This window comes from Pseudomonas sp. MTM4, assembly GCF_019355055.1.
In the GTDB taxonomy this organism is placed as follows: Bacteria; Pseudomonadota; Gammaproteobacteria; order Pseudomonadales; family Pseudomonadaceae; genus Stutzerimonas.
Genome location: NZ_CP048411.1, coordinates 1774465 through 1829416, shown reverse-complemented (window position 1 = coordinate 1829416; position 54952 = coordinate 1774465). Strand labels below are relative to the sequence as shown.

At 60.4% G+C, this 54952-nt stretch carries 62 protein-coding genes and 1 pseudogene (2 of these 63 running past the window's edge); 35 read left to right on the top strand and 28 right to left on the bottom strand.

The window, feature by feature from the left end:
- Positions 1–30 carry the end of a YqfO family protein gene (locus GYM54_RS08355; RefSeq protein WP_131650682.1) on the top strand. It extends 288 nt beyond the left edge of the window, so 30 of the gene's 318 nt are visible here — the last part of the coding sequence; its start codon lies beyond the left edge, outside the window; it ends in the stop codon at positions 28–30.
- A gap of 32 nt (positions 31–62) precedes the next feature.
- Here GYM54_RS08355 and GYM54_RS08350 read toward each other — a convergent pair whose 3' ends face one another.
- A complete protein-coding gene (locus tag GYM54_RS08350) occupies positions 63–563 on the bottom strand; it encodes a murein L,D-transpeptidase family protein (RefSeq protein WP_181100490.1) in 501 nt (166 codons plus the stop codon).
- 25 nt (positions 564–588) lie between these two features.
- Positions 589–1143 (bottom strand): NUDIX hydrolase, encoded by a 555-nt coding sequence (locus GYM54_RS08345; RefSeq protein WP_181100491.1) that lies wholly within the window; start codon positions 1141–1143, stop codon positions 589–591.
- 196 nt (positions 1144–1339) lie between these two features.
- Between GYM54_RS08345 and GYM54_RS08340 the strand changes: the two genes are divergently transcribed.
- The 4 genes from GYM54_RS08340 to purT are packed head-to-tail and all read left to right on the top strand — an operon-like array spanning position 1340 to position 3908.
- Complete coding sequence (locus tag GYM54_RS08340) at positions 1340–1954, top strand: CoA pyrophosphatase (protein WP_181100492.1); 615 nt, start codon at positions 1340–1342, stop codon at positions 1952–1954.
- A 2-nt stretch (positions 1955–1956) separates the two neighbouring features.
- Complete coding sequence (locus GYM54_RS08335; protein ID WP_181101459.1) at positions 1957–2481, top strand: gamma carbonic anhydrase family protein; 525 nt, start codon at positions 1957–1959, stop codon at positions 2479–2481.
- Positions 2478–2669: a DUF1289 domain-containing protein gene (locus GYM54_RS08330; protein ID WP_131650675.1), complete on the top strand. Its 192-nt coding sequence runs from the start codon at positions 2478–2480 to the stop codon at positions 2667–2669. The genes GYM54_RS08335 and GYM54_RS08330 overlap by 4 nt, the downstream gene beginning before the upstream one ends.
- Before the next feature lie 57 nt (positions 2670–2726).
- Complete coding sequence (purT, locus tag GYM54_RS08325) at positions 2727–3908, top strand: formate-dependent phosphoribosylglycinamide formyltransferase (RefSeq protein WP_181100493.1); 1182 nt, start codon at positions 2727–2729, stop codon at positions 3906–3908.
- A 30-nt stretch (positions 3909–3938) separates the two neighbouring features.
- Here purT and GYM54_RS08320 read toward each other — a convergent pair whose 3' ends face one another.
- Both GYM54_RS08320 and GYM54_RS08315 read right to left on the bottom strand, forming a co-directional pair.
- On the bottom strand, positions 3939–5225 hold the full coding sequence (locus GYM54_RS08320; RefSeq protein WP_181100496.1) for an HlyC/CorC family transporter: 1287 nt from the start codon (positions 5223–5225) through the stop codon (positions 3939–3941).
- 9 nt (positions 5226–5234) lie between these two features.
- Complete coding sequence (locus GYM54_RS08315) at positions 5235–6035, bottom strand: inner membrane protein YpjD (RefSeq protein WP_131650672.1); 801 nt, start codon at positions 6033–6035, stop codon at positions 5235–5237.
- A gap of 242 nt (positions 6036–6277) precedes the next feature.
- On the opposite strand from GYM54_RS08315, the gene ffh reads away from it, so the two are divergent.
- The 11 genes from ffh to thrC all read left to right on the top strand — a co-directional run bounded on the left by ffh (position 6278) and on the right by thrC (position 15807).
- Positions 6278–7654 (top strand): signal recognition particle protein, encoded by a 1377-nt coding sequence (gene ffh / locus GYM54_RS08310; protein WP_181100499.1) that lies wholly within the window; start codon positions 6278–6280, stop codon positions 7652–7654.
- Between the two features lie 187 nt (positions 7655–7841).
- Positions 7842–8093, top strand: a complete 252-nt coding sequence (gene rpsP, locus GYM54_RS08305) for a 30S ribosomal protein S16 (RefSeq protein WP_009867795.1) — start codon at positions 7842–7844, stop codon at positions 8091–8093.
- 5 nt (positions 8094–8098) lie between these two features.
- Positions 8099–8635, top strand: coding sequence for a ribosome maturation factor RimM (rimM, locus tag GYM54_RS08300; protein WP_181100502.1), 537 nt, complete (start codon positions 8099–8101; stop codon positions 8633–8635).
- A gap of 5 nt (positions 8636–8640) precedes the next feature.
- On the top strand, positions 8641–9393 hold the full coding sequence (gene trmD / locus GYM54_RS08295; protein ID WP_181100503.1) for a tRNA (guanosine(37)-N1)-methyltransferase TrmD: 753 nt from the start codon (positions 8641–8643) through the stop codon (positions 9391–9393).
- Positions 9394–9438: 45 nt separating this feature from the next.
- Entirely contained in the window at positions 9439–9789 is a 351-nt protein-coding gene (rplS, locus tag GYM54_RS08290; protein WP_131650668.1) for a 50S ribosomal protein L19, read from the top strand.
- 167 nt (positions 9790–9956) lie between these two features.
- Entirely contained in the window at positions 9957–10367 is a 411-nt protein-coding gene (locus tag GYM54_RS08285; protein ID WP_131650667.1) for an acyl-CoA thioesterase, read from the top strand.
- A gap of 63 nt (positions 10368–10430) precedes the next feature.
- A complete protein-coding gene (xerD, locus tag GYM54_RS08280) occupies positions 10431–11327 on the top strand; it encodes a site-specific tyrosine recombinase XerD (protein ID WP_181100504.1) in 897 nt (298 codons plus the stop codon).
- A gap of 237 nt (positions 11328–11564) precedes the next feature.
- Positions 11565–12290, top strand: coding sequence for a thioredoxin fold domain-containing protein (locus GYM54_RS08275; protein ID WP_181100505.1), 726 nt, complete (start codon positions 11565–11567; stop codon positions 12288–12290).
- 99 nt (positions 12291–12389) lie between these two features.
- Positions 12390–12887 (top strand): GFA family protein, encoded by a 498-nt coding sequence (locus tag GYM54_RS08270; RefSeq protein WP_181100507.1) that lies wholly within the window; start codon positions 12390–12392, stop codon positions 12885–12887.
- Between the two features lie 117 nt (positions 12888–13004).
- Complete coding sequence (locus tag GYM54_RS08265) at positions 13005–14309, top strand: homoserine dehydrogenase (RefSeq protein WP_181100510.1); 1305 nt, start codon at positions 13005–13007, stop codon at positions 14307–14309.
- Positions 14310–14397: 88 nt separating this feature from the next.
- Positions 14398–15807 carry a threonine synthase gene (gene thrC, locus GYM54_RS08260; protein WP_181100512.1) on the top strand — a complete coding sequence of 470 codons (1410 nt, stop codon included), beginning with the start codon at positions 14398–14400 and terminating at the stop codon, positions 15805–15807.
- Positions 15808–16023: 216 nt separating this feature from the next.
- On the opposite strand, the gene rnt is transcribed toward thrC, so the two are convergent.
- The 7 genes from rnt to GYM54_RS08225 all read right to left on the bottom strand — a co-directional run bounded on the left by rnt (position 16024) and on the right by GYM54_RS08225 (position 23016).
- On the bottom strand, positions 16024–16698 hold the full coding sequence (rnt, locus tag GYM54_RS08255; RefSeq protein ID WP_131650661.1) for a ribonuclease T: 675 nt from the start codon (positions 16696–16698) through the stop codon (positions 16024–16026).
- Positions 16695–17738, bottom strand: coding sequence for a dihydroorotase (pyrC, locus tag GYM54_RS08250; RefSeq protein ID WP_197445573.1), 1044 nt, complete (start codon positions 17736–17738; stop codon positions 16695–16697). Before pyrC ends, rnt begins: the two co-directional genes overlap by 4 nt.
- A gap of 117 nt (positions 17739–17855) precedes the next feature.
- Positions 17856–18473 carry a membrane integrity-associated transporter subunit PqiC gene (locus GYM54_RS08245; RefSeq protein WP_181100516.1) on the bottom strand — a complete coding sequence of 206 codons (618 nt, stop codon included), beginning with the start codon at positions 18471–18473 and terminating at the stop codon, positions 17856–17858.
- The gene (locus GYM54_RS08240) at positions 18470–20146 is read right to left on the bottom strand and encodes an intermembrane transport protein PqiB (RefSeq protein WP_181100519.1); all 1677 of its coding nucleotides are present in this window, start codon (positions 20144–20146) and stop codon (positions 18470–18472) included. The genes GYM54_RS08245 and GYM54_RS08240 overlap by 4 nt, the downstream gene beginning before the upstream one ends.
- A complete protein-coding gene (locus tag GYM54_RS08235; protein WP_131650657.1) occupies positions 20136–20753 on the bottom strand; it encodes a paraquat-inducible protein A in 618 nt (205 codons plus the stop codon). Before GYM54_RS08235 ends, GYM54_RS08240 begins: the two co-directional genes overlap by 11 nt.
- Positions 20750–21358, bottom strand: coding sequence for a paraquat-inducible protein A (locus GYM54_RS08230; RefSeq protein WP_131650948.1), 609 nt, complete (start codon positions 21356–21358; stop codon positions 20750–20752). Before GYM54_RS08230 ends, GYM54_RS08235 begins: the two co-directional genes overlap by 4 nt.
- Before the next feature lie 71 nt (positions 21359–21429).
- A complete protein-coding gene (locus GYM54_RS08225; RefSeq protein WP_231752216.1) occupies positions 21430–23016 on the bottom strand; it encodes a phospholipase D family protein in 1587 nt (528 codons plus the stop codon).
- A gap of 144 nt (positions 23017–23160) precedes the next feature.
- On the opposite strand from GYM54_RS08225, the gene GYM54_RS08220 reads away from it, so the two are divergent.
- From GYM54_RS08220 to gloA, 3 genes are all read left to right on the top strand, one after another.
- A complete protein-coding gene (locus GYM54_RS08220) occupies positions 23161–24054 on the top strand; it encodes an OmpA family protein (protein WP_131650655.1) in 894 nt (297 codons plus the stop codon).
- Between the two features lie 85 nt (positions 24055–24139).
- On the top strand, positions 24140–25357 hold the full coding sequence (locus GYM54_RS08215) for an argininosuccinate synthase (RefSeq protein WP_197445574.1): 1218 nt from the start codon (positions 24140–24142) through the stop codon (positions 25355–25357).
- A 109-nt stretch (positions 25358–25466) separates the two neighbouring features.
- Positions 25467–25859, top strand: coding sequence for a lactoylglutathione lyase (gene gloA, locus GYM54_RS08210; protein WP_197445651.1), 393 nt, complete (start codon positions 25467–25469; stop codon positions 25857–25859).
- 50 nt (positions 25860–25909) lie between these two features.
- Here the strand turns inward: gloA and GYM54_RS08205 are convergent, their stop codons facing one another.
- From GYM54_RS08205 to rsxA, 8 genes are all read right to left on the bottom strand, one after another.
- Positions 25910–26089 carry a PA3496 family putative envelope integrity protein gene (locus GYM54_RS08205; RefSeq protein WP_131650652.1) on the bottom strand — a complete coding sequence of 60 codons (180 nt, stop codon included), beginning with the start codon at positions 26087–26089 and terminating at the stop codon, positions 25910–25912.
- Positions 26090–26197: 108 nt separating this feature from the next.
- Positions 26198–26836 carry an endonuclease III gene (gene nth / locus GYM54_RS08200; RefSeq protein ID WP_197445575.1) on the bottom strand — a complete coding sequence of 213 codons (639 nt, stop codon included), beginning with the start codon at positions 26834–26836 and terminating at the stop codon, positions 26198–26200.
- A gap of 2 nt (positions 26837–26838) precedes the next feature.
- Complete coding sequence (locus tag GYM54_RS08195) at positions 26839–27552, bottom strand: electron transport complex subunit E (protein ID WP_197445576.1); 714 nt, start codon at positions 27550–27552, stop codon at positions 26839–26841.
- The gene (gene rsxG, locus GYM54_RS08190) at positions 27549–28319 is read right to left on the bottom strand and encodes an electron transport complex subunit RsxG (protein ID WP_197445577.1); all 771 of its coding nucleotides are present in this window, start codon (positions 28317–28319) and stop codon (positions 27549–27551) included. The genes GYM54_RS08195 and rsxG overlap by 4 nt, the downstream gene beginning before the upstream one ends.
- A gap of 1 nt (position 28320) precedes the next feature.
- The gene (locus GYM54_RS08185; protein ID WP_181100533.1) at positions 28321–29349 is read right to left on the bottom strand and encodes an RnfABCDGE type electron transport complex subunit D; all 1029 of its coding nucleotides are present in this window, start codon (positions 29347–29349) and stop codon (positions 28321–28323) included.
- Between the two features lie 81 nt (positions 29350–29430).
- Positions 29431–31905 (bottom strand): electron transport complex subunit RsxC, encoded by a 2475-nt coding sequence (gene rsxC, locus GYM54_RS08180; protein ID WP_197445578.1) that lies wholly within the window; start codon positions 31903–31905, stop codon positions 29431–29433.
- Positions 31902–32477 (bottom strand): electron transport complex subunit RsxB, encoded by a 576-nt coding sequence (rsxB, locus tag GYM54_RS08175; RefSeq protein ID WP_181100537.1) that lies wholly within the window; start codon positions 32475–32477, stop codon positions 31902–31904. The genes rsxC and rsxB overlap by 4 nt, the downstream gene beginning before the upstream one ends.
- The gene (rsxA, locus tag GYM54_RS08170; protein ID WP_131650646.1) at positions 32474–33058 is read right to left on the bottom strand and encodes an electron transport complex subunit RsxA; all 585 of its coding nucleotides are present in this window, start codon (positions 33056–33058) and stop codon (positions 32474–32476) included. Before rsxA ends, rsxB begins: the two co-directional genes overlap by 4 nt.
- 224 nt (positions 33059–33282) lie before the next feature.
- Here rsxA and GYM54_RS08165 point away from each other — a divergent pair, with 224 nt between their 5' ends.
- Complete coding sequence (locus GYM54_RS08165) at positions 33283–33729, top strand: hypothetical protein (RefSeq protein ID WP_231752217.1); 447 nt, start codon at positions 33283–33285, stop codon at positions 33727–33729.
- Between the two features lie 75 nt (positions 33730–33804).
- Here the strand turns inward: GYM54_RS08165 and GYM54_RS08160 are convergent, their stop codons facing one another.
- Both GYM54_RS08160 and GYM54_RS08155 read right to left on the bottom strand, forming a co-directional pair.
- Positions 33805–34626 carry an enoyl-CoA hydratase gene (locus tag GYM54_RS08160; RefSeq protein ID WP_197445580.1) on the bottom strand — a complete coding sequence of 274 codons (822 nt, stop codon included), beginning with the start codon at positions 34624–34626 and terminating at the stop codon, positions 33805–33807.
- 246 nt (positions 34627–34872) lie between these two features.
- Complete coding sequence (locus GYM54_RS08155) at positions 34873–36117, bottom strand: ABC transporter substrate-binding protein (RefSeq protein WP_197445581.1); 1245 nt, start codon at positions 36115–36117, stop codon at positions 34873–34875.
- Positions 36118–36328: 211 nt separating this feature from the next.
- On the opposite strand from GYM54_RS08155, the gene ung reads away from it, so the two are divergent.
- Positions 36329–37024 carry a uracil-DNA glycosylase gene (gene ung, locus GYM54_RS08150; protein ID WP_131650642.1) on the top strand — a complete coding sequence of 232 codons (696 nt, stop codon included), beginning with the start codon at positions 36329–36331 and terminating at the stop codon, positions 37022–37024.
- A gap of 36 nt (positions 37025–37060) precedes the next feature.
- On the opposite strand, the gene GYM54_RS08145 is transcribed toward ung, so the two are convergent.
- The 3 genes from GYM54_RS08145 to GYM54_RS08135 form a co-directional block, all read right to left on the bottom strand.
- Positions 37061–37573: a DUF4142 domain-containing protein gene (locus GYM54_RS08145; protein ID WP_131650641.1), complete on the bottom strand. Its 513-nt coding sequence runs from the start codon at positions 37571–37573 to the stop codon at positions 37061–37063.
- Between the two features lie 200 nt (positions 37574–37773).
- The gene (locus GYM54_RS08140) at positions 37774–38610 is read right to left on the bottom strand and encodes an HDOD domain-containing protein (RefSeq protein WP_181100545.1); all 837 of its coding nucleotides are present in this window, start codon (positions 38608–38610) and stop codon (positions 37774–37776) included.
- 45 nt (positions 38611–38655) lie between these two features.
- Complete coding sequence (locus GYM54_RS08135) at positions 38656–39603, bottom strand: folate-binding protein YgfZ (protein ID WP_131650946.1); 948 nt, start codon at positions 39601–39603, stop codon at positions 38656–38658.
- A 152-nt stretch (positions 39604–39755) separates the two neighbouring features.
- On the opposite strand from GYM54_RS08135, the gene GYM54_RS08130 reads away from it, so the two are divergent.
- Positions 39756–40010, top strand: coding sequence for a succinate dehydrogenase assembly factor 2 (locus tag GYM54_RS08130; RefSeq protein ID WP_131650639.1), 255 nt, complete (start codon positions 39756–39758; stop codon positions 40008–40010).
- Entirely contained in the window at positions 39994–40449 is a 456-nt protein-coding gene (locus GYM54_RS08125; protein ID WP_181100548.1) for a protein YgfX, read from the top strand. The genes GYM54_RS08130 and GYM54_RS08125 overlap by 17 nt, the downstream gene beginning before the upstream one ends.
- On the opposite strand, the gene nadB is transcribed toward GYM54_RS08125, so the two are convergent.
- Entirely contained in the window at positions 40418–42031 is a 1614-nt protein-coding gene (gene nadB, locus GYM54_RS08120; RefSeq protein WP_181100550.1) for an L-aspartate oxidase, read from the bottom strand. The two genes, GYM54_RS08125 and nadB, sit on opposite strands and share 32 nt — an antisense overlap.
- Before the next feature lie 461 nt (positions 42032–42492).
- Here nadB and rpoE point away from each other — a divergent pair, with 461 nt between their 5' ends.
- The 12 genes from rpoE to pdxJ all read left to right on the top strand — a co-directional run bounded on the left by rpoE (position 42493) and on the right by pdxJ (position 53045).
- Positions 42493–43074 carry an RNA polymerase sigma factor RpoE gene (gene rpoE / locus GYM54_RS08115; protein ID WP_131650636.1) on the top strand — a complete coding sequence of 194 codons (582 nt, stop codon included), beginning with the start codon at positions 42493–42495 and terminating at the stop codon, positions 43072–43074.
- A gap of 31 nt (positions 43075–43105) precedes the next feature.
- Positions 43106–43705, top strand: a complete 600-nt coding sequence (locus GYM54_RS08110; protein ID WP_131650635.1) for a sigma-E factor negative regulatory protein — start codon at positions 43106–43108, stop codon at positions 43703–43705.
- Between the two features lie 8 nt (positions 43706–43713).
- Entirely contained in the window at positions 43714–44658 is a 945-nt protein-coding gene (locus GYM54_RS08105) for a MucB/RseB C-terminal domain-containing protein (protein ID WP_181100555.1), read from the top strand.
- The gene (locus GYM54_RS08100) at positions 44655–45161 is read left to right on the top strand and encodes a SoxR reducing system RseC family protein (RefSeq protein WP_131650633.1); all 507 of its coding nucleotides are present in this window, start codon (positions 44655–44657) and stop codon (positions 45159–45161) included. The genes GYM54_RS08105 and GYM54_RS08100 overlap by 4 nt, the downstream gene beginning before the upstream one ends.
- The gene (locus tag GYM54_RS08095) at positions 45139–46551 is read left to right on the top strand and encodes a DegQ family serine endoprotease (RefSeq protein ID WP_181100558.1); all 1413 of its coding nucleotides are present in this window, start codon (positions 45139–45141) and stop codon (positions 46549–46551) included. Before GYM54_RS08100 ends, GYM54_RS08095 begins: the two co-directional genes overlap by 23 nt.
- Before the next feature lie 196 nt (positions 46552–46747).
- Complete coding sequence (lepA, locus tag GYM54_RS08090) at positions 46748–48547, top strand: translation elongation factor 4 (protein ID WP_131650631.1); 1800 nt, start codon at positions 46748–46750, stop codon at positions 48545–48547.
- A 1-nt stretch (position 48548) separates the two neighbouring features.
- Positions 48549–49406 carry a signal peptidase I gene (gene lepB / locus GYM54_RS08085; RefSeq protein WP_197445582.1) on the top strand — a complete coding sequence of 286 codons (858 nt, stop codon included), beginning with the start codon at positions 48549–48551 and terminating at the stop codon, positions 49404–49406.
- A gap of 89 nt (positions 49407–49495) precedes the next feature.
- On the top strand, positions 49496–49873 hold the full coding sequence (locus tag GYM54_RS08080) for a DUF4845 domain-containing protein (protein WP_131650629.1): 378 nt from the start codon (positions 49496–49498) through the stop codon (positions 49871–49873).
- The gene (gene rnc, locus GYM54_RS08075; RefSeq protein WP_131650628.1) at positions 49870–50559 is read left to right on the top strand and encodes a ribonuclease III; all 690 of its coding nucleotides are present in this window, start codon (positions 49870–49872) and stop codon (positions 50557–50559) included. Before GYM54_RS08080 ends, rnc begins: the two co-directional genes overlap by 4 nt.
- Positions 50552–51463, top strand: a complete 912-nt coding sequence (gene era, locus GYM54_RS08070) for a GTPase Era (RefSeq protein WP_131650627.1) — start codon at positions 50552–50554, stop codon at positions 51461–51463. Before rnc ends, era begins: the two co-directional genes overlap by 8 nt.
- A 150-nt stretch (positions 51464–51613) precedes the next feature.
- Positions 51614–52306 carry a DNA repair protein RecO gene (gene recO, locus GYM54_RS08065; protein WP_374105182.1) on the top strand — a complete coding sequence of 231 codons (693 nt, stop codon included), beginning with the start codon at positions 51614–51616 and terminating at the stop codon, positions 52304–52306.
- Complete coding sequence (gene pdxJ, locus GYM54_RS08060; RefSeq protein ID WP_197445584.1) at positions 52299–53045, top strand: pyridoxine 5'-phosphate synthase; 747 nt, start codon at positions 52299–52301, stop codon at positions 53043–53045. Before recO ends, pdxJ begins: the two co-directional genes overlap by 8 nt.
- A gap of 41 nt (positions 53046–53086) precedes the next feature.
- On the opposite strand, the pseudogene GYM54_RS08055 reads toward pdxJ, so the two are convergent.
- The 3 genes and pseudogenes from GYM54_RS08055 to cmoB form a co-directional block, all read right to left on the bottom strand.
- Positions 53087–53328 (bottom strand): annotated as a pseudogene (locus GYM54_RS08055) (DUF2905 domain-containing protein).
- Between the two features lie 13 nt (positions 53329–53341).
- Positions 53342–54235 (bottom strand): LysR family transcriptional regulator, encoded by an 894-nt coding sequence (locus GYM54_RS08050; protein WP_197445652.1) that lies wholly within the window; start codon positions 54233–54235, stop codon positions 53342–53344.
- Between the two features lie 467 nt (positions 54236–54702).
- Positions 54703–54952, bottom strand: partial view of a tRNA 5-methoxyuridine(34)/uridine 5-oxyacetic acid(34) synthase CmoB gene (gene cmoB / locus GYM54_RS08045; protein WP_181100573.1) — the 3' end only. The gene runs 716 nt beyond the window's last position; 250 of the gene's 966 nt are visible here — the last part of the coding sequence; its start codon lies beyond the right edge, outside the window — the gene reads right to left on this strand; the stop codon is at positions 54703–54705.

Sequence of the window (54952 nt, the reverse complement as noted above, 5' to 3'; positions counted from 1 at the left end):
GTCTGGCGGTTGTCGGATATGGTTTTCTGAGAAGACGAAGCAGCGTCGGAGTTTCGACTGGCCTACGGACGAATCTCGATCAGCGTGCCGTCTTTCACCAGATTCCATATCTCACGCATGTCGTCGTTCTTCAGCGCGATGCAGCCCTCGGTCCAGTCAAGGGTATGGAAAAACCACTCGGGGTATTCCTCATCCAGCGGCGTGCCATGAAGCATGATCATGCTGCCTGGTCGCGCGCCCTCGGCACGGGCGCGGGCCAAATCCCTGGCGTTCGGGTAGGAGATGTGCATCGCCAGGTTGTACTTGTCGGACGTTTTGCGCCAATTGATCCAGTACAACCCTTCCGGCGTTCGCTGATCGCCTTCGCGCTGCTTGGGACCGGGCTGTTTCCCCAGCGAGACGCGATAGCTTTTCATCGTCACGCCCCGGCTGATCAAGTGCAGCTGGCGTTCCGATTTGACCACCAGCACCTTGTCGATAAACGAGGCATCGAAGACTGGCGCAGCGGTGGCATGGGAAAGAGTGGCAAAGGTGAAGCAGACGATCGCTAACAGCCAGCGCATGAGGCGTTCCTGAATCCTTACGACATCAGACCTGTCTGCGCGCCATCGGTATAGGTGCGATGGCTTCGTTGCGCACCGGGAAGGTCTGCTGCACCCGGTCGGCGAAAAAGTATTCTAGGGTACGGCCCACGGTCGGGAAAGCCAGCTCTGACCAAGGGATCTCGGCCTGGCTGAAAAGCTTGACCTCGAGACTCTCGTCTCCTGCACAGAATCGATCATCGAGCAGCTCGGCGCGAAAGAACGTGTAGACCTGGTTGATGTGCGGCAGGTCGAACAGCGTATAGAGACGCAGGCCCGTAACTCTGGCGCAGGCTTCTTCCAACGTTTCTCGCTCTGCTGCCTGCTGCATGGTTTCGCCGTTTTCCATGAAGCCGGCCGGCAATGTCCAATAGCCACGCCGTGGCTCGATTGCGCGCCGACAGAGCAATATAGAGTCGCCCCAGACGGGCAGGCAACCGGCAACGATCCGTGGGTTCTGGTAGTGAATCGTGTCACAGGCTGCACAGACGAAGCGGATTCGGTTATCTCCGTCAGGTATTTGTTCTGTGATTGTGCTGCCGCATTGGCTGCAGTATTTCATCGCGCTTCCTTCGGTCTACGGATCATCGTTACAGCCTTGGTCGAACACGCACGAGCTACCGCTCAGAACTAGTTTGTCGTGAGAAGTCCATTCGTGCCACTGCCGATTGCCGTCGAGCATGGTTTTGGTTGCGCCTGTCTTGGGCGCCTCGGTGATTCATGCCATGATGCTTGCCAAAGACGGAAAGAGACGTTTCATGCTGGACAAAATACTCCAACGGGTGCGTGACTATTCCCCGCATCTTCTGGAGCCGGAAGGCCGGATGCCCGAAGCGGCGGTCTTGATGCCCATCACACGTGGCGATTCGCCGGAGCTGGTCCTGACCCTGCGCGCCAGTGGTCTATCCACTCATGGCGGCGAGGTGGCATTTCCCGGTGGCCGGCGTGATCCCGAAGATCAAGATCTAGTCCATACCGCATTGCGCGAAGCCGAGGAAGAAGTTGGCCTGGCTCCGGGGATAGTAGAAATCGTCGGACCGCTGAGCAGCCTCGTATCGCTGCATGGTATCCACGTCACGCCTTATGTCGGCATCGTGCCGGACTATGTCGAATACCGCGCCAACGATGCTGAGATTGCCTCGGTGTTTTCCGTGCCACTGGACTTTTTCTGCCAGGACGCGCGGGAGGTGACCCACCGAATCGATTACCAGGGTGTTGCCTGGTACGTCCCGTCTTACCACTATGGCGAATACAAAATCTGGGGATTGACGGCCATCATGATCGTCGAGCTGGTTAACCTGGTATACGACGCCGGGATCGAAATGCACAGCCCTCCCGCTTCTTATATCGATTTGAGCCAGAAGAGGTCATGACCGTGAAATATCGCCTGGGTGATTCCCGCGTCGAAACCCATCCCGAGAGCTGGGTCGCACCAAACGCTACTCTGGTCGGCAAGATCCGCCTTGATGCAGGGGCCAACGTCTGGTTCGGTGCGGTGCTGCGTGGCGACAACGAACTGATCCATGTCGGCGAAAACAGCAACGTGCAGGACGGCAGTGTCATGCACACCGACATGGGCTATCCGCTGACGCTGGGAACCGGCGTCACCGTTGGGCACAACGCCATGCTGCACGGCTGTACTGTCGGCGATTACAGCCTGGTCGGGATCAACGCGGTGATCCTCAACGGGGCGAAGATCGGCAAGTACTGCATCATCGGCGCCAACACACTGATTGCCGAAGGTAAGGAAATCCCCGATGGCTCGCTGGTGGTGGGGTCGCCCGGCAAAGTGGTTCGCGAGCTGACCGAACAGCAGAAGAAGATGCTCGAAGCGAGCGCTGCGCATTACGTACACAACGCCCAGCGCTACGCGCAAGATCTGGCGGAGCAAGACGATTGATTGCTGACGATAAGCCGGTTGCGTCTCCTTGCGTCAGCATCTGCGCGCTGGACGAAGACGATTTCTGCACCGGCTGCCAGCGCAGCATCGACGAAATCCGCCGCTGGAGCCAGATGGGCAATCCGGAGCGGCGGCAGGTGCTGCTGCGTTGTCACGAGCGGGCACGCGTCAGCGGCCTGCTGTTCTGACGCCGAAGCGCAACGCGTCGGCGCGACTTTATTAGTGTCTGCATAACGAGGACTTCCATGCCCCGAATAGGTACTCCGCTGTCGGCCAGCGCAACCCGTGTGCTGCTCTGTGGCTCTGGTGAGCTCGGCAAGGAGCTGGTCATCGAGCTTCAACGCCTGGGCGTGGAAGTCATTGCGGTGGACCGTTACGCCAACGCTCCGGCCATGCAGGTGGCGCATCGTCATCATGTCGTCGATATGCTCGACGGCGCTGCGCTGAGGGCGATCATCGAGCAGGAAAGGCCACATTTCATCGTGCCGGAAATCGAAGCGATCGCCACCGCGACGCTGGTGGAGCTGGAGCGCGAAGGTTATACGGTCATCCCTACCGCGCGGGCCGCGCAGCTCACCATGAACCGCGAAGGTATTCGCCGCCTGGCTGCTGAGGAGCTTGGTCTGCCGACTTCGCCGTACCGTTTCGCCGACTCGCTGGAGGAATGTCGCGCGGCGGCTTCCTTGCTCGGCTTCCCCTGCCTGATCAAGCCTGTCATGAGTTCGTCCGGCAAGGGGCAATCGGTCCTGCGAAGTGAAGCCGATATCGTCACGGCCTGGGACTATGCGCAAGCTGGCGGTCGAGCCGGGAAAGGGCGGGTGATCGTCGAAGGTTTCGTCGATTTCGACTATGAAATCACGCTGCTGACCGTTCGGCATGCAGATGGAACCACCTTCTGCCAGCCGGTTGGGCATCGTCAGGAAAAGGGTGATTATCAGGAATCCTGGCAGCCGCAGCCGATGACTGCAGGCGCACTGGCCGAGGCTGAACGCATTGCGCTGGCGGTCACCGACGCGCTGGGTGGACGCGGTATTTTCGGTGTCGAACTTTTCATCAAGGGTGACAAGGTCTGGTTTTGCGAGGTTTCACCCAGGCCGCACGATACGGGCCTAGTGACCCTTGTCTCCCAGGATCTTTCCGAGTTTGCGCTGCATGCCCGGGCGATCCTTGGGCTACCGATTCCGGCGATCCGTCAGTTCGGACCATCGGCTTCGGCCGTAGTGCTGGTGGAGGGTGAGTCCGAGCAGGTGAGCTTCGGCAATCTGGCCGCCGCGATGGCCGAGCCAGATACCGCACTGCGTCTGTTCGGCAAACCGGGCGTCAGCGGGCAGCGGCGAATGGGAGTGGCGCTGGCTCGCGACATGTCGATCGAGGCTGCGCGTGCCAAGGCGATGCGGGTGGCCTCGGCTATCGATATCGAATTCTGAAACTCAGGCGGGACCGGGCGCCGCAACGAATTATGGCGTGTCGCTCGGTTCTTCCTGAATATCTTCGGCCACCCAGGCGCGCACGCTTTTGACGCGATTGTCTGCGGCCTGCAAGACTTCGAATCGATACTGCTTGATCTGCAGGCAGATACCGCTATCTGGAATATGCTCAAGCGCTTCGGTAATCAATCCGTTAAGCGTCTTCGGTCCGTCGCAGGGTAACTGCCAGCTCAGCGCTCGGTTTACTTCGCGTAGATAGGCGGCGCCGTCTATCACCAAGGTGCCATCGTCCTGGGGGTGTATATCCGGGCTGCGCAAGGCATCCTGGTTGCTGAACTCGCCAACGATCTCTTCGAGAATATCTTCCAGGGTAACGATCCCCAGTACATCGCCATATTCATCCACCACGATGCCGATGCGGCGCTTTTGTTTTTGAAAATTGAGCAACTGGGTAGAGAGCGGGGTATTTTCGGGGACGAAATAGGGCTCGTTGCAGGCTTCGAGCAGGTTGTCCTTGGTCAGTTGGTCGTGACTGAGCAGGCGGGCGATCTGCCGCATGTGCACGATGCCTTCGATCTGGTTGATGTCCTTGCGAAACACTGGCAGGCGGGTGTGCGGTGTGGTGCGTAACTGGCCAACGATGGTTTCCAAGTCATCCTCAAGATCAATGCCGGCGACTTCGTTGCGCGGGATCATGATGTCATCGACAGTCACCCGTTCGAGGTCGAGAATGCCGAGCAGCATGTTCTGTCGATTCAGCGGCAGATCGCTGCCGGATTCACGCACCACGCTGCGTAGCTCTTCGGTGGACAGGCTATCGGTGCCTTTCTTGGACGGGTCCACACCGAGCAGCTTGAGCAGTCCATTGCTGATCCAGCCGAGCAGTGCGACCAGCGGATACAGCACCTTCTGTAGCAGCATCAACGGCAGGCTGACTGGATAGGCGACCACCTCTGGGCGCAGGGCCGCTAGCGTCTTGGGCGTGATCTCACCAAAGATCAACAAGATGATTGTCAGGCCGATGGTGGCAATGGCAATCCCGGCCTCGCCCCATAATTGCATCGCCAGAACTGTCGCGATCGAAGAAGCGAGGATATTGACGAAATTGTTACCTACGAGAATGGTGCCCAGCAGGCGGTCGGGCCTGGACAGCAATTCGATGGCTCGTTTGGCTCCGGAGTGACCTTCTTTTGCCTGATGGCGCAAGCGATAGCGGTTGAGGCTGAGCATTCCGGTTTCGGAACTTGAAAAAAAGGCTGAGCACAAAAGCAGGAAGACCAGCAGGCCAACCAGAAAGCCGGGATGTAGATTTTCCACGTGGTGGCCCTAGATGTGCAGGATGAATTCGCGGACCAGCTTGCTGCCGAAATAGGCCAACATCAGCAGACAGAAGCCCGCCAGCGTCCAGCGAATGGCCTTATAGCCGCGCCAGCCAAGCTGATGGCGCCCCCACAGCAACAGGCCGAAGATTACCCAAGCGATGACTGATAGCAGTGTTTTATGCACCAGATGCTGGGCAAACAGATTGTCGAGGAACAGCCAGCCGGAAATCAGCGATGCCGATAGCAGCAGCCAGCCGGCGAGGAGGAAGCCGAACAGCAGGCTCTCCATGGTTTGTAGAGGCGGGAAGTTCTTGATCAGGCCGGACGGGTGTTTGTGCTTGAGGTGGTGGTCCTGCAGGAGCAGCAGCAGTGACTGAAAGACCGCAATCGTAAGCATCCCGTAAGCAAGAATGGAAAACAGGATATGTGCCAGTATCCCAGGCTCCTCGCTGATGGCCGGCGCGGTGCCGGACGGCGCGAACTGGGCGAAAAGCACTGTCAGACAACCGAGCGGAAAAAGAAGCAGCAGAAGATTCTCGACTGGCATGCGATGAAGCGCGAGCAGAATCAGGAGAATCACGGCTGCGGCAATCAGGCTCGAGGCCGTGAAGAAATCCAGGTGCAGTCCGCTCGGCGACAGCAGTTGGATGAACAGGCTCACCCCGTGCGCAACGAGCGCCAAGGCGCCCAGGACGATAAGCAGGCGCTTATTCGGCACGGTGCGTTGCGCCAGGCGTAGGCCTTGGTATCCGGTGACGCCAGCATAAAGGCAGGCGGCAGCTAGGCTCGGTAGCAGAGGGTGCATAGGTCTGTTAACAGGCTCGAAAGGCGCTGAGTGTGGCATAAACACTCAGCGCAAAAAAGCGTGCAGGCGAGCGGTATGGTGCCGCGTGGCTCGGTGTGTGGGCGTGTTATCGGATGATGCGGTGCCCAGTTATTGGCGCTGGTTGGCCTGTGGCGATGAAAAGCACGGTCGGCGGGGTACCGGCCCGAGGCTTGCAGCTTCTATAATCGCTGCCTTAACCACATCCAGCGTGGAAACGGCACATGTTTGAAAACCTAACCGACCGCCTCTCCCAGACGCTTCGCCATGTTACCGGCAAGGCCAAGCTGACCGAGGACAATATCAAGGACACCCTGCGTGAAGTGCGGATGGCGCTGCTCGAAGCTGACGTCGCACTGCCGGTAGTCAAGGATTTCGTCGCCAAGGTCAAGGATCGGGCTGTCGGAACGGAAGTATCGAAGAGCCTGACCCCGGGCCAGGCATTCGTGAAGATCGTCCGCGCCGAGCTGGAAGAGCTGATGGGGGCGGCCAACGAAGATCTGGTACTGAGCGTGGCGCCGCCCGCCGTAGTGTTGATGGCCGGGTTGCAGGGTGCGGGCAAGACCACTACGGTGGGCAAACTTGCGCGTTTCCTCAAGGAGCGTAAGAAGAAATCCGTACTGGTGGTGTCTGCCGACGTCTACCGTCCCGCGGCAATCAAGCAGCTCGAGACCCTGGCCGCTGAAGTCGGGGTGACCTTTTTCCCTTCCGACACCAGCCAGAAGCCGGTAGAGATCGCCCAGGCGGCGATCCGCGAAGCCAAGCTGAAGTTCATCGACGTGGTGCTGGTGGATACCGCCGGTCGCCTGGCCATCGATGCCGAGATGATGGCTGAGATCCAGGCCGTGCATGCCGCCATCAACCCGGCTGAGACGCTGTTCGTGGTCGACGCCATGACCGGTCAGGACGCCGCGAACACAGCCCGCGCCTTCGGTGAAGCATTGCCGCTGACCGGCGTGGTGCTGACCAAGGTCGATGGTGATGCTCGTGGTGGCGCCGCGTTGTCGGTGCGTCACATTACCGGCAAGCCGATCAAGTTCCTCGGCATGGGCGAGAAGAGCGATGCGCTCGAACCCTTCCATCCGGATCGCATCGCTTCGCGCATTCTCGGCATGGGCGACGTGCTCAGCCTGATCGAGCAGGCCGAGCAGACCCTCGACCGCGAGAAGGCCGAGAAACTCACCAAGAAGCTGAAGAAGGGCAAGGGGTTCGACCTCGAAGACTTCCGCGACCAGCTGCAGCAGATGAAGAACATGGGTGGCCTAGGCGGGCTGATGGACAAGCTGCCCTCGATCGGTGGCATGAATCTATCTCAGATGGGTAACGCCCAGGGCGCTGCGGAAAAGCAGTTCAAACAGATGGAAGCCATCATCAACTCGATGACGCCCGTCGAGCGTCGCAACCCCGACATCATCAGCGGCTCGCGCAAGCGCCGCATCGCCATGGGGTCGGGCACGCAAGTGCAGGACATCGGGCGGCTGATCAAGCAGCACAAGCAGATGCAGAAGATGATGAAGAAGGTCACCGGCAAGGGCGGCATGGCCAAGATGATGCGCGGCATGGGCGGCATGTTCCCCGGCGGCGGGATGCCGAAATTCTGAACGACAGCTGCAAGCCCCGGGCTGTCAGGCCATGAGTAAATGATCCGGCGCGTTCGGGTTTTGCATTTACTTGTAGCTTGCGGCTTGAAGCTTGCTGCTTTTACTCGTAAAATGCGCGGCCTTTCGGGCCCAGGCCCATTTTAAGTGTGTGCCTTAAGTTAGCACCGACTACAGGAACGATGTTCACATGGTAACTATTCGTCTCGCCCGTGGCGGCTCCAAGAAGCGCCCTTTCTACCACCTGACCGTGACCAACAGCCGCAATGCGCGCGACGGTCGCTTCGTTGAGCGTATCGGTTTCTTCAACCCGATCGCTTCGGGTGCGGAAGTGAAGCTGTCTGTAAACCAGGAGCGTGCCGCTTACTGGCTGAGCCAGGGCGCACAGCCGTCTGAGCGCGTTGCTCAGCTGCTGAAGGAAGCTGCCAAGGCCGCTGCCTGAATCGCATGAACGCAACGTCTGCCCCGGCCGAAGATCTGATCGTAATCGGCAAAGTCGTTTCGGTGCATGGCGTGCGTGGTGACGTAAAGGTCTATTCCTTTACCGATCCGATCGACAATCTGCTGGATTACCGTCGCTGGACGCTCAGGCGAGGTGACGAGGTCAAGCAGGTCGAGCTGGTTAGTGGGCGTCTCCAGGGCAAAATCCTGGTGGCTACGCTGAGAGGGTTGACCGATCGGGAAGTTGCGCGAACCTACGCCGACTTCGAGATCTGCATTCCTCGTAGTGAGCTTCCGCCACTGACCGGAGAGGAATACTACTGGTATCAGCTTCAGGGCCTGAAGGTCATCAACCAGCTCGGGCAAGTGCTCGGACGGGTTGACCATCTGCTCGAAACCGGTGCCAACGATGTCCTGGTGGTCAAGCCGTTTGATGGCAGCCTGGATGATCGTGAGCGGCTGCTGCCCTATACCGACCCTTGCGTGCTGAAGGTCGATCTGGACGCAGGCGAGATGCATGTCGAATGGGACGCGGATTTCTGAGCGACATGTCCAGCTTTCGTGTTGAAGTGATCAGTCTTTTTCCAGACATGTTCGCTGCCATCCGTGACTACGGTATTACCAGTCGCGCGGTGAAGCAGGGGTTGCTCCAGCTGCGATGCTGGAACCCGCGTGCCTATACCGAAGATCGCCACCAGACGGTGGATGATCGCCCTTTCGGTGGTGGCCCCGGCATGGTGATGAAGATCAAGCCGCTGGAGCTTGCCTTGGCAGATGCCAGGCAGGCCGCCGGCGAGAAGGCGAAGGTGATCTACCTTTCGCCGCAAGGACGTCAGCTGAAACAGACCGATGTCCGTGAACTGGCGAGGGAGGAGGGGCTTATCCTCATCGCCGGGCGCTACGAAGGTATCGACGAGCGTTTTATCGAAACGCATGTCGACGAAGAATGGTCGATTGGCGATTACGTGCTGTCCGGCGGCGAACTGCCGGCTATGGTGCTGATCGATGCGGTGACCCGATTGCTTCCTGGAGCGCTGGGTCATGCTGATTCTGCCGAGGAGGATTCGTTTAGCGACGGCTTGCTCGACTGCCCGCATTACACGCGACCGGAAGTGTATGCGGATAAACGTGTTCCAGAGGTGCTGCTCAGCGGCAATCACGAACACATCCGGCGCTGGCGTTTGCAGCAGTCCCTCGGAAGGACCTGGGAACGCCGTGCCGATCTTCTGGATGGCCGCTCGCTTTCTGGAGAAGAACAGAAACTGCTGAAGGAATACATCCATCAGCGGGACGATAGTTAACGTATCGATGGCAGGCTACAAGGGCTTGTCTCAGGAGCACACAGCATGACCAACAAGATTATCCAGGCGATCGAAGCCGAGCAGATGACCAAAGAACTGCCTCCGTTCGCCCCCGGCGACACCGTGATCGTTCAGGTCAAGGTAAAGGAAGGCGAGCGTGAGCGTCTGCAGGCCTTCGAAGGCGTCGTGATCGGCAAGCGTAACCGCGGTCTGAACAGTGCCTTCACCGTGCGCAAGATCTCCAACGGTGTGGGTGTGGAGCGTACCTTCCAGACCTACAGCCCGATGGTTGACAGTCTCAGCGTCAAGCGCCGCGGCGATGTTCGCAAGGCCAAGCTGTACTACCTCCGCGCGCTGTCCGGCAAGGCAGCCCGTATCAAGGAAAAGCTGTCCTGAGGACTGCGCTCCTTGTAAGAAAAAGCAGCCTTCGGGCTGCTTTTTCGTTATTGCGATTTTTTGAAGTTTCGTTAAACCCTGATTCCGTTCCCTGCCAGCGTGCCTGGTAGCGTGAAAACAAAGACAAGATTCGCAGCACGGTGGCCACACTACTTGCGAGAAGTGGCATGACCCCAAGAGATATTGAAGTTCAGCGTCGTACCGATCTGTCCGTCACGCATGTGACCAAGGCGGTGTTCCCACCGACCACCAATCATCACAACACTTTGTTCGGCGGCACCGCACTGGCCTGGCTGGACGAGGTTTCGTTCATTACTGCGACACGCTTCTGCCGGCTGCCACTGGTTACCGTGTCTTCCGATCGAATCGATTTCAATCATCCGATTCCCGCCGGTTCCATCGTCGAGCTGATTGGTCGCGTGGTTAAAGTGGGCAATACCAGCCTGAAAGTGGACGTCGAGGTGTTCGTCGAGAGCATGTATCACGACGGACGCGAGTTGGCCATCAAGGGCACCTTCAGCTTCGTCGCAGTGGGCGAAGACAACCGGCCGGTGCCGGTACTGCCTGATCACGTCTGATCACGCTGGCTGTTTGCTGGCGCCTTGTGAAACACTGCCGCGTCGAGTCTTTCGGATACTGCCATGCCTGCCTTGGATGCTCCTGTAATTGACCGTTTTCTGGATGCCTTGTGGCTGCAGAAGGGACTGTCGGACAACACGCGGGATGCCTATCGCAGTGACCTGGCGCTGTTCAACGGCTGGCTGGCCGAGCGTGACCTGAAGCTGGAAGATGCCGGGCGCGTGATCATTCTCGATCATCTCGCCTGGCGTCAGGCCAGCGGCTACAAGGCGCGCTCCACCGCGCGCTTTCTATCTGGCCTACGTAGCTTTTATCGTTTTCTGCTGAGCGAGGGATCGATCAGTGTCGATCCGACCTTGCAGGTCGATCTGCCGCAGCTGGGGCAACCCTTGCCCAAGACGCTGTCTGAGGCGGATGTCGAAGCGTTGTTGGCCGCCCCGGATCTTGGCGACCCTCTCGGCTTGCGTGATCGGGCGATGCTGGAAGTGCTTTATGCCTGCGGGCTGCGGGTGACCGAGCTGATTTCGCTGAGCCTCGACCAGATCAACCTGCGTCAGGGGGTGCTACGGACTCTCGGCAAGGGCAACAAAGAGCGTCTGGTGCCGCTGGGAGAAGAGGCCTTGCACTGGATCGAGCGTTACCTTCGTCAGGCTCGTGGCCTGTTGCTGGGCGACAAGCCAAGCGATGTGGTGTTTCCAAGCCAGCGTGGCACTCAGATGACTCGTCAGACCTTTTGGCACCGGATCAAACTGCATGCCTCGGTGGCAGGTATCAGCGCGGCGATATCTCCGCATACGCTGCGCCATGCGTTCGCCACGCATTTACTCAACCATGGTGCTGACCTGCGCACCGTACAGATGCTGCTGGGTCACAGCGATCTGTCGACCACCCAGATCTATACCCATGTCGCCCGTGCACGCCTGCAGGAGTTGCACGCCCGCCATCATCCGCGAGGCTGATCGGACTCGAGTAAGGGGGCAGTAGCATGCGAACATCGGTCGAATGAAGTCCCTATCTGCTGGTCGAATTGAATGTTTGAGCACAACGTGTATGCCGAGCTTGTTGAGTCAGCGGCCACTATCGAGGTGCGCTGTAGCCCACAAACCCACCATGCAAGACCGTCCCGGCAGTTGCTTGGATGGTGGCTATGATAATCTTCGCGCCCACCCCCTTTATCGATGTCGCCAGGAGTTTCCATGCGCGTGATTCGTCTGTTCGCTGCCGTGGCTTTGGGCCTGGCCAGTTCCTTTTCCATGGCTGCCGATCCGGACAAGGCGATCCGTCAGTCGTTGCAGTCCATCCAGCCCGATATGCCGATCGAGGCCATCGCCGAAAGCCCCATGCCCGGTGTCTACCAAGTGCAGCTCAAGGGCGGTCGCCAACTGTATGCCAGCGCCGATGGGCAGTTCATCATTCAGGGCTATCTGTTTCAGTTCAAGGATGGTCAGGCGCGGAATCTCACCGAACAGGCTCAGAGCCAGTCGGTCGCCGCAGCCATCGATGCGATTCCGCTCAATGAGATGGTGATCTTCGCGCCGGAAAAACCCAAGACCCACATCACGGTGTTCACCGACACCGATTGCGGCTACTGCCAGAAGCTGCATAGCGAAGTGCCGGAACTGAACCGTCTGGGAGTGGAAGTTCGATACATGGCGTTTCCGCGCCAGGGAATGGGTAGCCACGGCGCCAATACGCTGACCAGCGTCTGGTGCGCCAAGGACCCGCAAGAGGCGATGAACAAGGCCAAGGCCCGTCAGGAGCTTCCCGCAGCCACCTGTGACAATCCGATCGCCGAGCAGTACGAGCTGGGCCAGCTCATAGGTGTGCAGGGCACGCCGGCCATCGTGCTCGCCGATGGGCAGATCATTCCCGGCTACCAGCCAGCGCCCCAGTTGGCTGAAATCGCTCTCAAGGCCAAGTGATCGCACGAGGCGGCGTCTTCCTGGCGACGTCCGTCGGCCCAAACTGAACTGTCTCGCTCCCAGCGCTCAAAGTCTGCAATACCGACGGAGGGCGCGATCATGAAGCTTGAAGGTTCCTGTCACTGCAAAGCCGTGCGTTTCTCGCTGGAGTCGGCTACGCCTTACCCATTCATGCGCTGCTACTGCTCCATCTGTCGCAAGACGGCAGGTGGTGGCGGCTATGCGATCAACCTGGGCGGCGATCACCGTACGCTGAACGTCGAAGGGCGCGAGCACCTGAGCGTCTATCGGGCGCGCATGGCCGATCCGCAGTCCGGTGCAGTTCGTGTCAGCGACGGTGAGCGTCATTTCTGCAAGCACTGCGGCAGCGCGCTCTGGTTGTGGGATCCCAACTGGCCGGAGCTGGTGCACCCCCATGCATCGGCTATCGACACCGATCTTCCCACGCCCCCCGAGCATACTCACCTGATGCTTGACTCGAAGGCGAGCTGGGTCGAACCGCAGGTGTTCGATACCGACAGGTGTTTCGCCGACTATCCAGACGAGTCGCTGGCTCAGTGGCATGAGCGCCTGGGCTTGGATGGGGTAAAAGACTAGCGCGTCGCCAACCCGCCGCTCGCGCAGCGATTTGACTAAAACCCCGCCGATTCGTAATGTGCGACTCTTTTGTTCGGCTGGTGCATCCGGCCGTTCGCTGGGAATGGGGAGTGCAGCTTGAAACCGGTGAAAGTTGGCATCTGTGGGCTGGGAACCGTCGGTGGCGGAACCTTCAATGTGCTCAAGCGCAACGCCGAGGAGATTGCCCGCCGTGCCGGGCGTGGAATCGAGGTTGCGCAGATTGCGACCCGGCAGGTCAACCCCAAGTGCGACACCGGATCCATTTCCATTACCGACGATGTTTTCGCCGTCGCCAACAATCCTGAAATCGACATCGTCGTCGAGCTGATCGGCGGCTACACCCTGGCGCTCGAACTGGTGCTCAAGGCCATCGAGAACGGCAAGCACGTGGTCACGGCCAACAAGGCGCTGATCGCCGTGCATGGCAACGAGATCTTCGCCCGTGCCCGCGAGCAGGGAGTCATTGTCGCCTTCGAGGCTTCGGTTGCGGGCGGCATTCCGGTAATCAAGGCGATCCGCGAAGGTCTGGCGGCCAACCGTATCAACTGGCTGGCCGGTATCATCAATGGCACCGGCAACTTCATTCTCACCGAGATGCGCGAGAAGGGCCGGGCCTTCGAGGATGTGCTCAAGGAAGCGCAGGCGCTGGGTTACGCTGAGGCCGACCCGACCTTCGACGTAGAAGGCATCGATGCCGCGCACAAGCTGACCATCCTCGCCTCCATCGCCTTCGGCATCCCACTGCAGTTCGACAAGGCTTATACCGAGGGCATTTCGCGTCTGACTACAGCCGACGTGAACTACGCTGAGGCGCTGGGCTATCGCATCAAGCACCTGGGCGTCGCGCGCCGGACCGACGCTGGTATCGAACTGCGCGTGCATCCGACGCTGATCCCCGCTGATCGCCTGATCGCCAACGTCAATGGCGTGATGAATGCGGTGATGGTCAACGGTGATGCGGTGGGCTCGACGCTTTATTACGGTGCAGGCGCCGGCATGGAGCCAACCGCCTCGGCAGTGGTGGCCGACCTGGTGGACGTGGCGCGAGCGCTGACCACCGACCCGAACAACCGCGTGCCGCACCTGGCGTTCCAGCCCGATTCCCTGTCGGCTCATCCGATCCTGCCGGTCACCGCCTGCGAGAGCGCCTACTATCTGCGCATCCAGGCCAAGGATCATCCAGGCGTGCTGGCCCAGGTCGCGACCATCCTGTCCGAGCGCGGCATCAATATCGAATCGATCATGCAGAAGGAAGCGGAAGTCCATGACGGGCTAGTGCCGGTCATTCTAGTGACCCATCGTGTGGTAGAGCAGCGCATCGATGAAGCCATATCGGCACTCGAGACGCTCGATGATGTGGTCGACAAGGTCGTGCGGATTCGTGTGGAACAGCTGAATTAACCAGAGCTGGAAGCTGGAAGCCGGAAGTCAGAGCGAATCGCCGGGCTTCAAGCTTCAGGCTTCAAACTCAAATCGAAGGTTTGACGATATGCGCTACATCAGTACCCGTGGTCAGGCTCCGGCCCTGGATTTCGAAGACGTGCTGCTGGCCGGGCTGGCCAGCGACGGCGGCCTCTATGTGCCGGAAAACCTGCCGCGCTTCACTGTCGAGGAAATCGCTTCCTGGGCCGGCCTGCCATATCACGAGCTGGCATTCAAGGTGATGCGCCCGTTCGTGGCTGACAGCATTCCTGACGCCGACTTCAAGCAAATTCTCGAAGAAACCTATGGCGTATTCGCCCATAGTGCCGTGGCACCGCTGCGCCAGCTGGATGGCAACGAATGGGTGATGGAGCTGTTCCACGGCCCGACCCTGGCCTTCAAGGATTTCGCCCTGCAACTGCTCGGTCGCCTGCTCGACTACGTCCTGGCCAAGCGCGGCGAGCGCGTGGTGATCATCGGCGCCACCTCGGGTGACACCGGCTCGGCGGCCATCGAAGGTTGCCGCCGTTGCGATAACGTCGACATCTTCATCCTGCATCCGCACAACCGCGTTTCGGAAGTGCAGCGTCGGCAGATGACCACCATCTTCGGCGACAACATCCACAACATCGCCATCGAAGGCAACTTCGACGACTGCCAGGAGATGGTCAAGGACAGCTTCGCCGACCAGGGCTTTCTCAAGGGCACCCGTCTGGTGGCGGTGAACTCGATCAACTGGGCGCGGATCATGGCCCAGATCGTCTACTACTTCCATGCAGCCTTGCAGCTGGGCGGTCCGGCGCGCTCGGTGGCGTTCTCGGTGCCGACCGGCAACTTCGGCGACATCTTCGCCGGCTACCTGGCGCGCAACATGGGCCTGCCGATCAGCCAACTGGTGGTGGCCACCAACCGCAACGACATCCTGCACCGTTTCATGAGCGGCAACCGCTACGACAAGGACACCTTGCATCCCTCGTTGTCGCCGTCCATGGACATCATGGTCTCATCCAACTTCGAGCGATTGCTGTTCGACCTGCACGGCCGCAATGGCGCTTCCGTGGCCGAGCTGATGAGCGCCTTCAAGGCCAGCGGCAAGCTGTCGGTCGAGGAAGCGCGCTGGACCGAAGCACGCAAGCTGTTCGATTCCCTGGCCGTGGACGACGAGCAGACCTGCAAGACCATTGCCGAAGTGTTTGCCAAAACGGGCGAATTGCTCGACCCCCACACTGCAATTGGCGTCTACGCCGCCCGTGAATGCCGTCGCAGCCTGTCGACGCCGATGGTGACCCTTGGCACTGCACATCCGGTGAAATTCCCCGAGGCGGTGGAGAAGGCCGGTGTCGGCAAGGCGCTGGAATTGCCGGCGCACCTGGCCGATCTGTTCGAGCGTCCTGAGCGTTGCACCGTGCTGGCGAACGATCTCAAGGCCATGCAGGCTTTCGTGAGCGAACACGGCAATCGCGGCAAGCCGCTGTAAGCGGACCCCGATGCAAAAGGCCAGTCACGTGACTGGCCTTTTCGTTTGTAAGGGTAGGGTGGGCTTTAGCCCACCAAGGCGGGATAGCAACCGTGTCGACCGCGGGGTTTGGTGGGCTGAAGCCCACCCTACGGGCTGGAGGCGGGAAAGCTGGGTGAAAGGGCCGCTCCGAGTCGCTTTTCGTCCAGCCTCACGCCTCCAGCGCTCTTGTCGGCTTCACTCGTCGAACTCTTCCCAGCCACCCATTTCCTTCCAGCGATTGACGATGCCGCAGAACAGCTCGGCGGTCTTTTCGGTGTCGTAGCGGGCCGAGTGAGCCTCTCGACCGTCGAAGTCGATGCCCGCGGCCTGGCAGGCCTTGGCCAGGACGGTCTGGCCGTAGGCGAGGCCGGCAAGCGTCGCCGTGTCGAAGCTGGAGAAGGGGTGGAAGGGGTTGCGTTTGATGTCGCAACGGGCAATCGCTGCGTTGAGAAAGCCCAGGTCGAAGCTGCTGTTGTGGCCCACCAGGATGGCGCGTTTGCAGCCGGCCGATTTCACCGCCTTGCGCACGCTGCGCAGGATCTCGCCCATCGCGTGGGATTCAGCGACGGCCATGCGCAGGGGGTGATCCAGCTTGATTCCTGTGAACTCGAGCGCGGCGGCTTCGATATTGGCGCCGGCAAAGGGCTCGACCCGGAAGAACATGGTTTCCTGCGGATAGAGCAGGCCTTGTTCATCCATGCCGATGGTCACCGCAGCGATTTCCAGCAGGGCGTCGGTGGCGCAGTTGAAGCCGCCGCATTCGACGTCGACCACCACCGGCAGGAAACCGCGGAAACGCTGCGCCATGGGCGAGCGCGGTTTGCCCGAGAGGTTGTTCTCCAATTCGTCGTCGAACGAGTCCTCGCTCATGCGCTTGCCTCCAGACGCCATTGCAGGGTTTCGCCCGCGCGCAGGGGCACGACGTTGTGCTCCCCGAAGGGCAGGTGGCCAGGCACGTTCCAAGGTTCGCGCACCAGCGTGATCTGCTCGGTGTTGCGTGGCAGACCGTAGAAATCGGCGCCGAAATGGCTGGCGAAGGCTTCCAAGCGATCGAGTGCGCTGCGCTGCTCGAATGCCTCGGCATAGAGCTCGATCGCCGCATAGGCGGTGTAACAGCCGGCACAGCCGCAGGCGTTTTCCTTGGCATGCTGGGCGTGAGGTGCCGAGTCCGTGCCGAGGAAGAATTTCGGGCTGCCGCTGGTTGCGGCGTCGAGCAGGGCTTTCTGATGGACGTTGCGCTTGAGGATCGGCAGGCAGAAGAAGTGCGGACGAATCCCGCCCACCAGCATGTGGTTGCGGTTGTAGAGCAGGTGATGTGCGGTGATCGTGGCGCCCACGTTGCTGCCGGCGGCCTCGACGAATTGCACCGCATCGCGCGTGGTGATGTGCTCGAACACCACCTTCAGCGTCGGGAAGCGCTCGGTGATCCGACTCAGCTGCTCTTCGATGAAGTATTTCTCGCGATCGAAGATGTCGATTTCCGAGCGAGTTACCTCGCCATGGACCAGCAGCGGCAGGCCGACCTCGGCCATGGCTTCCAGCACTGGAAAGATATTGTCGATGCGGGTCACGCCGGACGCCGAGTTCGTCGTCGCGCCAGCCGGGTAGAGCTTGGCGGCATACACATAGCCGCTGGCCTTGGCTGCACGCACGTCGTTAGGCTGCGTGCCGTCGGTCAGGTAGAGCACCATCAGCGGCTCGAAGGCGCTGCCCTTCGGACGGGCGGCTATGATTCGCTGGCGATAGCTATCGGCTTCGGCGGCGTTGCGCACCGGCGGCACGAGGTTCGGCATGATGATCGCGCGAGCGAACTGGCGCGCGGCGTCCGCCACGGTGTGTGACAGCGCTGCGCCGTCGCGCAGATGGATGTGCCAGTCGTCGGGACGAAGAAGGGTGATACGGTCGGACATGCAGATTTCCAGGCGGATCGAACGTGCGCGAATGCTACCGGAAAATCCGCTGGCCCGCTTCCGACCGGAAGACTATTAGCTCGATTGGATGGAGCGGGCCTCGGGCGGTACCGGCAGCTATGGCTGCGGGCAGCCGCTGTCGGGAGTCGCTGCCCATTGGCGTGCCGTTCGGGCGATGGTAGCCGCCAGCCCGGCGATGGCACGCTGGTGGGCCAGTACCAGGCTGTCCACCTCGCTGCCGGCCTGTTCATGGATCACGCTGGCGCAGGTCAGTGCCCGGCTCTGCCGGCCGCGCTCGCTCATTTCCAGGCTCCACATTACGTCCAGGGCAGCATGCCGGCCGGGCAGCGAATCGAAGCGACGAACGTCGGTGCGCAGGCTCAACACTGGAACGTTCGTCCGGCCAGGCAGACCTGCCAGGTCACGCACGCCGAGGCGCTGTTCCAGTTCGATCGCCAGCGCATCGTGAAATTCGTCTGCTGGGGGCGAGGCCCAGAGCGCGGTTTCCAGGATCGCCAGGCGGCCATCGCTTTCGCGCACCACCAGGCTCGGCTGGTCCGTCTGTACCGGAATGCGCACCGGTAGCACCTGCAACTGGAATCCGGCCGCTTCGGCTGGCGCTTCGGTCATGTGCGGCTGGGCGGCGATGAGTGTGTGATAGCGCGTCGGGGTCGAGCTGCAGGCGCTCAGGACGAACGCGCCGGCGAGCATGAGCAGAGAGGGGCGCAGGTTCATGGCTGGTGCTCCGAATTCAGTTCTCGCGAGGTGGCTTGGCCTTTGTAGTTCGCCGGTGTTTCGTCGCCGCTGCGGCCGCGGATCAGCGATTCGGGGTGACGGCTGATGTAGTCCGACAGTGTCCGCACGGAGCGCACGGCGCGCTGGACTTCATCGAGGGTATCGCCTAGTTGTTGGCGCTGTGGCGAGTCTTCAGCAAGCGCCTGGTTGGCGTTCTGCAGGGTCTGTTCCGATCGCTCCAGGGTGCGCTGCAGTTGCGGTAGGACATCGCCGTTGACCTGCTTCAACGTTTGGCGCAGCTCGTCGAGACTGCCATTCAGGTTGTCGGCCAGCGATTCGATGGGCAGCTTGCTGAGCTTGTCGACCATGGCCTGCAGTTGCTCCTGCAGTTTGTCGAAGCTGCCGGCGGTGGTCGGGATGACCATGGGCCGGGCATGCTGATCGAAGGCGACCTTGGGCGCGCGCGGGTCGAAATCCAGTGAGATGTACAACTGGCCGGTGAGCAGATTGCCGGTGCGTGCCTGCGCCCGCAGGCCGCGGTCGACGAACATTTGCATGAGGCGGGCGGTGTGTTCTTCAGTATCGCCGCCCAGGGTCTGGGACAGTTTGTCATGCGCGGCGCCCAGCCGACTGGGGTAGATCACCGCGCCGACCACCGCAGGGAAGCTTTTGTTCTTTTCGTCATAGTCGAGTTTGACTGAAACCACGCGGCCGATGGGCACGCCGAGAAACTCCACCGGCGCATCGACGTTCAGCCCGCGCAGCGTCTGGTCGAAGCGCATCTGCACATAGCGCGGCGGGCCGTCGGCGGGCGCCATCGCCTGGCGCACGTCGGCAAACAGCGTGAACTCGCTGTCCGGCGCGGCCGGGCTGGCGTCGGGGCTGTAGTTAGGGGCGCGGAAGGCGATGCCTCCGGCGAGTATGGTAGAGAGCGATTCGGCGTTAACCCGCAGGCCATCTGCAGCGACGGAAACATCTACGCCACTGGCGTTCCAGAAGCGCGTGTCGTCGGTGACGAAGCGATCGTAAGGGGCGTTGACGAATACTTGAACCTGGACGCCCTTGCCATCGTCGGCCAGCCCGAACGAGATCACCTGGCCGACCTGAAGGCGGCGGAAGTACAGCGGCGAGCCGACACCGAGCGAACCGAGATTATCGCTGCGCAGGGTGAACTGCTTGCCTTCGGCGCCGAAGGTCACCGGTGGCGGTGCTTCCAAGCCGAGGAATTCGCGACGGGTTTCCTCTGCGCGCCCGGCATCGGCCCCAATGAAGGCGCCGGACAGCAGGGTGTCGACGCCGGATACACCACTGGCGCCGATGCGCGGCCGCACCACCCAGAATTTGGTGTCTTCACGAGTGAAGGGCTCGGCGTGCTGATCCAGTTCGACCGTGGCGATGACACGGGTGTGATCCTCGCTGAGGTTGATGGCGGTGACCTGGCCGATGACCACGTTCTTGTACTTGACCTGCGTCTTGTTGGCTTCGAGCCCTTCGGCGGTCTCGAAGCTCACGGTGATTTGCGGCCCGGCAGAAAGCCAGTTCTGCATGACCATGGAAAAGCCCACCAGCGCGGCGGCGATGGGCACCAGCCAGACCAGCGAGACGCGGACCGGCCGATGCCTGATCTCGGGCGTGCCGGCAGGTGATTCGGTGTGGTGGGGGTTATCTGACATCGTCTTTCTCTGCATCCCAGATCAATCGCGGATCGAAGCTCATCGAGGCCATCATCGTCAGCACCACGACCAGGCCGAAGAACAAAATACCCAGGCGCGGCTCGATGGTGCTCAGCGCGCGGAATTGCACCAGTGCCGCGACCAGCGCGACCACCAGCACATCGAGCATCGACCAGTAGCCGATGATTTCGATGAAACGGTACAGCCGCGCGCGTTCGCGCATGGCCCAGCGGCTGCGCCGCTGGGCGCTGATCAGCAGCATGCCGAGCACGAAGAACTTCATGCAGGGCACGCCGACGCTGGCAATGAAGATCAGCAGCGCGATGTCCCAGGAGCCGTCTTTCCAGAACTCGATCACGCCGCTGAGAATGGTGTTTTCGCTGCCGTTGCCAAACATATCGGTGTACATCACCGGCAGCGTGTTGGCTGGTACATAGAGGACCAGCGCGGCGACCAGCAGCGCCCAGGTGCGCGGAATGCTGTTCGGTTTGCGTCGATGCAGTGGCGCGTCGCAGCGTGGGCAGTCGCCATCTTCCGCGCGGCATGCCAGGCCGCAGTCGTGGCACAGCTGCACGCCCAACTCCGAGGCGTAGGGAGGTTGTGTCATCGTATCGGCACCTGCAGATCGTCCCACAGGCCGCGCACGTCGCGGCCGGCTATCAGCAGGATAAGGATGGTCAGAATGGCCATGGCCCAGAGGCCGATACCGGGATGCACGTCGAGCATGCCGCCGAGCTTGATGATGGCGACGAGAATCCCCAGCAGGCACACCTCCAGCATGCTCCAGGGCCGTAGATGTTCCAGCGCCCGCATGCAGGTTCGGAAGCCCGGTGCGATCTGGCCGCTACGTGCATGTACCAGCACCCAGGCCAGCAGGATGATCTGCAGGCCCGGCGCGAAGATGATGCTCAGGCCCGCGACCAGCGCGATGGGCGTGATCTGCCCTTGGGCCAGCGCTTCGACGGTCCCCCATAGAGTCGCCTCGTTGCTAAGCCCTTGCATGCCTATCTGCATGATGGGAAAGGCGTTGGCGAACAGGAAGAGGATCGCGGCAGCCAGCGTGAGCGCCAGCAGTTGATCGGCGTTCAGATGTCGGGCCTTTTCCAACAGCGCGCCGCAGCGCTGGCAATGGGCTGTCTGCCGGCGTGCCAGGGTAGGGCGCTGGTACACCGAATCGCAGTGTTCGCAAATGATCAGCGACGTCCCGACCAGCGCGCTCGGGCTTGGCGTCGAGGCGCGTTCGGCAGCCTCGGCTGTCTGGCGGGGTGATGCGCTGTTCGGCTTCAAAGCATCCACTCGATGGGAAGAATCGATAGAAACGATACGACGGCTCTTTTCCAGACGCTCGTTTCCGGCTCGCTATCATGGCGCAATTGCTGACCATCGCGTTGCTCCAGCCAATAAAGTTCGCCTGATTCGCTCAGCCTGACTTCATAAGAGCTGGCGGGAATGGTTTTGTCGAATGCCTGTTCGATGGCCAGCGCCATGCTCGGGCTTTCGATCACGAAGCCCAGTTCGGTGTTGAGGTTGGCCGAGCGTGGATCGAAATTGAACGAGCCCACGAACACTCTCGTCTGATCCACGGCAAAAGTCTTGGCATGCAAGCTGGAGGCGGAGCTGCCGAATGGGCCGCGGCCTTCGATGTGGTCGTTTTTCGGCGATGTGCGGCGCATCTCATAGAGCCGAATGCCCGCCTCAAGTAGATCCTTGCGGCGCTTGGCATAACCGGCATGCACGGCCGCAACATCCGTGGCCGCCAACGAGTTGGTGAGCACGCGAATCTGTACGCCGCGATCGGCCATCTGCACAAAGGCCTCGGTGCCGGCGGCGGTTGGTACGAAATAGGGCGAGACCAGTTCGATGTGCCCTTGCGGTTCGCCGAGGATTTCGCCGAGCTGGTGGGTCAGCAGCCCATCGGGTTCGGCCTGGCCGAGGCCTTTGGCCGGGTCGTCGCTGACCATCCGGGTAGCGGCCCATTCGAATGCCAGATCACCGCGCAGCAGGTGCGCAATGAACGCCGAATCGCGGATCGCCCGGACATACTCGGTAGCTGCAGAGGCACTGGCCATGCTGGCGGCTGCATCGGCGAAGCGCTGTAACTGTCGCGCGCCTGCTTCTGGCAGGATCAGGTCGACCGGGTACGAGGAGTCGCTGGCCCAGTAGCGGTCGAAGTCGCTGGAGACGTCAGCGACCACCGAGCCAATGGCCAGCACATCCAGATCAGCGAATAGAACGCCATCGGTCGCCCCGAAGTACTCGTCGCCGACGTTGCGCCCGCCAATGATGGTGGCCTGGTTATCAGCGGTGAACGACTTGTTGTGCATGCGGCGGTTGGCTCGCATGAAATCGGTCAGGTAACCGATCGCTTTGGGCGTGCGAATCACGAAGGGATTGAACAGCCGGATTTCGATATTTGGATGACTATCGAGCGCCGCTAGCTCGGCATCGAGCCCGGCAGTGCCGTTGTCATCGAGCAGCAGGCGGACCCGCACCCCTCGCTCCGCGGCGGCACGCAGCTCATCGAACAATAGAGTTCCGGTGATGTCGCCGCGCCAGATGTAGTACTGCACGTCCAATGTCTTTTCAGCGCTTCTGGCCAGTAGCGCCCGGGCGGCGAAGGCGTCGTGCGGGTCGATCAGCGCATGAATGCCGGTCTTGCCCGGATGGGCCTGCCGGCGCGGCGATATCGCGCGGCCGAGCGCCGTATCTGCGCTTTCTCTCTGGTTCAGTGCGGACGAGGCGATGCGACCGTCGAGATCAGGCAAGGTGCATCCGCCCAGGAAGCCGCTGAGCAGCACGAGCGCGAAAGCCCAGCTGATGGGTGAGCTCCTGGCGCAGGTTTTCGGGCGGACGATCATCGGCTTACTCATGTGGGTTCGGAGGTGAATGCTAACGGATGCGTGTTGCGCCGTGCGATACCACGATTTGGCCCAGCCACGTCGCCGGCCCCGGCGCCTCAAGTTTCCCCGACCCGGTCCGATACCCATGAGACTGCTTTGCCCCTGGAGTCCATCGTGCGACTGCGCCTTCTTATCCTGGCTTGCCTGTTGGCCTCGCCGGCCAATGCCCTGACTTTCCAGACCCGTCTGGAAAGGGTGGAGTGGCAGGTCGAGGGCGATCAGTTCGAATGCCGGCTGGTACAGCCGATTGCCGGTTTCGGCACCGGTGAGTTCGTCCGCCGGGCAGGCGAGCAGGCTGTTTTCCGTCTACAGTCGCCGGATCGCTGGTTGGGCAACGGCTCGGCGACCTTGTTGGCGGCGGCGGCACCCTGGCATCCCGCACGCAGCGATATCAACCTGGGAATGGTGTCGGTGGGCGGCGGCGAGATTCCGTTCAACAGCTCGCACCTGCAAGCTGGGCAGCTGCTCAGTGGCCTGCTGGAAGGGCGTAGCCCGGTGGTGCGCCATCACACGCGTCATGGTGGTGAAGCGCTCGAGGTGCGTCTGTTGCCGGCGCGTTTCGGCAAGGCGTATGAAGACTACCGCGCTTGTACGGCCAAGTTGCTGCCGGTCAACTTCGATCAGATTCGTCAGTCGCAGGTCGGTTTCCCCACCAGCGATGTGGCGCTGGATGACGTGGGGCGTGCCAAGCTCGACATCATTCTGCAATTTCTCAAGGCCGACCCGAGCGTCAATCGCATCCAGCTTGATGGTCATTCGGACAACAGCGGCAATCGGCTCACCAACCGCGACCTTTCCCGTCGCCGTGCGCTGGCTGTCGAGGAGTATCTGATCGCCAATGGCGTGCCGAAAGAGCAGATCACGGTGCGTTTCCATGGCGAGCGCTACCCCCTGGTGGCCAACAACGGACCGGCCAATCGTGCGAAGAACCGCCGGGTGGCTTTGCGCCTCGAGCGTGCGCCGGTCACCACGACCGCAGCGGCCGAGCAGGCTACTCCGTCGTCCTGAGCCGCAGCGACGCTCGCGCCCCTATAAAACCCGCGTCGCGACCAGTAGAATTGCCGCTTTCCTTCAATCCCGGGAGTGGATGGCAATGGCCGACGTAAAGAAGGTAGTCCTGGCGTATTCCGGTGGCCTGGACACCTCGGTGATTCTCAAGTGGCTGCAAGATACCTATAACTGCGAAGTAGTGACCTTCACCGCCGATCTTGGCCAGGGCGAGGAGGTCGAACCGGCTCGCGCCAAGGCCAAGGCCATGGGCGTCGAGGAAGTCTACATTGATGACCTGCGCGAAGAGTTCGTCCGCGATTTCGTCTTCCCGATGTTCCGTGCCAACACCGTTTACGAAGGCGAGTACCTGCTGGGTACTTCCATCGCCCGTCCGTTGATCGCCAAGCGCCTGATCGAGATCGCCAACGAGACCGGTGCCGACGCCATTTCCCACGGCGCCACCGGCAAGGGCAACGACCAGGTGCGTTTCGAGCTGGGCGCCTATGCGCTGAAGCCGGGCGTGAAGGTCATCGCGCCGTGGCGCGAGTGGGATCTGCTGTCGCGCGAGAAGCTGATGGACTACGCCGAGAAGCATGCCATCCCGATCGAGCGCCACGGCAAGAAGAAGTCGCCGTACTCCATGGATGCCAACCTGCTGCACATCTCCTATGAAGGCGGCGTGCTGGAAGACACCTGGACCGAGCACGAAGAAGACATGTGGCGCTGGACCAAGTCGCCGGAAGCCGCGCCGGATACACCGACCTACATCGAGCTGACCTACCGCAACGGTGACATCGTCGCCATCGACGGCAAGGAGCTGAGCCCGGCTACCGTACTGGCCGAGCTGAACCGTATTGGCGGTGAGAACGGCATCGGTCGCCTGGACATCGTGGAAAACCGCTACGTGGGCATGAAGTCTCGCGGCTGCTACGAAACCCCTGGCGGCACCATCATGCTCAAGGCCCACCGCGCCATCGAGTCCATCACCCTGGACCGTGAAGTCGCGCACCTGAAAGACGAGCTGATGCCCAAGTACGCCAGCCTGATCTACAACGGCTACTGGTGGAGCCCGGAGCGTCTGATGTTGCAGCAGATGATCGATGCTTCCCAGGCCACGGTGAACGGCGTGGTACGCCTGAAGCTGTACAAGGGCAACGTGATCGTCGCCGGTCGCAAGTCCGACGAGTCGCTGTTTGACGCCAATATCGCCACTTTCGAGGACGATGCTGGCGCGTACGACCAGGCCGACGCCGCGGGCTTCATCAAGCTCAACGCACTGCGTCTGCGCATCGCCGCCGGCAAGGGTCGTTCGCCGCTCTGAGACCTTGTAAGTGCGGGGCTACTCGCGCCTACAGAAACATCGCAACCCCGGCCACGAGCCGGGGTTTGCGTTTAGATCGTGACAGGTTTGTTAGACGAGGAGAAACATGATGAGACTACTCCACACCATGCTGCGCGTCGGCGATATGGACAGATCCATCGCCTTCTACACCGAAGTGCTGGGCATGACCCTGCTGCGCCGCAAGGATTACCCCGACGGCAAGTTCACCCTGGCGTTCGTTGGTTACGGTGATGAGGCACACAACAGCGTGCTGGAGCTGACCCACAACTGGGGCGTCGAGAGCTATGAGCTGGGCGCCGGCTACGGGCACATCGCCCTGGAAGTGGAAGACGTCTACAAGGCGTGCGAAGACATTCGCAGCCGTGGCGGCAAGATCACTCGCGAACCGGGGCCGATGCTGCATGGCAGCAGTATCCTGGCATTCGTCGAGGATCCGGATGGCTACAAGGTCGAGCTGTTGTCGCCGACCCGCGGGGACTGACTCTTACGATCTGACCGAACGAAAAAAGCCCCGGAGTCGGGGCTTTTTGCTTACAGATCGAAGTCGAACTCGTTGAGCTGCTTCTGCAGGCGGCGTTCCTCGAGCAGATTGTCGATGATCCGGCGCTTGGTCAGGTTGGTCTTGGCCACTTCCACCGGGGCCTCAGCGGTATCGTCTTCGTCTTCACCGGCGAAGTCGTCTTCAATCTGGATATCTTCTTTCTCGGACACTTGTTCACTCCACGGCTAAGGCGCGTTGTTGGCGCACCTTATAGCGACAAAAAACAAGGCCGTAAAAAAGATTTTTTCAATCGCCCGATAGGTTTTGCACTTGCTCGCTCAATCGTCGGAAGTCTTGTGCTTGTATTCGCACAGGTCTTCGATTCGGCAGCTGCCACACTGCGGTTTGCGCGCCTTGCAGACGTAGCGCCCATGCAGGATCAGCCAGTGGTGGGCGTCGAGCAGGTAGTCCTTGGGCACGAACTTGATCAGCTTGCGTTCGACCTCCAGCACGTTCTTGCCAGGTGCGATGTTGGTGCGGTTGGATACGCGGAAGATATGGGTATCGACGGCCATGGTGAACTGCCTGAATGCGGTGTTGAGCACCACGTTGGCGGTCTTGCGGCCGACGCCGGGCAGGGCTTCGAGATCTTCGCGGTTGTCCGGCACCTGGCTGCCGTGCTTCTCGATGAGGATGCGGCAGGTCTCGATGACGTTCTTCGCCTTGCCCCGGTACAGGCCGATGGTCTTGATGTACTCCGACAGCCCCTCGACGCCCAGCGCGTAGATCGCCTCCGGCGTGTTGGCGACCGGGTAGAGTCTGGCCGTGGCCTTGTTAACGCCGACGTCGGTGGCCTGCGCCGAAAGGATCACCGCGATCAGCAGCTCGAACGGCGTGCTGTAGGCCAGCTCGGTCTTGGGTTCGGGGTTGTCCTCGTGGAAGCGACGAAAGATCTCCCGGCGTTTTTCGGCATTCATGGTTACTCGATCACTCCGGTTACCCGCACCCGGCGGCTCTGTACCGGGACTTCCGGTTGCTGCGCCTTGGCCCGCTCAGCCAGTTGTTCATCGATGCGGTTCTTCAGGGCAATCAGCAGACCGAGCACGATGAACGCGCCCGGTGGCAGGATCGCCAGCAGGAAGCCCTTGTAGTCGCTGAACAGTGTGATCTGCCAGTCGGCGGCGATGGGGCCGAACAGCAGGTGCATGTTGGCGAACAGCGCACCGGTGCCGAATAGTTCGCGCAGGCCGCCCAGCACCAGCAGCACCAGAGCGAACCCCAGTCCCATGACCAGGCCGTCGAAGCTAGCGATCAGCGGATTGTGCTTGGCGGCGAAGCCGTCGGCGCGACCGAGGATCACGCAGTTGGTGGTAATCAGCGGGATGAAAATGCCGAGGATCTGGTACAGCTCGTAGGTGTATGCCTGCATCAGCAGTTCGATACAGGTGGTCAGCGCCGCGATGATCATCACGAAGGCCGGCAGGCGGACCGCCGTGTTGACCACACCGCGCACCAGCGACACGCCGAGGTTGGAGCAGACCAGCACCAGCGCTGTGGCAAGGCCAAGGCCAAGGGCGTTGACCGCTGAGTTGCTGACCCCGAGCAGCGGGCAGAGGCCCAGCAGCTGCACTAGCGCCGGGTTGTTCTTCCACAGGCCGTTTACGGTCAGTTCGCGATAGCTGGGCGTGCTCATGGCTTGTCACCTGTCTGCTCGGGTTGCGGATCGCTGATCTGCAAATCGTCACGGGTCGCGGCGGTGCCGGCGCGGGAGTGGGTGGTGGCTTCGTCGGGTTCGGCCACGCCTTCCAGCGCCTGCTCGGGTGCTACTGGAGCGGTATGGGCGTCGAACAGCTCGGCCTTGTGCGCATCGAAATATTGCAAGGCGCGGTGCACGGCACTGACTACCGCACGCGGTGTAATGGTGGCGCCGGCGAACTGGTCGAAGTCGCCGCGATCCTTCTTCACTGCCCAGCCGCTGGCTTGCGGATCGTCGAGCGACTTGCCGTTGAAACCCAGGATCCAGCGGTCCTTGGCCAGTTCGATCTTGTCGCCGAGGCCGGGAGTTTCCCGGTGGCCGACCACACGCACGCCGGTGAGCCTGCCGTCTGCCCGTATGCCGATCAGCAGATGAATGGCACCGCTGTAACCGTCGGGGGCGACGGCCTGCAGGATCATCGCGCTGGGGCGACCATCCTTGATGGCGATGTAGGCCGGTTGCGGCCCCCTGTTGCCGAGCAGGCGATCCTCGATGAGGACGCTGTGGTCCAGCAACTGATTGTCGTAGCTGCCACGAGGCAGAATTTCGTTCAGCGCTCGAAGTTGCGCCGCGCGCTCGGAAGCCTGGATGCGTTCGGCGGTGAACTGCTGCAACAGCGTCACCGCGCCCACGGTGACGACCGCGAACAGCCCCAGCACCAAAGCATTCTTGTACATAGAGCGGCTGAGTTCGGGAAGGATCATGTCATTCGCCCAGCTTGAAGCCGCGCTCGGCCTTGCGGTGGCCGTAGGTGCGCGGGCGGGTGTAGTAGTCGATGGTCGGCGCCGCCAGGTTCATCAGCAGCACGGCGAAGGCGACGCCGTCCGGATAGCCGCCCCAGGCGCGGATGACGTAGACCAGGACGCCAACGCCGGCGCCGAAGATCAGCCGCCCCAAGGTGCTAGTCGCGCCGCTGACCGGGTCGGTCACGATGAAGAAGGCGCCGAGCATGGTGGCGCCGCTGAGCAGGTGGAACAGCGGTGAGCCGTTGCTATCGGAGCCTGAGCCGTTCCAGAACACCAGGCTCATCAGCGCCAGCGCCGCGAGCATGCCCACCGGCGCGTGCCAGCTGAACAGCCGCTTGTGCAGCAGAAACAGCCCGCCGGCCAGGAACGCCAGGTTGACCACTTCCGAGCCGATGCCGCCAAAGTGCCCGAACGCCGAGTTGGCCCAGAGCTCCTCGACGGTCAGGCTCCTGTTCAGCTTCATCACGTCCAATGCTGTGGCCTGGCTCCAGCCATCGGGCAGTGCGGCGATGCCGAGGATATGCTGCAAGCCGGCGCCCAGGCCGACGCTGTGGGGTACGGGCCAGGTGGTCATTTCCACCGGGAAAGAGATCAGCACCACCACGTAGCCGATCATCGCCGGGTTGAACGGGTTCTGCCCCAGTCCGCCATAGAGTTGCTTGCCGAAGACGATGGCGCTGCCGGTGGCGATCAGCGTCAGCCACCAGGGCGAGTAGGGCGGCAGCGCCAGCGCCAGCAGCACTGCAGTAACCAGGGCGCTGCCATCGCGCAGAAAGAACTGCACAGGACGTTGCCGAACCTTGAGCAGCAGCGCCTCGAAACCCAGCGCGACGGCGCTGGCCCAGCACAGGTTGATCAGCGTGCCGGCGCCATAGAGCCAGGTGAGGACGATCACGCCGGGCAGGGTGGCAGCCAGTACCAGCAGCATGACCCGCTGGGTGCGGTTGCTGCCGGTGGCGTGCGGTGAAGTGATGCGTGGCAGGGCCATTGGCTCTCCGGTCGAATAGGTGCAGGGTGCGGTTTCACGAAAATGGCCGCTCCCGGATAGTTGCGCCTGGAGCGCCGCTACTTATGAGTCGGTGTATTCCTGCAATTTGCGTTCGGCCTCGTTCAGACGCTGGCGCGCGGCCTCGACACGGGTGGCGTCGCTGTCGGAGTCGCGCTCCAGCTTGCGCAGGTCGGCGCGGGCGAAGGCTACTTCGGTCTTCAGCGCTCGGGACTGCTCGTCAATCGGGCGCTTGTCGGTGCGAACCAGTTCCGGCACCGGCTTGGCGGATTTTTCCTCTGCGGCATGCAGGGCCTGTTCGGCACTGGCCAGACCATCGCGCAGCTTGCTGAGCTCGGCCTCATCGGCGCCGGCTTTTTCGGCTTTCTTCAGTTCGGCACGCTTCATCGCCAGCTCGATCTTGGCTTTTTTCAATACATCGTCGCCGGTCGGTTTGCTCGGGGCGGTGGATGCGCCTTGCTGCGCGCCGGCCAGTGCTTGCTCGGCTTCGGTCAGTTGGGCTTGCAGGCGGGTCAGTTCGGCCTGCTGCTCGTCGTCGCGGTTCTCCAGTTTTTCCAGTTTGCGCACCTGGGCGCGAAGCATCGCGGCTTCGATTTTGGCTTTCTTCAATACCTCGTCGCCGGCCGGTTTGCTCGGGGCGGCGGGTGCGCCTTGCTGCGCGCCGGCCAGTGCTTGCTCGGCTTCGGTCAGTTGGGCTTGCAGGCGGGTCAGTTCGGCCTGCTGCTCGTCATCGCGGGTTTCGAGTTTTTCCAGCTTGCGTACTTGGGCCCGCAGCATGGCGGCTTCGATCTTGGCCTTCTTGGCCGCTTCGTCGTTGGCCGGGGCGGGTGTGGCTTGCGCAGGCGGAGCGGCGGCATTGGCAGCGTCCAGCGCCTGTTGAGCGCTGCTGGCGGCGATGCGCAGTTCGGCGACCTGTGCTTCCAGCTCGGGCGTGGCATGGGCGGCGAGCTGCTTTTCGGCTTTCTTCAGGGCGACCTGGGCCATGCTGGCTTCGATCTTGAGCTTCTTCTGTTCTTCGGACAGGCCAACCTTCTGCGCCTGGACGCGGGTAACCGGGTCGTCCTGGCTGGCGGTTTGCGCCTGGGCTTCCTTGGCACGCGCGGCGCGTTCGGCGCGGGCCTTGCGATCGGCTTCCTTCTGCTCTTCTGCGCGGCGCAGACGTTCCTGGCGCAGTTCGAAACGTTGTTTGGAGTGCTCGGCTTTCTGTTGTTTCTGTTCCAGCGCGCGGATCTCACCTTTGGCGGCGCGGTAGTACTGCACCAGCGGAATGCTCGAGGGGCAGACGTAGGCGCAGGCGCCGCATTCGATGCAGTCGAACAGGTTGTAGGCCTTGAGCTGCTCGTGCTCCTGGCCCAGGGCGAAGAAATGCAGTTGTTGCGGCAGCAGGCTGGCCGGGCAGACCTCAGCACATTCGCCGCAGCGGATGCAGGGCAGGGCCGGCGGCGGTGGCGGCAGCTCGGCCAGGGTGCTGGCCAGCAGGCAGTTGGTGGTCTTGATCAGCGGCACGTCCATCGACGGCAGGGTAAAGCCCATCATCGGGCCGCCCATGATCAGGCGGTTGAGCTTGCCGCTGTCGAGGCCGGCGAAGGCCAGCAGTTCGGCCACTGGCGTGCCGATCAGCGCCTCGATGTTCATCGGCCGGACGAGCGCTTCGCCGGTCAGGGTGGTAATGCGCGAGATCAGCGGCTTGCCTAGCAGCACGGCATCGTGGACGGCGACGCAGGTGCCGACGTTCTGGCAGAGCATGCCGATATCAGCCGGCAGGCCGCCACTGGGCACTTCCTCGCCGGTGAGGATCTGGATCAGCTGCTTCTCGCCACCGGAGGGATACTTGGTGGGAAAGACCTTAACCATATAGGGTCGATTGGCGACGGCAGCGCGCACGGCGGCAATCGCCTCGGGTTTGTTGTCTTCTATGCCGATCAGCACTTCCTGCGGCTGGATCAGGTATTCGAGGATCTCGATGCCCGCGATCAGTTCGGCGGCCTTCTCGCGCATCAGCAGGTCATCGGCGGTAATGTAGGGCTCGCATTCGGTGCCGTTGATGACCAGCGTGCGAATCGTCTGCGTGGGCGGTGCGGTCAGCTTCACCGCGGTGGGGAAGCCGGCGCCGCCAAGGCCATTGATACCTGCCTGGCGGATGATGTCCAGCAGCTCGGCAGGGGGCAGCTGGCGATAATCGGTATGCGGCTGCAGCTCGATCCACTGGTCGCGGCCATCGCTGTCGATGACGATGGCCGTGGCGGTCATCCCCGAGACGTGCGGGTAGGGCTGCGGGCCAATGAAACTGACGGTGCCCGAGGTGGGCGCATGCACCGGCGCGCTGACGAAGCCGCTGGCCTCGGCAATCTTCTGGCCTTTGAGCACCTGCTCGCCGAGCGCCACGCAGGGCTCGGCCGGGGCGCCCAGGTGCTGGGCGAGCGGTACGATCAACCGCGCAGGCAGTGGCATCCGCTGGATCGGCGCGCGGTTGGACAGATCCTTGCACTCCGGTGGATGGATGCCGCCATGAATGTCCCAGACGTTCAGCGAGGTCATGCGGCCTGCTCCCGGTCACTGGCGATCAACTGGCCTGGTGCCAGCGGCTGGTCCCACTTCCAGCTCTGCAGGTTACTGCCCAGTTCGATCATGTCGATGCAGTCCACTGGGCAGGGCTCGACGCAGAGGTCGCAGCCGGTGCATTCGGAGACAATCACGGTGTGCATCTGCTTGGCGGCGCCGACGATGGCATCCACCGGGCAGGCCTGAATGCACTTGGTGCAGCCGATGCACTCGGCCTCGCGGATATAGGCGACACGTGGCGGTACTTCACCTTCCACGGCATCCAGCGGTTCGGGCTCGACATCCAGCAGGTCGGCCAGCGCCTGGATGGTGGACTCGCCGCCCGGTGGGCACTTGTTGATCTTGTCGCCGCCGGCAATCGCTTCGGCGTAGGGCTTGCAGCCCGGATAGCCACACTGGCCACACTGGGTCTGCGGCAGCAGCGCATTGATCTGCTCGGCGATCGGGTCACCTTCGACCCGGAAGCGCACCGCCGCAAACCCGAGGATCGCACCGCACACCAGGCACAGCGCCAATAACGCGAGCACGGCGATCACGACCAGACTCATAGCTTGATCAACCCGGTGAAGCCCATGAACGCCAGTGACATCAGGCCGGCGGTGACCATGCCGATGGCCGCGCCCTGGAACGACTTGGGAACGTCGGCGATGGCGATGCGCTCACGCATGGCGGCGAACAGCACCAGCACCAAGGAGAAACCCAGGCCGGCTGCAAAGCCATTGGCGGTCGCGGTGATGAAGGTGAATTCGGATTTGTTGGCATTGAGCAGGGCGACGCCCAGCACGATGCAGTTGGTGGTGATCAGTGGCAGGAAGATGCCCAGCACGCGGTATAGAAGAGGACTGGTCTTGTTCACCACCATTTCGGTGAACTGCACCACCACGGCGATCACCAGGATGAAGCTGATGGTGCGCAGGAATTCCAGATCTAGCGGTTTGAGCACGTACTGCTGCACCAGATAGCTGCACATCGCGGCCAATGTCAGCACGAAGGTAGTGGCCAACGACAGGCCGATGGCGGTTTCGATCTTTTTCGAGACGCCCATGAACGGGCACAGGCCGAGAAACTGTACCAGCACGAAATTGTTGACCAGGATGGCGCTAACCATGATCAGGGCGAGTTCGGTCATGCGGGTTCCTGTGGTGCTCTGCACGAGCCCGAGCTAAAAGGCCGCTATTATCGGGAAGCGATGGCGGCCATACAAGGCCGCGACTGCCCGGACCCCGCTCGAACCGGGGCCATGACATATATGGAAATGCGCCAGCTGTCAGGTCACTCGTCAGCCTTTCCTATGCTGTGGTCTGATGTGACATGGCCGCAACGTTCAAGCAGAGCGGCTGCTGGAGGTGTTCAATGAAGATTCCATTGGTGATCTTGCTGCTTGGTCTCGGCTTCGGGACCCAGGCATGCGCGCAATCACGAGGTGGCGTGTGGGTGTATCAGCCGGATGGCGGCAGCTATCGCGTCGAAAACCGCGCCTACCAGTACGACCCGCGCAGCCCGTACTCGCAGCACCGGCAATATCCGCAGAATTTGCCGCCGCGCTATCAGGGTCAGCTACCGCCGCAGTATTACGATCGACATCGGGGAACGGACCGGCAGCGCTGGAGCCATGAGCGCCGCGGTGAGATTCACCGGCCGCAACGTTGGAATGATGGACGCAAGTCAGGGTTCGACCGTCCTCAACGTTGGCATCGCGAACACCCCCAACGCTTTGGTCGGTCGCCAATGATTCGTGACGGGCGTGACTACCGGATGCATCAGCGTCGTGATTTCAACGGCCGGCATCATCAGCGTTGAGAGATTGACCCGCTTTTTCGGCACGCTCGGGTGCGCCCAAGCCTGGGCGTGACGAACCGTTGCGGTGATAACGGGCTAACGATTTCTCCAGCGCGGTTCGCGCTTCTCAAGAAAAGCGTTGACGCCCTCCAGGGTATCTTCGGCTTCGAACAGATCGACGAAGGCTTCGCGTTCGGCAGCTGCGAGCATTACTGGTCCGCGGCTGCGCATGGAATCTATCAGTGGTTTGATCTTGCGTATGGCCACAGGGCTCTGACTTGCCACGCGGGAGGCTAGCAGCAGCGCATGCCCGCGAGCCTCGCCAGGTTCCACCACTTGTTCTACCAGACCGATACGCATCGCCGTTTCCGCTGTTATCCGTTCACCACAAAGAATCATCCGCTTGGCCCAACCTTCACCCACCAGCCAGGCAAGCGCCTGTGTGCCTCCGGCGCATGGCAACAGGCCGACCGAGGCTTCCGGTAAACCGAGTTGTACGTGCTGTTCGGCAATGCGGATATCGCAGGCCAGTGCACATTCCAGCCCACCGCCGAGAGCGAAGCCGTTGATGGCGGCTATCGATACCCCGCGAAATTCGCGTAGAGCCTCGAAAGCCTCACCGAAGCGTCTCGCCATTTCTCGAGCGCGGGTTCGATCGCCATCAGCGAAGAGTTTGAGGTCGGCGCCAGCGCTGAAGAATTTCTCACCCTGCCCGCAAATGACGAGCGCGTATACGTCGTCGTCATAATTCAGGTGTTCGACGACCTGTTTGAGGCCGATCAGTGATTCGCGGTCCCAGGTATTGGCGGGTGGATGGTTGATGGTGATCAGTGCGGTATGCCCATGCTTTTCTACGGTCAGCTTGTGGGTCAGATCGAAGACCCCAGACTTGTAAGGTTCAACTGCGGTGCTGCTCATGATGGTCGTCCTCGTCGGAATCAACTACGTGCGACTTGTCTGCATCAGATACGCGATTGAGCCGCGCGTTGCAGAACGATGGTCATGACGGAAACCGTTAGATGAAGTCTAGGCGCGATCCGTCCAGGTATGACCAGGACGATCGGAATTGTCGCTGGGACAGATAAGACCAGTGCGCGCGCTGATGCGCAAAGAGTGAAAAACGTCGGAGCGGCACGGGCTGGACAGCGCCGCTCCGGCTGCGGGTTATTGCAGCGCCAGCGTCTGATTGCCAGAGCGGCGTTCGGCCTGCCATTCGGCAAGGGTTGGCGCAGCCTGCTCTCCGGTCAGGCGATGAACGATTTCGAAGTAGTCCTGCTTGAAGCGGTCCTTGAGCACTTCCTCGCGCGGCTTGACCTTCACCGCGTACACCGTCTGAACGTTCTGATGATCGAAGGCCCGCCATTGCTGCTCGTCCTTGAGCAGAGTGTAACGATGACCTTCGAGCGCCGCGATGATTCGCTCGCTGTCGAGGCTGCGTGCGCGATTCGCGGCGTCGGCCCACTGGTAAACGATGCTGTAGGCCGAGGCTGCGGAACTGGATGGATGGGTCTGGTAACGCTCGTCGAAACTTTTGACGAACTGCTTGCCAGCGACCGACCCTTCCAGCTCTGGTACGCGCCAGGTCCACGGCTCTGTGCCCAAAACGCCGCGCATGATGTCCGGCCCGGCCGTTTCGACCATGCTCAGCGTCAGGTTGGGCACCGCGACCTGCATTCTCTTGTTCAGGCCGAGTTCATCGGCGATCCGCATCGCGCGGACCAAGTCTTCCCCGAACAGCACCAGCACGAGTACCTCGGCCTCGCTTTTGGCTACTTCGGTCAGGGCGGCACGATAGTCGGAAAGGCGTGCGCCGGGAAAAGCCGTGCTGATGCTGGGATGTCGGCTGCTGTCCTGCGTGCCGGTTGCCTGGCGCAGAGAGCTTTCGCTGGTATGGCCCCAGGTGTAGTCGGAGGTGATGTAGAAGTAGCGCTTGTTGGGCAGGTGCTGGTTCAGATACTGGCCCAGCACCTTTGCGCTCATCCAGGCGTTGTTGCACTCGCGGAACATGTAGCGATGGGCATCCTTCCCGGTCGTGTCGTTGGAATAGGTGAGGGTGCCGAAATAGAGCAAACCGCGTTCCTTGGCACGCTTTCCGGCGGCAATGGCGACAGCACTCGAAGCGCCACCAAACAGCATGGCAGCCCCCTCGTCGGCTAGCTTGTCGACGTTGGCTACGGCTTTTTCCGGGCGCGACGCGGAGTTGCGGGTGGACAGCTTCAATGGGCGGCCCAGTACGCCGCCTTTGGCGTTGATTTCATCGATGGCCAGCAGTGCGCCGCGCATCTGCGAGAGGCCTTCCTCTTTGTAACTGCCGGTGCGGGGGTAGTTGAGGCCGAGAGTGATCGGATCGGCAGCTTCGGCAGCCAGGCAGAACCCTAGCCCCAGAGCCAGGAGCGTAATCCGTTTCATTGCAGAGTCCTTATTGTATTTGTTGTTGGTGAGAGGCTTTTTACTGTGCCCTGCGGCTTTTCGTCACGCATTCATTGGTCGTATACGGGGGAACCTTTATGTAAGTGTGCGGTAGGCGACATTCCGCGAAAAGAATGTTTGGGCGGCCTCGCGCGTTGACTCCCCGCAATCCTTTGCTTAGGGTTCAGCGCCTCGCAATCAGGGCAGCGCTATGAGTCAGGTTGATCGCGTCAAACTCGAAGAAAGCTGGAAGGCCGCGTTACAGAACGAGTTCGAGCAGCCTTACATGAAGGAGCTGGGTGCGTTTCTGCGCAGCGAAAAAGCGGCTGGAAAGATCATCTATCCGCCGGGGCCGTTGATCTTCAATGCATTGAATTCCACCCCTGTCGATCAGGTCCGGGCGGTCATTCTGGGGCAGGATCCCTACCACGGCGCCGGGCAGGCACACGGCTTGTGCTTTTCGGTACAGCCAGGCGTGGCGCCGCCGCCGTCGCTGCAGAACATTTTCAAAGAGCTCAAGCGCGACCTGAATCTGGACATCCCTCGCCATGGCTATCTGCAGCACTGGGCGGATCAGGGCGTTCTGATGCTCAACACCTCATTGACGGTCGAGCAGGGGATGGCAGGGTCCCACGCGAAGAAGGGTTGGCAGCGCCTGACGGACAGAATCATCGAAGTGGTAAGCGAGCGATGCTCGAATGTGGTGTTCATGCTCTGGGGCGCGCATGCTCAGAGCAAGGCAAAGCTGATCGATCCGACCAAGCATTTGCTGCTCAAATCGGTACATCCGTCGCCGCTATCGGCTCACAGAGGGTTCATCGGTAACGGACACTTCAGTCGCGCCAACCAGTTCCTCAAACAACAAGGTAAGGAGCCGATCGACTGGCGACTCCCTAGCGACGTCTGAAGCGTGGCGCCGCGTCTGCGGCGCCAATCGACAGTCTTACTGGTTACCACCGTGGGCAGCGGCCAGTTCCTGGGCGTGCTGCAGGTGCTGCTCCAGCTCCTTCAGCGTCGTTTCGGCAAACTGCTTGAGTTCGGCGTTTTCACCGTTCTTCGCATATTCGCGATACAGCTCGATGGTTTGTTCGTGGGCCATGACCTGATTGTTGGCATAGGCTTGGTCGAAATTCTCACCTTCACGCAGCTTGAGGATCATGGCTTTGGCCTTATCCATGAGAGCCGCTTCGTCCGACATTTCCAGATCGTCGTGCTGGCCGGCAATCTCGGCAAGCTTCTGATTCGACTTGGTGTGGTCGTCGATCATTTTCTGCGCGAACGTCTTGACGTCTTCAGCCGTGCCTTTGTCCAGCGCCAGCTTGGCGGTTTCGATTTCCGCCATGCCTTTTGCGGACGCTTCGTCGACGAAATTTTCACCTTCCGCCGCTAATGCAAAGTTTGCCGCCACACCGAATAGCACTGCTGCAGCACCAGAAAAGAACGCTTTAGGGGTCATTTTTGTTCTCCTTCATCTACCTGACAGACAGGTGCGGCCGAGACGTGACCGGCGCACCAGCGTGATACGGCAAGTACGCCGTTAATCTTGTGACTTGGCGCGGCGGTAGCGGTTCATTGCATGCGGCCAACGGTCAGCAACCTGAGTCCAGGCGCGGCAGGCGAGAAGGATTGCGGGTGCCAGGCAGCACCCGCGAGGGGTTACTGCAACATGCTCATCGCCGCATCCATCGCGGCGGACAGATCTTCGTCCTCCTGTAGCAGCGTATTCGGGTTGAGTCCCAGCTTGCTGAATGCGGGAATCTGGTTCCAGTCGAGCTGGGTGTAAGGATGAGAGGTTCCGATGTAACTCTGCAAAGTAGCGACCTGAACGATGTCGACGTAATCCACCTTGTCCGAGATGCGAGAGAAATTCAGATGCTGGCCGGGAACCGCTGCGATTGGCTCGGGGAATTCCCAAGCGCGCAGAATCTTTTCCCCAATGATCGGATGAATTCGATCGATGACATGATTAAGGCTTATGGAGTCGCTGAGCAGGGCGCTATGTTCTTCTGCGTACGTAAGGATCGGTAGAACGCCGATCTGATGAATCAACCCCGCCAACGTCGCCTGATCAGCCGGAAGCCGCGTGAAATTACGGCACAGAACATGGCTAATGGCGGCTATTTCGGTGCTCTTGTTCCAGACCTCTCGCATTTTGCGATCGACCACGTCCGTCGTCGCCTGGAACATCTGCTCCATGGCAAGGCCGGTCGCCAGGTTCGAGGTGTAATTGATGCCAAGACGGCTTATCGCCATCTGCAGGTCGTTGATCTCCCGGTTGGTGCGCAGCAGGGGGCTGTTCACGACCTTGATGATGCGCGCCGTAAGAGCAGTGTCGTTGCCGATCACCTTGGCCAGGGTCGGAATGCTCACGTCGGGATCTTCCGCAGCTTCACGGACTCGCAGTGCCACTTCCGGTAGCGTCGGCAGGACCAGCTCGTCACTTTCGATCGCTTGCATCAGTTCCTGCAGAACTTTATCGGCAAGAGTACTCATGTCTCTCCTTAATGGGTGATTCTGTGTTGGGCATGGCAAGTAAGGCTAACGCTGGATTTCGCGGTCCGCGTTCAGGGTGTACGGCAGGTCGCGCAAGGTCAGCGGAATACCATCGGGTGAGCCGAGGAATATTCGCCCGTCGGCTGCGGCGTCTTCCTGCAGAACTGCTAGCAGTTCCAGCCCGCCCGCAGCACTTGCCGCCAACACCACTTCCCCAACGCTGGAACCATGGACTGGTGAATACAGTTCGACACCCGGTTCCGGCACCGTGGTATCGGCGTTTTCAGCGGCAAGCCGATGCAAACGGCGCTTCAGCTTGCCGAGATATTGCATCCGCGCAACGATTTCCTGGCCGGTATAGCAGCCCTTCTTGAAGCTGACCCCGCCCAGTGCCTGGAGGTTGATCATTTGTGGGATGAAAAGCTCCTGGGTGGCAGCTACGACCTGGCCAATACCTGCACGAATTTGCGCCAGCAACCAGGAATCGATCGATGCTTCGGAAAGCTGGGCGGCGAGCCGCAGGCGTGTGGTTTCGGCATCCTTCGCGCGCGTCCATAGTTCGGCGCGGCCATCGGCAAGGCGGACGGCGATCAATCCGTGGGTGGAAACCACTTGATCCGCGTTCGCGGAAAGATCCAGGCCGAGACTGACCAAGGCGCCGTCCCCGGCGCTGAGGCCGAAACGAACCCATTCGTCGCTTTCGTCATACAGCTTGGATTTCGAGAACGCTGCGTATTTGGTGAGCTCGGCAAGCTGCGTTTGCACCAGGGCGCGATCCATCGCCAACAGATACCCATCGCCTTCCACCAGAATGCGGAAGCTAGATTGCATACGCCCTTTAGGCGTGCAACGCGCACCGAGACTCGAATGTTGCGCGTCGAGGTAATTCAGGTTGCAGGTCAGCTGTCCCTGCAGAAACTTGTTCGCGTCCGGGCCGCGTACGGCCAGGACACCTTCGTGCGACAGGACGCAGAAAAAAGCAGTATCGGTCATGACGGGACGCCGTGGAGAATCAGGACCGGCATCATAGCAGGACGCCGACAAAACACAGTGTGCACCAGCTGCCACTCCGCATCGGACGTCAACAGGGCGCCGGCCGTTGCGCCAGTCGGTATAATGCTGGCCCTTCACTCAGGAGTATTTGCATGGTCGAACAATCCGAACTCAATCGCCTGTTCTGGCAGAGCCGTCGCGGCATGCTCGAACTGGACGTTCTGCTGGTGCCCTTCGTCAAGGAGGTTTATCCAGAGTTGAACGAAGAGGATCAGCGCCGCTACCGTAAGCTGCTGAGTTGCGAGGATCAGGACATGTTCGGCTGGTTCATGGAACGTGCCGAGCCGGACGATGAAGATTTGCGCTACATGGTTCGCATGATCCTAGATCGTGTCCAGCCCAAGTAGCCACCTGTTCGAATGCCGCTGGCAGAGATCTGGCGTGCTGCTGGCGCTCTATATCGCAGTACTCTTGTTGGCAATCGCCACCTTGCTGGTGATGCCGGTTCCGTTCTGGCTGTGGTTGCTCGGCTTGCTGCTATGCCTATTGCATGCCGCCTGGATCGTACCGTCGCATATCCTGCTGGTTCGTGATTCTTCCTGGCTCGGTCTGCGTCACGACCAGCAGGGCTGGTCGCTCTGGAGCCGCCGCGCCGGCTGGCAACCCGTCCAGTTGCGGCCCGACAGCATCGCGCTGCCCCTGGTAGTGGTGTTGCGCTTCAAGGTGCCGGGCGACTGGTTCGTTCGGAGCGTCTGCATTCCGCGAGATGCAATGTTGCAGGCACAACATCGGCGTCTGCGGGTCAGGCTGAAGTTCAGTCGCCGTAGGTGGGCGGCGCCAGAATAGTGTCCTTCGCTTCCGGAAGTTGCTCGGGATAATCCAGCGTGAAATGCAAGCCTCTGCTTTCCTTGCGCTGTATCGCCGAACGGATCATCAGTTCCGCCACCAGCGCCAGATTGCGCAGCTCGATGAGATCGCGGCTGACTTTATAGTTGCTGTAGAACTCGTCGATCTCGCCCAGCAACAGGCGCACTCGGTGCTGCGCGCGCACAAGACGCTTGCTGGTCCGCACGATGCCAACGTAGTCCCACATGAAGCGCCGCAGCTCATCCCAATTGTGCGCGATGATAACGTCCTCGTCCGAGTCGGTAACCTGGCTTGCATCCCAGGTTGGCAGGGAGTTTGGCGCCTGCACCGATGGCAGCTCGCTAAGGATGTCCTGAGCGGCGGCTTGGGCGTAGACGAAACACTCCAGAAGTGAATTGCTCGCCATGCGATTGGCGCCGTGCAGGCCGGTGAAACTGGTTTCACCAATGGCATAGAGTCCCGGAATGTCGGTTCTTCCTGCCCGGTCGACTACGACGCCACCGCAGGTGTAGTGGGCTGCCGGTACCACTGGAATTGGTTCACGGGTGATGTCGATACCGAACGTCAGGCAGCGCTCATAGACGGTAGGGAAATGTGCCTTGATGAATTCCGTGGGCTTATGACTGATATCCAGGTAGACGCAATCGATACCTAGGCGCTTCATTTCATGGTCTATCGCCCGAGCCACGATGTCGCGTGGTGCCAGTTCGGCGCGGGCGTCGAAGCGCGGCATGAAGCGCTCGCCGTTCGGCAATTTGAGAATCGCGCCCTCGCCGCGCAATGCTTCGGTGATCAGAAAACTTTTGGCTCTGGGGTGGTACAGGCAGGTGGGGTGAAACTGATTGAACTCCAGATTGCCGACTCGGCATCCGGCGCGCCAGGCCATGGCGATGCCATCGCCGCAGGCACCATCCGGGTTACTGGTATAGAGGTAGACTTTCGCGGCACCGCCTGTCGCAAGCACGACGAACCTTGCGTGGAAGGTATCCACCTCGCCGCTCGCTCGATCCAGCACATAGGCGCCGAGACAGCGCTTGCCGTTCAGGCCCAGCTTGCGCTCGGTGATCAGATCGACGGCGACGCGCTGGTGCAGCAGGTCGATGTTGTCTCTGTCTTGGGTGCGGGCAAGCAGAGTATTGAAAATGGCTGCGCCAGTCGCGTCAGCGGCATGAATGATGCGGCGGTGACTGTGTCCGCCTTCCCGCGTGAGGTGATATTCGAAGCTGCCATGCTCGCGATCGGCTTCATCCCTGGTGAAGGGAACGCCTTGCTCGATCAGCCAGTGGATGGCTTCGCGGCTGTGTTCGACCGTAAATCGTACGGCTTCCTCCTTGCACAGCCCGCCGCCGGCGATGAGAGTATCGGCAACGTGAGATTCGATCGTGTCGGTATCATCCAGCACGGCCGCAACGCCACCCTGGGCCCAGTATGTCGAGCCATTAGCCAGGTCGCCCTTGCTCAATACCGCGACACGAAGCGTGGTAGGCAAATTGAGCGCAAGCGTCAAACCGGCGGCGCCGCTACCTATGACAAGAACGTCGTACTGATGATGTTGGCTCATTTCGAATCTCATGTCTGAGGGGCTGCGGAGCGCATGGCGTTTGTAGTGCCGGGAATTGCCAAGGCTGCGTTCCGCGCCTTGTCCGGCTTCATTTTGGGCGGCAACGCGACTCGCAGCGAAACGGAAATAGGCCCTAGTATATAGAGGTGCATCCCCGGCAAAATAGCGGCCCGTTTTTATGTGGCTGATGCTTTGGAACTTTTCTTGCAAGCCTGTCTCTATAGACAGTTGTGTAGGCGACCCGACTGGCCATCGTTCAAGGGGCGGTTGGATTTTGCTGCGAATACTAAGAGGGCGTTATCAGGGCGGTCCGTCCTGACGCGTCGCTCGCCAATGCCGTTAGGTGTGTTGCAGAAAAGCTTGCTTGAAGGGGGAGAACTTTTGTGTAAAGCCCGGGTCTATTCTGGCAGGTCAGCTCGCAGGCGGGCGCAGCACCCCTTCCAGGTCAGGGAGGAGTGTTTATGCTAACGCAGGAGCAGGACCAGCAACTGGTCGAGCGAGTGCAGCGGGGAGATAAGCGGGCTTTTGATCTGTTGGTACTGAAGTATCAGCATAAGATCCTTGGGTTGATCGTGCGCTTCGTACATGATTCCCATGAGGCGCAGGATGTTGCGCAGGAAGCCTTTATCAAAGCCTATCGCGCGCTTGCGAATTTTCGCGGGGACAGCGCCTTTTATACCTGGCTGTACCGCATTGCTATCAACACGGCAAAAAATCATCTAGTGGCGCGAGGAAGGCGGCCACCTGACAGTGATGTCAGTTCCGAAGACGCTGAATTTTATGAAGGCGACCACGCTCTCAAAGACATCGAGTCGCCGGAAAGAGCGCTTCTCAGGGATGAAATAGAGGACACAGTTCATAAAACCATACAGCAACTTCCAGAAGATTTACGCACGGCTCTAACACTGCGTGAATTTGATGGTCTTAGTTATGAAGACATTGCAAACGTGATGCAGTGTCCGGTGGGTACAGTCCGCTCACGGATATTCCGAGCGCGGGAAGCCATCGATAAATCTTTGCAACCCCTGTTGCATGAATCCTGAGACAGCGGCGATAGCCAAGAGAGGAACCGCCATGAGTCGTGAAGCCCTGCATGAATCGCTGTCCGCGGTGATGGATAACGAAGCGGACGAGTTGGAATTACGCCGAGTGCTCGCCGCCGATGGCGACACCGAAATGCGATCGACCTGGTCGCGTTATCAGATTGCTCGTGCCGCAATGCACAAGGAGCTGATTGAGCCGCGCCTGGACATCGCTTCGGCGGTATCTGCCGCACTAGCTGACGAGCCGGCCATCACAGTGGCCAAGCCACAGCGTTTTGCCTGGCGCAACATGGGGCGTATTGCTGTTGCAGCTTCGGTAACCGTAGCAGTACTAGCCGGAGTACGCCTGTACAATCAGAGCGAAGTTGCTGGTCCACAGATTGCTCAACAGGCTGCGCAGCCGAGCATCGCCGTGCCGCAGGCCAACCAAGGGCCAGCCGTATTGGCGGGCTACAGTGAGGGCGCAGGCGCACCGGAAGCTCAAGCAGCAGCTGCTGAGGGCTCTTCGGAAGGCTGGCATGAAAAGCGGTTGCCGGCGTATGTTCGTCAGCATGCTCAGCAGGCCGCTTTCGGTAGCGGTTCTGAAGGTGCACTGCCATATGCGCGTGCCGCCAGTATGGAAGAACGTTAAGGAACAACATGCGTGTAATACCGCTATGTGTGGTGCTTGGAGGCTGGCTATCGATGCCGGCCTTCGCTGCTGATGCCAGTACGTGGATGCAGCGTCTTGCGGTGGCTGAGGAGAAGCAAAGCTATCAAGGGACTTTCGTTTACGAGCGCAACGGCAGTTTTTCCAGTCATGCCGTCTGGCAGTTGGTGGAAGGGGAAGAGCTGCACGAGCGCCTCTTGCAGCTTGACGGTCCGCCGGTCGAGGTTTCATTGGTGGACGGCCAGGTCAAGTGCGCCAGCGAAGATCTAGCGTCTCAAATACGAGATGCCAAGCCATGGCGCCAGCAGCAGTTCGACCCCAAAAAGCTTTCCGATTGGTATACCTTCCAGGTAATAGGTGAGTCCCGGGTGGCTGGGCGTCCGACGGTGGCGCTGGCAATACGACCGCAGGATCAGCACCGCTACGGTTTTGAGTTGCATCTCGATCGAGAGACAGCGCTGCCGCTCAAGTCTCTGTTGCTTGATGAAAGCGGCCAATTGCTGGAGCGCTTTCAGTTCGTCCAGTTTTCGCCCTCGTCTGTCGAGCACGCGGACATAGAAGCCGGATCGGCCTGTGAGCCAGTCTCTGTGATTGCCGCGCAGGAGTCGACACCGAGCAAATGGCGATCGGACTGGCTACCGTCCGGGTTTCAGCTTCTCGATTCGAGCGTTCGCTCAAGTCCCGCGTCCGGTGAACCCGTAGCCTGGCTGTCCTATGGCGACGGGCTTGCTCGTTTCTCGGTATTTCTCGAGCGGCTGGAGGGCGCTGTCGTCGAAGATGCGCGCAGTCAGATGGGACCGACCGTGGCGGTATCCAAGCGTATTTCAACTACCACTGGCGACGTTATGGTGACGGTTGTTGGTGAGATTCCTCTAGGCACCGCCGAACGAGTGGCACTGTCGATGCGATCCGGGTCCGATCAGGCGACGCAATGATTGAGGAGCCCGGCCGCGTAATTGCAGTGGAGCCTGGCGCGGTCTGGGTTGAGACACGGCGTAGTAGCACCTGCTCCGGCTGTTCCGCCAAAAACGGGTGTGGCCAAGGCCTGATGGATAAACTTGGCGTTCACCAGCAGCGTGGGCTGATCCGGGCGTTGTCCGATTTCCATTTGGACGTAGGCGATTCGGTTATTGTCGGCATCCGTGAAAGCGTATTGCTACGCGGCGCCCTTCTTGTCTATCTTTTTCCGCTGATTGCGCTGCTGGCGCCTGCCCTCATTGCTTCTGAGCTTTCGGCTGCCGAGCCATATGTAGTGCTCTCGGGAGTTGGCGGTTTCCTTGCTTCCTGGCTGATCGTACGCAAGCGCAGTCAGCGAGCTGCCGATGATCCGGGGTTGCAGCCCATTGTGTTGCGCGCAATGCTGGCAACCACTGAAGGGTACGGTCAGGCCGGTTTGTTTTCGTCAAGGGAGAATGATGTTGAAGGTTCTACGCAATAGCGGCTTCGCTTTTTTCGCTGTGTTGTTTTTCTTGGGACAGGCTTCGGTGGCTAATGCACAGCTGCCGGATTTCACTCCATTGGTGGAAAATGCTTCGCCTGCAGTAGTCAATATCAGCACCAAGCAGAAGGTACCGGCTCGTGGTGCGAATCCGCACATGCCAGATCTTGAAGGGCTGCCGCCTATTTTTCGTGAGTTCTTCGAACACAGCATTCCGCGCATGCCGGGGGGCGGACAGCAGCGTGAGGCTCAGTCGCTTGGGTCTGGATTCATCATTTCCGCTGACGGTTATGTGTTGACCAATAATCACGTGGTTGCCGATGCGGACGAAATAATCGTTCGCTTGCCGGATCGCAGTGAGCTGGAGGCCAAGCTTGTCGGTGCCGACCCTCGTACCGACGTGGCTTTGCTCAAAGTCGAGGCGACAGGGTTGCCAACTGTCAAGCTGGGTCAATCCAGTTCGCTCAAGGTCGGCGAGTGGGTGCTGGCGATTGGTTCGCCCTTCGGCTTCGATCACACGGTTACGGCTGGCATCGTCAGTGCGACAGGTCGCAACTTGCCCAACGAAAGCTATGTACCTTTCATTCAGACGGACGTGGCAATCAATCCAGGCAATTCCGGTGGGCCATTATTCAACTTGCAGGGCGAAGTGATCGGCATCAATTCGCAGATATTCACCCGCTCCGGCGGTTTCATGGGGCTGTCGTTCGCCATTCCTATCGATGTGGCTATGGATGTTTCCGATCAGTTGCGTGCGGACGGCAAGGTCAGTCGTGGTTGGCTGGGCGTAGTGATACAGGAGGTCAACCGAGATCTGGCCGAGTCCTTTGGTCTGGAGCGTCCAGCCGGTGCGCTGGTGGCGCAGGTGATGGACGGAGGGCCGGCAGCCAAGGGTGGTCTACGGGTCGGCGATGTGATTCTCAGCGTTGACGGCAAAGACATCGATATGTCCGCCGACTTGCCACACATGATTGGTACGATCAAGCCGAACACCAGAGCGAAGCTAGGTATCGTTCGTGATGGCGAGCGCGAGACGCTTACCGTCACCATCGGAGCTTTGCCAGAAGAAGGCGAAGGAGTGGCGGCAGCCGATAGTCGTACAGAAAAAAGCAGCAATCGACTTGGCGTCAAAGTGTCTGAATTGAGCGCCGAGCAGAAGCGCAGCCTTGATTTGCCTGGTGGGGTGGTCGTGAGTGAAGTGCTGAACGGTCCTGCCGCAATGATCGGTTTGCGTCCAGGTGACGTGATTACCCATCTGAATAATCAGGCCATCGACTCCGCGTCGACCTTTGGCCGCGTTGCAGAACAGCTGCCGAAGAACCGCTCGGTCTCCATGCGGGTGCTGCGCCAGGGTCGAGCAAGCTTCATCACATTCAAGCTCGCTGAGTAGATTGATAGACGAAGAAAGAAAAACGGCCTCCGGGCCGTTTTTTTTGTGCTCGGAAGGACATTTCCAAGCGTGGCACTGCATTCGCAGAGCAGGGAAGCGGCCCCAGGGTCCGGCGTGGCGCTGAATAGACCTATCAGGTACACTTTGCGGCTATTTTCGGCGGGCAATCAGCCCGCGGCATATTGGGTGTTGAGCTGTGAGCGACCTGAGTCATATCCGCAATTTTTCCATCATCGCGCACATCGACCATGGCAAGTCGACCCTGGCCGACCGTTTCATTCAGATGTGTGGCGGTCTGACCGAGCGTGAGATGAACGCTCAGGTACTTGATTCGATGGACCTCGAGCGCGAACGAGGCATCACCATCAAGGCGCACAGCGTTACGCTTTACTACAAGGCTCGGGACGGCAAGACCTACCAGCTGAATTTCATCGACACCCCCGGACACGTTGACTTCACTTATGAGGTGAGCCGTTCGCTGGCGGCCTGCGAGGGTGCGCTGCTGGTCGTCGATGCGGGCCAGGGCGTCGAAGCGCAATCGGTTGCCAATTGCTATACGGCTATCGAGCAGGGCCTGGAGGTCATGCCGGTACTGAACAAGATGGACCTGCCGCAGGCGGACCCGGAAAAGGTCAAGGGTGAGATCGAGCACATTATCGGTATCGATGCGACCGACGCTGTCGCTTGCAGCGCCAAGAGCGGCATGGGTGTAGATGATGTCCTGGAGCGTCTGGTCGAGGTCATTCCGCCGCCGACAGGGGAGCTCGACGCACCGTTGCAGGCGTTGATCATCGATTCGTGGTTCGACAACTATCTGGGTGTCGTCTCGCTCGTGCGGGTGCGCCATGGTCGGATCAAGAAAGGCGACAAGGTACTGGTCAAGTCCACCGGCAAGGTGCATCAGGTCGATAGCGTCGGAGTCTTCAACCCCAAGCACACCAGCACTGCTGATCTGAAAGCGGGCGAAGTGGGCTTCATCATTGCTGGCATCAAGGACATCCACGGCGCGCCGGTCGGCGACACGCTGACACTGTCCAATACGCCGGACGTCGAAGTGCTACCAGGCTTCAAGCGCGTCAAGCCGCAGGTCTATGCCGGCCTGTTCCCGGTCAGCTCGGATGATTTCGAGGATTTCCGCGAGGCGCTGCAGAAGCTCACTTTGAACGACGCCGCACTGCAGTACGAACCTGAAAGTTCCGATGCGCTGGGCTTCGGTTTCCGTATCGGCTTCCTCGGCATGTTGCACATGGAAATCATCCAAGAGCGGCTCGAACGTGAGTACGATCTGGACCTGATCACCACCGCGCCCACTGTGGTTTACGAGCTGGCGCTCAAGAATGGTGAAACCCTCTACGTCGATAGCCCGTCCAAGCTGCCGGATCTGTCGTCGATCGAGGACATGCGCGAGCCAATCGTAAGGGCCAATATTCTTGTGCCCCAGGAGCATCTGGGAAGCGTCATTACCCTCTGTATCGAGAAGCGCGGTGTGCAGCGGGATCTGCAGTTCCTCGGATCGCAAGTGCAGGTGCGCTACGACCTGCCCATGAGTGAAGTGGTGCTGGATTTCTTCGATCGTCTGAAGTCGGTCAGTCGTGGCTATGCCTCGCTGGATTACAGCTTCGAGTGTTTTCAGTCGGCGAACTTGACCCGTTTGGATATTTTGATCAACGGCGACAAGGTCGATGCGCTGGCGCTGATCGTGCACCGTGACAATGCTCATTACAAAGGGCGCATCCTCGTAGAGAAGATGAAAGAGCTTATCCCTCGGCAGATGTTCGACGTGGCGATCCAGGCGGCAATTGGCGGTCAGATCGTTGCTCGGAGCACCGTCAAGGCGTTGCGCAAGAACGTTCTGGCCAAATGCTATGGCGGTGACGTGAGTCGTAAACGCAAACTTCTGGAAAAGCAGAAGGCCGGCAAAAAGCGTATGAAACAGGTCGGCAACGTAGAAATCCCGCAAGAAGCGTTTCTCGCGGTGCTGAAGGTAGATAGCTGATATGTCGATCAATTTCCCGCTGTTGCTGGTGATTGCCGTTGCAGTATGCGGTTTTCTGTCGCTGCTCGACCTGATGTTCTTTGCGCCGCGTCGTCGTGCTGCGATAGCGAACTATGAAGGTCGCACCGGTGGCCAGCCTGATCAGTCGACACTGGACGCCCTGAGCAAGGAACCGGTGCTGATCGAGTACGGCAAATCCTTCTTTCCAGTGCTGGCGATCGTCTTGGTGCTTCGCTCGTTTCTGATCGAGCCGTTTCAGATTCCATCGGGCTCGATGATACCGACGCTCGAGGTCGGCGATTTTATTCTGGTCAACAAGTTTGCCTACGGCATTCGACTGCCGGTGGTGGACACTAAGATCATCGACGTCAGCGATCCAAAGCGTGGCGATGTGATGGTCTTCCGCTATCCGAGTGACCCGAACATCAACTACATCAAGCGAGTCGTTGGCCTGCCGGGAGATATCGTCCAATACAGCAGCGACAAGCGGCTCACCATAAACGGCAAGCCGGTCCCCGAAGTGCTGATCGGCGAAGAGCCGGGCAGCCTGGGTAGCGCCAAGCTGTACCGGGAGCAGCTGGGCGAGGTCGAGCATCAGATCCGCAAGGAGATGGGTCGCTACCGAGTCGAGCCCAATCGCGAGTGGCGCGTCCCTGAAGGTCATTACTTCATGATGGGCGACAACCGCGACAACTCCAACGACAGCCGCTATTGGCAAGATGCAGCGATTCCCGCTGAGTTTGCCGGCATGGTTCCGGACCGCAATATCGTCGGTAAGGCGTTCGCCGTGTGGATGAGTTGGCCGGATCCGAAGTTCAGCAATCTGCCACACTTCTCCCGAGTCGGTTTGATTCACTGAGTCTGTGATTCAGGGCCGGGTTCCCCTGGCCCGGCTCGCTATATTTGAGCAGCCCCGATTGGTGGGTAACGTACGACATAGAGGTCGACATGAGTTTTGCTCGTTCGCAAAAAGGGCTGTCCATGCTGAGCTGGATCATGATGCTTGCGCTGGTGGCGTTCGTGGCCAGCACTGCTTTCAAGATGCTGCCGCACTATTTCGACTATATGTCCATGGACAAGATCATCAGCGGAGTCGAAAGTGACAAAACGATGGAAGTCCGCACCGTTCGGGACTTTTACAGCCATGTCCGCAAGGGGATGGATGTAAATGGCATTCGCGACCTCGATCTAGAGGAAGCAATGAAAGTCGTCATCGAGAACAATGAATTCAAGGTCCATCTGGATTACGAAAAACGCGAGCCCCTGATCCGTAACCTCGATCTTGTGGCGAACTTCGATAAAGAATATCGCCTAAGGATGCCGTGAGCACTTCGTTAGCCCGTCTCGAGCGCAAGCTCGGTTATCAATTCAAAGACCAGGAGCTGATGCTGCTGGCCCTGACGCATCGCAGCTATGCCGGACGCAACAATGAGCGTCTGGAGTTTCTCGGTGACGCCATTCTCAACTTCATCGCTGGCGAGGCACTGTTCAGCCACTTCCCACAGGCCAAGGAAGGGCAGCTGTCCCGCCTGCGCGCGCGGCTGGTCAAGGGCGAGACCCTCGCGGTGCTCGCACGAGGTTTCGAACTCGGTGACTATTTGCGCCTCGGTTCGGGTGAGCTCAAGAGCGGTGGATATCGCCGTGAGTCCATCCTGGCCGACACGCTCGAAGCCTTGATTGGTGCAATCTATCTGGACGCCGGCATCGAGGCCGCACGCGACCGCGTGCTCGCCTGGCTTGCCAACGAACTGCAAGGACTGACGCTGGTCGACACCAACAAGGACCCTAAAACCCGCTTGCAGGAGTTTCTGCAGTCGCGCGCCTGTGAATTACCGAAGTACGAAGTGGTGGCGATTCAGGGAGAACCGCATTGCCGCACGTTCTTCGTCGAGTGCCAGGTGTCACTGCTCAACGAGAAGACACAAGGGCAGGGCGCCAGCCGGCGCATTGCCGAACAGGTTGCCGCCGCCTCGGCATTGATCGCCCTTGGCGTGGAGAATGGCCATGACTGATGAACATCTGCAGGACGATGCGGTAAGCCGCTGTGGTTATGTCGCAATCGTTGGTCGTCCCAATGTCGGTAAGTCGACGTTGCTCAATCATGTGCTCGGGCAGAAGCTCGCAATAACTTCACGCAAGCCGCAGACCACGCGCCACAACATGCTCGGGATCAAGACCGAAGGTGCTGTCCAGGCCGTCTACGTCGATACGCCCGGACTGCATAAGAACGGCGAGACCGCTCTTAATCGCTACATGAACCGTACTGCCTCTTCGGCATTGAAGGATGTCGATGTGGTGGTGTTCGTCGTCGACCGCACGCGCTGGACCGATGAGGATCAGCTAGTGCTGGAGCGCGTCCAATATGTCGAAGGGCCGGTGATCGTCGCGGTGAACAAGACCGATCGCGTCGAGGACAAGGGCGAGCTGCTTCCGCATTTCGAGTGGCTGGCACAGCAACTGCCGAGAGCCGAGATCGTGCCGATTTCCGCTCAGCATGGGCAGAACCTGGATGTGTTCGAGAAGCTAGTGGCGTCGCACCTGCCGGAAGGCGAGCACTTCTTTCCGGAGGATCAGATTACGGACCGCAGTAGCCGCTTCCTCGCCGCTGAGCTGGTGCGCGAGAAGATCATGCGTCAGCTGGGCGCCGAAGTGCCTTACCAAATCACCGTCGAGATCGAGGATTTCAAGCAGCAGGGGCATGTTCTCCATATCCATGCGCTGATCCTCGTCGAGCGCGACGGACAGAAGAAAATCATCATTGGTGACAAAGGCGAGCGGATCAAACGCATCGGTCAGGAAGCGCGCAAAGACATGGAAGTGCTGTTCGATTCCAAGGTCATGCTCAATCTCTGGGTGAAAGTGAAGAGCGGCTGGTCCGATGACGAGCGAGCCCTGCATTCGCTGGGCTACCAGTAAGCGATAAGACGAGAAGAGCGCTGGAGGCTGGGGGCGAGCGGCTTCAAGCTTGAACCGATTGCTGGTATAGGCCAGGGGATTGGCCCAAGTTTTCCAGCTTCCAGCTTCCAGCTTCCAGCTTCCAGCTTCCAGCGCCTAGCCATGGACCCCATGCTTTCCCAGACCGCCTTCGTCCTGCATAGCCGTCCCTATCGCGAAAGCAGTGCTTTGGTGGATTTCTTCACGCCCGAAGGGCGGTTGCGCGCCGTGCTTCGTGGGGCGCGTGGGAAGGCGGGAACGTTGGCGCGGCCGTTCGTGCCGCTCGAGGTGGAATTTCGTGGGCGTGGCGAGCTGAAGAATGTCGGGCGGCTGGAAAGCGCCGGCCAAGCCTACTGGCTCGACGGCAACGCGCTGTTCAGCGGCATGTATCTCAACGAATTGCTGATTCGCCTGCTTCCCGCTGAAGATGCCCACCCGACCATGTTTGATCACTACGCCGCGACATTGCCTGCGCTGGCGGCCAAGCGCCCGCTCGAACCCATACTTCGTGCTTTCGAATGGCGATTGCTGACCGAGCTCGGCTACGGGTTCGCCCTCGATCAAGACATCGCTGGGCAGCCGATCGTCAGCACCGGGCTTTATCGATTGTTGCCGGATACCGGCCTCGAGCCTGTCGGTCAGTTTCAGCCGGGGCTATTCAATGGCGCGGAACTCCTGGCCATGGCCGAGGCCGATTGGGAAGTGCCTGGCGCTCTAGCCGCAGCGAAGCGATTGATGCGCCAGGCGCTGGCGCCACATCTGGGTGGTCGACCTCTGGTCAGCCGTGAATTGTTCATGAATATAAAGGAGGTCCCGCGTGACTGAAGCCAATCGAATCCTGTTGGGCGTCAATGTCGATCATATTGCGACGCTGCGGCAGGCGCGCGGCACCCGTTACCCGGACCCGGTCAAGGCGGCGCTGGACGCCGAAGAGGCGGGAGCTGACGGCATTACCGTGCATCTGCGCGAAGACCGTCGGCACATCCAGGAGCGCGACGTGCTGATGATGAAGGACGCGCTGCAGACCCGGATGAATTTCGAAATGGGCGTGACCGAGGCGATGCTGGCTTTCGCCGAGCAGTTGCGTCCGGAACATGTCTGCCTGGTGCCGGAAACGCGTCAGGAGCTCACCACCGAGGGTGGCCTCGACGTCGCTGGCCAGGAGTCGCGCATTCGTGATGCCATTGCTCGCCTGGCCGCCTGCGGTGCGGAGGTCTCTTTGTTCATCGACGCCGATCCGCGGCAGATCGAAGCGGCAGCACGCTTGGGCGCTCCGGCTATCGAACTGCATACTGGACGTTACGCCGATGCGCATAGCGTGGCCGAACGGGCCTGCGAGCTAGCGAGAATTCGCGAGGGTGTCGAGTTCGGTCTGAGCCACGGATTGATCGTCAATGCCGGGCACGGCCTGCACTACCACAACGCCGAGCCCATCGCGGCGATCCGTGGCGTCAACGAGCTGAACATCGGCCATGCGATCGTTGCCCATGCGTTGTTCGTCGGCTTCAAGCAGGCCGTCAAGGAAATGAAGCACCTAATCCTCACCGCCGCAGCACGAGGCTGATGAGTGCGGCGGTCCTGCGTTACGGTCGCCTCGACAGCCTGTCAGCGCCGAAACAGATTCAGCAGAATTGTCAGCAATACGCTCAGAATGATCATCGACGTGATGGGAATGAAGGTACGGCTGCGCTCCGACTCGATGCGGATATCGCCCGGATATCGCCCGGCAGCCTGCCAAACCAGCTCAGCAACCCGGGCGCGTAGTGGAGCACCACACCGAGCAGAAGCAACAACAGACCTGCGCCAATCAACCATTCGCCATACTGCCTCTCGTTCTCCTGTCGCACCCGATCAGACCGACTACTTGTGATACGCCATAAAGGCCGCAATGACATGCCGCGAGAGCACGTCCACCGGCTCGCTGCAGTCTGCGGCGCGTAGCAGTTTTATCTGGTAGTCGCCGAGTTTGGGCAGGCTGCTGCTTTCTTCCAGACGTTTCAGCGGATGCCTGATCAGGCTCAACGGATAGGGCGCGACCGCCAGGTCGGCCATCATGGCCGCTTCCTGTCCGGCGCATTGCTCGCTGGAATAGGCGATGCGATAAGAACGGCCTGCACGGTCGAGCGCGTCCAGCGCCTGACGGCGCCACGAGCACCCGGGGCTCGCCAGCGCCAGCGGCAGAGGGCTGCGTTCGACCGCGACGCCCCCCGCTCGACCAGCCCAGACCAATGGTTCGCTATGAATGGTCTCGCCGCGCGAGTCGTCCTGGCCAAGGTTGCCGACACTAATGAGTGCGACATCCAGTTCGCCGGCATCGATGCGTTGGATCATGTCCAGGCTACGACCCACCGATACATCGACCTCGATTCCCGGATGAGTGCGTGCGAACAGTGACAGCAGGCCCGGCAGGATATGCGTGCCGAGGTCGCCCGGCGTACCGAACCGAACCCGCCCGACCAGCCTCGGCGCAATGAAGGCGTTGACCGTTTCCTCGTTGAGTTTGAGCAACCGCCGGGCATAGCCCAACAAGCGCTCGCCATCGGCCGTCAGTGCGATGCGTCGGGCTTCGCGAACGAACAGCGTGCAGCCAAGCATGGTTTCCAGCCGTTTGATCTGCATGCTGACGGCCGAGGTGGTGCGAAAAATCTGTCCGGCTGCTCGTGTGAAGCTGCCGCTTTCGGCAATCGAGACGAAGGTACGCAGCACATCGATTTCAAGCAGCGGCATGGCGGATTGGGGAAGTTCTTCGGGCATACCTGGCATGGAATGACCTTCAATTTTCTTGAACCTGAGGTTTTATTGTAGTCGTTTGTCTGAATCGTCAAGGGCGCTCAATCTGATTCTGCCGATCGCGAATGACGGTCGGTTGGTATCGGGTGCGCCCATGCGCCCTCTTAGCAGGAGGATGCGATGCGAGATTTAGAACGTCAGCCAGAACGGCAGCACAAACGTGACGTGATTGGCGATCGGGACCGGCCAGCAGTGCCGGAGTTCTATATGCCGGCCATGTGGCCAGTCGAACTTCAGCAATTATTGACCGATTGGTTCGTGGCCTGGCGGAAACGGCGCTTGTACCGGTGCCTGCTCAGGCTCAGCGACCAACAACTGGACAGGCGTGATCTGAGCCGCTCGCGACTCGTCGAGAGGGAGCGCATGCCTTTAAGACAGATAGTGGCGGAGCAGCGTTGCCGACGCGGGTGCCAGGAAGCGAACTCGTAAGCCTATGGCTTGCGTGCGATCAGCACGGCACGCATCGGTGCCGGCAGCCCTTCGATGGTTTTGCTGTGATCCTGAGGATCGAGGAATTCCGGCAGCGACTGATAGCGCATCCAGTCGGTACTGCGCTGCTCCTGAATGCTGGTGACGCTGACGTCCACGCAGCGCACATCGGCGAACCCGGCGCGGCGCAGCCAGCATTCCAGCGCCGCTACCGAGGGCAGGAACCAGACGTTGCGCATCTGCGCATAGCGG

Excerpts from the sequence above, each read along its gene's own strand:
- GYM54_RS08350 (WP_181100490.1), bottom strand. The coding sequence starts at position 563 with ATGCGCTGGCTGTTAGCGATCGTCTGCTTCACCTTTGCCACTCTTTCC.
- GYM54_RS08345 (WP_181100491.1), bottom strand. The coding sequence starts at position 1,143 with ATGAAATACTGCAGCCAATGCGGCAGCACAATCACAGAACAAATACCT.
- GYM54_RS08340 (WP_181100492.1), top strand. The coding sequence starts at position 1,340 with ATGCTGGACAAAATACTCCAACGGGTGCGTGACTATTCCCCGCATCTT.
- purT (WP_181100493.1), top strand. The coding sequence starts at position 2,727 with ATGCCCCGAATAGGTACTCCGCTGTCGGCCAGCGCAACCCGTGTGCTG.
- GYM54_RS08315 (WP_131650672.1), bottom strand. The coding sequence starts at position 6,035 with ATGCACCCTCTGCTACCGAGCCTAGCTGCCGCCTGCCTTTATGCTGGC.
- ffh (WP_181100499.1), top strand. The coding sequence starts at position 6,278 with ATGTTTGAAAACCTAACCGACCGCCTCTCCCAGACGCTTCGCCATGTT.
- rpsP (WP_009867795.1), top strand. The coding sequence starts at position 7,842 with ATGGTAACTATTCGTCTCGCCCGTGGCGGCTCCAAGAAGCGCCCTTTC.
- rimM (WP_181100502.1), top strand. The coding sequence starts at position 8,099 with ATGAACGCAACGTCTGCCCCGGCCGAAGATCTGATCGTAATCGGCAAA.
- trmD (WP_181100503.1), top strand. The coding sequence starts at position 8,641 with ATGTCCAGCTTTCGTGTTGAAGTGATCAGTCTTTTTCCAGACATGTTC.
- rplS (WP_131650668.1), top strand. The coding sequence starts at position 9,439 with ATGACCAACAAGATTATCCAGGCGATCGAAGCCGAGCAGATGACCAAA.
- GYM54_RS08285 (WP_131650667.1), top strand. The coding sequence starts at position 9,957 with ATGACCCCAAGAGATATTGAAGTTCAGCGTCGTACCGATCTGTCCGTC.
- xerD (WP_181100504.1), top strand. The coding sequence starts at position 10,431 with ATGCCTGCCTTGGATGCTCCTGTAATTGACCGTTTTCTGGATGCCTTG.
- GYM54_RS08275 (WP_181100505.1), top strand. The coding sequence starts at position 11,565 with ATGCGCGTGATTCGTCTGTTCGCTGCCGTGGCTTTGGGCCTGGCCAGT.
- GYM54_RS08270 (WP_181100507.1), top strand. The coding sequence starts at position 12,390 with ATGAAGCTTGAAGGTTCCTGTCACTGCAAAGCCGTGCGTTTCTCGCTG.
- thrC (WP_181100512.1), top strand. The coding sequence starts at position 14,398 with ATGCGCTACATCAGTACCCGTGGTCAGGCTCCGGCCCTGGATTTCGAA.
- rnt (WP_131650661.1), bottom strand. The coding sequence starts at position 16,698 with ATGAGCGAGGACTCGTTCGACGACGAATTGGAGAACAACCTCTCGGGC.
- pyrC (WP_197445573.1), bottom strand. The coding sequence starts at position 17,738 with ATGTCCGACCGTATCACCCTTCTTCGTCCCGACGACTGGCACATCCAT.
- GYM54_RS08245 (WP_181100516.1), bottom strand. The coding sequence starts at position 18,473 with ATGAACCTGCGCCCCTCTCTGCTCATGCTCGCCGGCGCGTTCGTCCTG.
- GYM54_RS08240 (WP_181100519.1), bottom strand. The coding sequence starts at position 20,146 with ATGTCAGATAACCCCCACCACACCGAATCACCTGCCGGCACGCCCGAG.
- GYM54_RS08235 (WP_131650657.1), bottom strand. The coding sequence starts at position 20,753 with ATGACACAACCTCCCTACGCCTCGGAGTTGGGCGTGCAGCTGTGCCAC.
- GYM54_RS08225 (WP_231752216.1), bottom strand. The coding sequence starts at position 23,016 with ATGAGTAAGCCGATGATCGTCCGCCCGAAAACCTGCGCCAGGAGCTCA.
- GYM54_RS08215 (WP_197445574.1), top strand. The coding sequence starts at position 24,140 with ATGGCCGACGTAAAGAAGGTAGTCCTGGCGTATTCCGGTGGCCTGGAC.
- gloA (WP_197445651.1), top strand. The coding sequence starts at position 25,467 with ATGAGACTACTCCACACCATGCTGCGCGTCGGCGATATGGACAGATCC.
- nth (WP_197445575.1), bottom strand. The coding sequence starts at position 26,836 with ATGAATGCCGAAAAACGCCGGGAGATCTTTCGTCGCTTCCACGAGGAC.
- GYM54_RS08195 (WP_197445576.1), bottom strand. The coding sequence starts at position 27,552 with ATGAGCACGCCCAGCTATCGCGAACTGACCGTAAACGGCCTGTGGAAG.
- rsxG (WP_197445577.1), bottom strand. The coding sequence starts at position 28,319 with ATGATCCTTCCCGAACTCAGCCGCTCTATGTACAAGAATGCTTTGGTG.
- GYM54_RS08185 (WP_181100533.1), bottom strand. The coding sequence starts at position 29,349 with ATGGCCCTGCCACGCATCACTTCACCGCACGCCACCGGCAGCAACCGC.
- rsxC (WP_197445578.1), bottom strand. The coding sequence starts at position 31,905 with ATGACCTCGCTGAACGTCTGGGACATTCATGGCGGCATCCATCCACCG.
- rsxB (WP_181100537.1), bottom strand. The coding sequence starts at position 32,477 with ATGAGTCTGGTCGTGATCGCCGTGCTCGCGTTATTGGCGCTGTGCCTG.
- rsxA (WP_131650646.1), bottom strand. The coding sequence starts at position 33,058 with ATGACCGAACTCGCCCTGATCATGGTTAGCGCCATCCTGGTCAACAAT.
- GYM54_RS08165 (WP_231752217.1), top strand. The coding sequence starts at position 33,283 with ATGAAGATTCCATTGGTGATCTTGCTGCTTGGTCTCGGCTTCGGGACC.
- GYM54_RS08160 (WP_197445580.1), bottom strand. The coding sequence starts at position 34,626 with ATGAGCAGCACCGCAGTTGAACCTTACAAGTCTGGGGTCTTCGATCTG.
- GYM54_RS08155 (WP_197445581.1), bottom strand. The coding sequence starts at position 36,117 with ATGAAACGGATTACGCTCCTGGCTCTGGGGCTAGGGTTCTGCCTGGCT.
- ung (WP_131650642.1), top strand. The coding sequence starts at position 36,329 with ATGAGTCAGGTTGATCGCGTCAAACTCGAAGAAAGCTGGAAGGCCGCG.
- GYM54_RS08145 (WP_131650641.1), bottom strand. The coding sequence starts at position 37,573 with ATGACCCCTAAAGCGTTCTTTTCTGGTGCTGCAGCAGTGCTATTCGGT.
- GYM54_RS08140 (WP_181100545.1), bottom strand. The coding sequence starts at position 38,610 with ATGAGTACTCTTGCCGATAAAGTTCTGCAGGAACTGATGCAAGCGATC.
- GYM54_RS08135 (WP_131650946.1), bottom strand. The coding sequence starts at position 39,603 with ATGACCGATACTGCTTTTTTCTGCGTCCTGTCGCACGAAGGTGTCCTG.
- GYM54_RS08130 (WP_131650639.1), top strand. The coding sequence starts at position 39,756 with ATGGTCGAACAATCCGAACTCAATCGCCTGTTCTGGCAGAGCCGTCGC.
- nadB (WP_181100550.1), bottom strand. The coding sequence starts at position 42,031 with ATGAGCCAACATCATCAGTACGACGTTCTTGTCATAGGTAGCGGCGCC.
- rpoE (WP_131650636.1), top strand. The coding sequence starts at position 42,493 with ATGCTAACGCAGGAGCAGGACCAGCAACTGGTCGAGCGAGTGCAGCGG.
- GYM54_RS08110 (WP_131650635.1), top strand. The coding sequence starts at position 43,106 with ATGAGTCGTGAAGCCCTGCATGAATCGCTGTCCGCGGTGATGGATAAC.
- GYM54_RS08105 (WP_181100555.1), top strand. The coding sequence starts at position 43,714 with ATGCGTGTAATACCGCTATGTGTGGTGCTTGGAGGCTGGCTATCGATG.
- GYM54_RS08100 (WP_131650633.1), top strand. The coding sequence starts at position 44,655 with ATGATTGAGGAGCCCGGCCGCGTAATTGCAGTGGAGCCTGGCGCGGTC.
- GYM54_RS08095 (WP_181100558.1), top strand. The coding sequence starts at position 45,139 with ATGTTGAAGGTTCTACGCAATAGCGGCTTCGCTTTTTTCGCTGTGTTG.
- lepB (WP_197445582.1), top strand. The coding sequence starts at position 48,549 with ATGTCGATCAATTTCCCGCTGTTGCTGGTGATTGCCGTTGCAGTATGC.
- GYM54_RS08080 (WP_131650629.1), top strand. The coding sequence starts at position 49,496 with ATGAGTTTTGCTCGTTCGCAAAAAGGGCTGTCCATGCTGAGCTGGATC.
- era (WP_131650627.1), top strand. The coding sequence starts at position 50,552 with ATGACTGATGAACATCTGCAGGACGATGCGGTAAGCCGCTGTGGTTAT.
- recO (WP_374105182.1), top strand. The coding sequence starts at position 51,614 with ATGCTTTCCCAGACCGCCTTCGTCCTGCATAGCCGTCCCTATCGCGAA.
- GYM54_RS08050 (WP_197445652.1), bottom strand. The coding sequence starts at position 54,235 with ATGCCCGAAGAACTTCCCCAATCCGCCATGCCGCTGCTTGAAATCGAT.